Annotated in this window: 57 protein-coding genes, 1 rRNA gene and 2 pseudogenes; 36 read left to right on the top strand and 24 right to left on the bottom strand. The window is 67.8% G+C overall.

Features of this window, described 5'->3' with window-relative positions:
* Positions 1-217 (bottom strand): 16S ribosomal RNA (locus BM199_RS11305); the annotation flags it as partial.
* Between the two features lie 532 nt (positions 218-749).
* Here BM199_RS11305 and BM199_RS11310 point away from each other — a divergent pair.
* The 4 genes from BM199_RS11310 to BM199_RS11325 all read left to right on the top strand — a co-directional run bounded on the left by BM199_RS11310 (position 750) and on the right by BM199_RS11325 (position 5,456).
* Positions 750-1,037 (top strand): hypothetical protein, encoded by a 288-nt coding sequence (locus tag BM199_RS11310; RefSeq protein WP_091672745.1) that lies wholly within the window; start codon positions 750-752, stop codon positions 1,035-1,037.
* 72 nt (positions 1,038-1,109) lie between these two features.
* A complete protein-coding gene (locus tag BM199_RS11315) occupies positions 1,110-2,063 on the top strand; it encodes a hypothetical protein (protein ID WP_091672747.1) in 954 nt (317 codons plus the stop codon).
* Entirely contained in the window at positions 2,063-3,841 is a 1,779-nt protein-coding gene (locus tag BM199_RS11320; RefSeq protein WP_091672748.1) for a GMC family oxidoreductase N-terminal domain-containing protein, read from the top strand. The genes BM199_RS11315 and BM199_RS11320 overlap by 1 nt, the downstream gene beginning before the upstream one ends.
* Before the next feature lie 451 nt (positions 3,842-4,292).
* Positions 4,293-5,456 (top strand): DUF6801 domain-containing protein, encoded by a 1,164-nt coding sequence (locus tag BM199_RS11325; RefSeq protein WP_245788298.1) that lies wholly within the window; start codon positions 4,293-4,295, stop codon positions 5,454-5,456.
* A gap of 118 nt (positions 5,457-5,574) precedes the next feature.
* Here the strand turns inward: BM199_RS11325 and BM199_RS11330 are convergent, their stop codons facing one another.
* Positions 5,575-5,976 carry a hypothetical protein gene (locus BM199_RS11330; RefSeq protein ID WP_091672752.1) on the bottom strand — a complete coding sequence of 134 codons (402 nt, stop codon included), beginning with the start codon at positions 5,974-5,976 and terminating at the stop codon, positions 5,575-5,577.
* A gap of 215 nt (positions 5,977-6,191) precedes the next feature.
* Between BM199_RS11330 and BM199_RS11335 the strand changes: the two genes are divergently transcribed.
* On the top strand, positions 6,192-7,031 hold the full coding sequence (locus tag BM199_RS11335) for a mechanosensitive ion channel family protein (protein WP_091672753.1): 840 nt from the start codon (positions 6,192-6,194) through the stop codon (positions 7,029-7,031).
* Between the two features lie 63 nt (positions 7,032-7,094).
* Here the strand turns inward: BM199_RS11335 and BM199_RS11340 are convergent, their stop codons facing one another.
* From BM199_RS11340 to BM199_RS11350, 3 genes are all read right to left on the bottom strand, one after another.
* On the bottom strand, positions 7,095-7,505 hold the full coding sequence (locus BM199_RS11340; protein ID WP_245788299.1) for a DUF6401 family natural product biosynthesis protein: 411 nt from the start codon (positions 7,503-7,505) through the stop codon (positions 7,095-7,097).
* Positions 7,506-7,568: 63 nt separating this feature from the next.
* A complete protein-coding gene (locus BM199_RS11345; protein ID WP_091672755.1) occupies positions 7,569-9,548 on the bottom strand; it encodes an RNA polymerase sigma factor in 1,980 nt (659 codons plus the stop codon).
* Positions 9,549-9,605: 57 nt separating this feature from the next.
* Entirely contained in the window at positions 9,606-9,929 is a 324-nt protein-coding gene (locus BM199_RS11350; RefSeq protein WP_091672757.1) for a YciI family protein, read from the bottom strand.
* Positions 9,930-10,204: 275 nt separating this feature from the next.
* Here BM199_RS11350 and BM199_RS33830 point away from each other — a divergent pair, with 275 nt between their 5' ends.
* Positions 10,205-10,342: a hypothetical protein gene (locus tag BM199_RS33830; RefSeq protein WP_177242574.1), complete on the top strand. Its 138-nt coding sequence runs from the start codon at positions 10,205-10,207 to the stop codon at positions 10,340-10,342.
* Positions 10,343-10,639: 297 nt separating this feature from the next.
* Here the strand turns inward: BM199_RS33830 and BM199_RS11355 are convergent, their stop codons facing one another.
* Entirely contained in the window at positions 10,640-11,029 is a 390-nt protein-coding gene (locus BM199_RS11355; RefSeq protein ID WP_091672758.1) for a hypothetical protein, read from the bottom strand.
* Between the two features lie 152 nt (positions 11,030-11,181).
* On the opposite strand from BM199_RS11355, the gene BM199_RS11360 reads away from it, so the two are divergent.
* The 8 genes from BM199_RS11360 (at position 11,182) to BM199_RS11400 (ending at position 20,693) form a co-directional block, all read left to right on the top strand.
* Complete coding sequence (locus tag BM199_RS11360) at positions 11,182-11,586, top strand: DUF6098 family protein (protein WP_091673167.1); 405 nt, start codon at positions 11,182-11,184, stop codon at positions 11,584-11,586.
* A gap of 286 nt (positions 11,587-11,872) precedes the next feature.
* Positions 11,873-13,171 carry an ABC transporter substrate-binding protein gene (locus BM199_RS11365; protein ID WP_091672760.1) on the top strand — a complete coding sequence of 433 codons (1,299 nt, stop codon included), beginning with the start codon at positions 11,873-11,875 and terminating at the stop codon, positions 13,169-13,171.
* Between the two features lie 100 nt (positions 13,172-13,271).
* A complete protein-coding gene (locus tag BM199_RS11370) occupies positions 13,272-14,279 on the top strand; it encodes a carbohydrate ABC transporter permease (RefSeq protein ID WP_091672761.1) in 1,008 nt (335 codons plus the stop codon).
* Positions 14,276-15,148 (top strand): carbohydrate ABC transporter permease, encoded by an 873-nt coding sequence (locus tag BM199_RS11375; RefSeq protein ID WP_091672763.1) that lies wholly within the window; start codon positions 14,276-14,278, stop codon positions 15,146-15,148. The genes BM199_RS11370 and BM199_RS11375 overlap by 4 nt, the downstream gene beginning before the upstream one ends.
* Entirely contained in the window at positions 15,145-16,584 is a 1,440-nt protein-coding gene (locus BM199_RS11380) for a GH1 family beta-glucosidase (protein WP_091672764.1), read from the top strand. Before BM199_RS11375 ends, BM199_RS11380 begins: the two co-directional genes overlap by 4 nt.
* Positions 16,581-17,639, top strand: coding sequence for a LacI family DNA-binding transcriptional regulator (locus BM199_RS11385; RefSeq protein ID WP_091672766.1), 1,059 nt, complete (start codon positions 16,581-16,583; stop codon positions 17,637-17,639). The genes BM199_RS11380 and BM199_RS11385 overlap by 4 nt, the downstream gene beginning before the upstream one ends.
* Before the next feature lie 469 nt (positions 17,640-18,108).
* A complete protein-coding gene (locus BM199_RS11395) occupies positions 18,109-18,966 on the top strand; it encodes an alpha/beta hydrolase (RefSeq protein ID WP_425425515.1) in 858 nt (285 codons plus the stop codon).
* 68 nt (positions 18,967-19,034) lie between these two features.
* Positions 19,035-20,693 carry a catalase gene (locus BM199_RS11400; RefSeq protein ID WP_091672768.1) on the top strand — a complete coding sequence of 553 codons (1,659 nt, stop codon included), beginning with the start codon at positions 19,035-19,037 and terminating at the stop codon, positions 20,691-20,693.
* Between the two features lie 50 nt (positions 20,694-20,743).
* On the opposite strand, the gene BM199_RS11405 is transcribed toward BM199_RS11400, so the two are convergent.
* The 3 genes from BM199_RS11405 to cysD are packed head-to-tail and all read right to left on the bottom strand — an operon-like array spanning position 20,744 to position 24,563.
* Entirely contained in the window at positions 20,744-21,673 is a 930-nt protein-coding gene (locus BM199_RS11405) for a ribonuclease Z (protein WP_091673169.1), read from the bottom strand.
* A gap of 56 nt (positions 21,674-21,729) precedes the next feature.
* Entirely contained in the window at positions 21,730-23,574 is a 1,845-nt protein-coding gene (cysC, locus tag BM199_RS11410; RefSeq protein WP_091672770.1) for an adenylyl-sulfate kinase, read from the bottom strand.
* Complete coding sequence (cysD, locus tag BM199_RS11415) at positions 23,574-24,563, bottom strand: sulfate adenylyltransferase subunit CysD (protein WP_091672772.1); 990 nt, start codon at positions 24,561-24,563, stop codon at positions 23,574-23,576. Before cysD ends, cysC begins: the two co-directional genes overlap by 1 nt.
* A gap of 10 nt (positions 24,564-24,573) precedes the next feature.
* On the opposite strand from cysD, the gene BM199_RS11420 reads away from it, so the two are divergent.
* Complete coding sequence (locus BM199_RS11420) at positions 24,574-25,029, top strand: nuclear transport factor 2 family protein (protein ID WP_091673171.1); 456 nt, start codon at positions 24,574-24,576, stop codon at positions 25,027-25,029.
* On the opposite strand, the gene BM199_RS11425 is transcribed toward BM199_RS11420, so the two are convergent.
* A complete protein-coding gene (locus BM199_RS11425) occupies positions 25,001-25,966 on the bottom strand; it encodes a helix-turn-helix domain-containing protein (protein WP_245788300.1) in 966 nt (321 codons plus the stop codon). The two genes, BM199_RS11420 and BM199_RS11425, sit on opposite strands and share 29 nt — an antisense overlap.
* Before the next feature lie 97 nt (positions 25,967-26,063).
* On the opposite strand from BM199_RS11425, the gene BM199_RS11430 reads away from it, so the two are divergent.
* The 6 genes from BM199_RS11430 (at position 26,064) to BM199_RS11450 (ending at position 31,339) form a co-directional block, all read left to right on the top strand.
* Entirely contained in the window at positions 26,064-27,236 is a 1,173-nt protein-coding gene (locus tag BM199_RS11430; RefSeq protein WP_091672773.1) for a hypothetical protein, read from the top strand.
* Positions 27,236-28,012, top strand: coding sequence for an SDR family oxidoreductase (locus tag BM199_RS11435; RefSeq protein WP_091673175.1), 777 nt, complete (start codon positions 27,236-27,238; stop codon positions 28,010-28,012). The genes BM199_RS11430 and BM199_RS11435 overlap by 1 nt, the downstream gene beginning before the upstream one ends.
* 190 nt (positions 28,013-28,202) lie before the next feature.
* On the top strand, positions 28,203-29,357 hold the full coding sequence (locus BM199_RS11440; RefSeq protein WP_091672775.1) for a sulfotransferase family protein: 1,155 nt from the start codon (positions 28,203-28,205) through the stop codon (positions 29,355-29,357).
* A 253-nt stretch (positions 29,358-29,610) separates the two neighbouring features.
* The gene (locus tag BM199_RS11445; protein WP_245788301.1) at positions 29,611-30,543 is read left to right on the top strand and encodes an alpha/beta fold hydrolase; all 933 of its coding nucleotides are present in this window, start codon (positions 29,611-29,613) and stop codon (positions 30,541-30,543) included.
* A gap of 94 nt (positions 30,544-30,637) precedes the next feature.
* Positions 30,638-30,796 (top strand): hypothetical protein, encoded by a 159-nt coding sequence (locus tag BM199_RS33835; RefSeq protein ID WP_177242575.1) that lies wholly within the window; start codon positions 30,638-30,640, stop codon positions 30,794-30,796.
* Between the two features lie 9 nt (positions 30,797-30,805).
* A complete protein-coding gene (locus tag BM199_RS11450; protein WP_091672776.1) occupies positions 30,806-31,339 on the top strand; it encodes an MSMEG_6728 family protein in 534 nt (177 codons plus the stop codon).
* Here BM199_RS11450 and BM199_RS11455 read toward each other — a convergent pair.
* Together BM199_RS11455 and BM199_RS11460 are read right to left on the bottom strand one after the other, a co-directional pair.
* Positions 31,325-31,735, bottom strand: coding sequence for an STAS domain-containing protein (locus BM199_RS11455; RefSeq protein ID WP_091672778.1), 411 nt, complete (start codon positions 31,733-31,735; stop codon positions 31,325-31,327). The two genes, BM199_RS11450 and BM199_RS11455, sit on opposite strands and share 15 nt — an antisense overlap.
* 400 nt (positions 31,736-32,135) lie before the next feature.
* Positions 32,136-33,086: a PfkB family carbohydrate kinase gene (locus BM199_RS11460; RefSeq protein ID WP_091672780.1), complete on the bottom strand. Its 951-nt coding sequence runs from the start codon at positions 33,084-33,086 to the stop codon at positions 32,136-32,138.
* Positions 33,087-33,213: 127 nt separating this feature from the next.
* Between BM199_RS11460 and BM199_RS11465 the strand changes: the two genes are divergently transcribed.
* Complete coding sequence (locus BM199_RS11465; protein WP_091672782.1) at positions 33,214-34,395, top strand: site-2 protease family protein; 1,182 nt, start codon at positions 33,214-33,216, stop codon at positions 34,393-34,395.
* Here BM199_RS11465 and BM199_RS11470 read toward each other — a convergent pair.
* Positions 34,392-35,612 (bottom strand): cysteine desulfurase-like protein, encoded by a 1,221-nt coding sequence (locus BM199_RS11470; protein WP_091672784.1) that lies wholly within the window; start codon positions 35,610-35,612, stop codon positions 34,392-34,394. The genes BM199_RS11465 and BM199_RS11470 overlap by 4 nt on opposite strands.
* An 18-nt stretch (positions 35,613-35,630) precedes the next feature.
* A complete protein-coding gene (locus tag BM199_RS11475) occupies positions 35,631-36,701 on the bottom strand; it encodes a DNA polymerase IV (RefSeq protein ID WP_245788302.1) in 1,071 nt (356 codons plus the stop codon).
* A 101-nt stretch (positions 36,702-36,802) separates the two neighbouring features.
* Between BM199_RS11475 and BM199_RS11480 the strand changes: the two genes are divergently transcribed.
* From BM199_RS11480 to BM199_RS11500, 5 genes are all read left to right on the top strand, one after another.
* Positions 36,803-37,345 carry a MarR family winged helix-turn-helix transcriptional regulator gene (locus tag BM199_RS11480; RefSeq protein WP_177242576.1) on the top strand — a complete coding sequence of 181 codons (543 nt, stop codon included), beginning with the start codon at positions 36,803-36,805 and terminating at the stop codon, positions 37,343-37,345.
* A gap of 138 nt (positions 37,346-37,483) precedes the next feature.
* Positions 37,484-38,350 (top strand): hypothetical protein, encoded by an 867-nt coding sequence (locus tag BM199_RS11485; protein ID WP_091673180.1) that lies wholly within the window; start codon positions 37,484-37,486, stop codon positions 38,348-38,350.
* Positions 38,351-38,353: 3 nt separating this feature from the next.
* Positions 38,354-39,538: a fumarylacetoacetase gene (gene fahA, locus BM199_RS11490; protein ID WP_091672787.1), complete on the top strand. Its 1,185-nt coding sequence runs from the start codon at positions 38,354-38,356 to the stop codon at positions 39,536-39,538.
* A gap of 230 nt (positions 39,539-39,768) precedes the next feature.
* The gene (locus tag BM199_RS11495; protein ID WP_177242577.1) at positions 39,769-40,194 is read left to right on the top strand and encodes a hypothetical protein; all 426 of its coding nucleotides are present in this window, start codon (positions 39,769-39,771) and stop codon (positions 40,192-40,194) included.
* Positions 40,195-40,342: 148 nt separating this feature from the next.
* Complete coding sequence (locus BM199_RS11500; protein WP_143101820.1) at positions 40,343-40,561, top strand: hypothetical protein; 219 nt, start codon at positions 40,343-40,345, stop codon at positions 40,559-40,561.
* Between the two features lie 73 nt (positions 40,562-40,634).
* Here the strand turns inward: BM199_RS11500 and BM199_RS11505 are convergent, their stop codons facing one another.
* Positions 40,635-41,495 (bottom strand): manganese catalase, encoded by an 861-nt coding sequence (locus BM199_RS11505; protein WP_091672792.1) that lies wholly within the window; start codon positions 41,493-41,495, stop codon positions 40,635-40,637.
* A gap of 171 nt (positions 41,496-41,666) precedes the next feature.
* On the opposite strand from BM199_RS11505, the gene BM199_RS11510 reads away from it, so the two are divergent.
* Positions 41,667-42,350 carry a response regulator gene (locus BM199_RS11510; RefSeq protein WP_091673182.1) on the top strand — a complete coding sequence of 228 codons (684 nt, stop codon included), beginning with the start codon at positions 41,667-41,669 and terminating at the stop codon, positions 42,348-42,350.
* A gap of 8 nt (positions 42,351-42,358) precedes the next feature.
* Here BM199_RS11510 and BM199_RS11515 read toward each other — a convergent pair whose 3' ends face one another.
* A complete protein-coding gene (locus tag BM199_RS11515; protein ID WP_091672793.1) occupies positions 42,359-42,856 on the bottom strand; it encodes a DUF421 domain-containing protein in 498 nt (165 codons plus the stop codon).
* Between the two features lie 36 nt (positions 42,857-42,892).
* Positions 42,893-43,405, bottom strand: a complete 513-nt coding sequence (locus tag BM199_RS11520) for a hypothetical protein (protein WP_091672795.1) — start codon at positions 43,403-43,405, stop codon at positions 42,893-42,895.
* A gap of 204 nt (positions 43,406-43,609) precedes the next feature.
* Here BM199_RS11520 and BM199_RS11525 point away from each other — a divergent pair, with 204 nt between their 5' ends.
* Both BM199_RS11525 and BM199_RS11530 read left to right on the top strand, forming a co-directional pair.
* A complete protein-coding gene (locus tag BM199_RS11525; RefSeq protein ID WP_091672797.1) occupies positions 43,610-44,026 on the top strand; it encodes a DUF4383 domain-containing protein in 417 nt (138 codons plus the stop codon).
* 40 nt (positions 44,027-44,066) lie between these two features.
* The gene (locus tag BM199_RS11530; protein ID WP_091672798.1) at positions 44,067-44,627 is read left to right on the top strand and encodes a DUF1360 domain-containing protein; all 561 of its coding nucleotides are present in this window, start codon (positions 44,067-44,069) and stop codon (positions 44,625-44,627) included.
* Here BM199_RS11530 and BM199_RS11535 read toward each other — a convergent pair.
* The gene (locus BM199_RS11535) at positions 44,624-45,172 is read right to left on the bottom strand and encodes an SPW repeat protein (RefSeq protein ID WP_091672800.1); all 549 of its coding nucleotides are present in this window, start codon (positions 45,170-45,172) and stop codon (positions 44,624-44,626) included. The two genes, BM199_RS11530 and BM199_RS11535, sit on opposite strands and share 4 nt — an antisense overlap.
* 41 nt (positions 45,173-45,213) lie before the next feature.
* Positions 45,214-48,249: an FAD-binding and (Fe-S)-binding domain-containing protein gene (locus tag BM199_RS11540; RefSeq protein WP_342741707.1), complete on the bottom strand. Its 3,036-nt coding sequence runs from the start codon at positions 48,247-48,249 to the stop codon at positions 45,214-45,216.
* Positions 48,250-48,326: 77 nt separating this feature from the next.
* Between BM199_RS11540 and BM199_RS11545 the strand changes: the two genes are divergently transcribed.
* On the top strand, positions 48,327-50,117 hold the full coding sequence (locus BM199_RS11545) for a thiamine pyrophosphate-requiring protein (protein WP_091672802.1): 1,791 nt from the start codon (positions 48,327-48,329) through the stop codon (positions 50,115-50,117).
* Positions 50,118-50,120: 3 nt separating this feature from the next.
* Positions 50,121-51,218 (top strand): enolase C-terminal domain-like protein, encoded by a 1,098-nt coding sequence (locus tag BM199_RS11550; protein ID WP_091672803.1) that lies wholly within the window; start codon positions 50,121-50,123, stop codon positions 51,216-51,218.
* 36 nt (positions 51,219-51,254) lie between these two features.
* On the opposite strand, the pseudogene BM199_RS35195 reads toward BM199_RS11550, so the two are convergent.
* From BM199_RS35195 to BM199_RS11570, 5 genes and pseudogenes are all read right to left on the bottom strand, one after another.
* Positions 51,255-51,368: pseudogene (locus BM199_RS35195) on the bottom strand (helix-turn-helix domain-containing protein); the annotation flags it as partial.
* Between the two features lie 21 nt (positions 51,369-51,389).
* Positions 51,390-51,695: a DUF6879 family protein gene (locus BM199_RS34505; protein ID WP_245788303.1), complete on the bottom strand. Its 306-nt coding sequence runs from the start codon at positions 51,693-51,695 to the stop codon at positions 51,390-51,392.
* Between the two features lie 31 nt (positions 51,696-51,726).
* Positions 51,727-51,840: pseudogene (locus BM199_RS35085) on the bottom strand (DUF6879 family protein); the annotation flags it as partial.
* Between the two features lie 217 nt (positions 51,841-52,057).
* Positions 52,058-52,774 (bottom strand): 5-formyltetrahydrofolate cyclo-ligase, encoded by a 717-nt coding sequence (locus BM199_RS11565; protein WP_091672805.1) that lies wholly within the window; start codon positions 52,772-52,774, stop codon positions 52,058-52,060.
* Between the two features lie 18 nt (positions 52,775-52,792).
* Positions 52,793-53,959 (bottom strand): helix-turn-helix transcriptional regulator, encoded by a 1,167-nt coding sequence (locus BM199_RS11570; protein WP_091672806.1) that lies wholly within the window; start codon positions 53,957-53,959, stop codon positions 52,793-52,795.
* A gap of 526 nt (positions 53,960-54,485) precedes the next feature.
* Between BM199_RS11570 and BM199_RS33270 the strand changes: the two genes are divergently transcribed.
* From BM199_RS33270 to BM199_RS11595, 4 genes are all read left to right on the top strand, one after another.
* Positions 54,486-54,701 carry a hypothetical protein gene (locus tag BM199_RS33270; RefSeq protein WP_143101821.1) on the top strand — a complete coding sequence of 72 codons (216 nt, stop codon included), beginning with the start codon at positions 54,486-54,488 and terminating at the stop codon, positions 54,699-54,701.
* 333 nt (positions 54,702-55,034) lie between these two features.
* On the top strand, positions 55,035-55,295 hold the full coding sequence (locus tag BM199_RS11585; protein WP_091672811.1) for a hypothetical protein: 261 nt from the start codon (positions 55,035-55,037) through the stop codon (positions 55,293-55,295).
* Positions 55,296-55,346: 51 nt separating this feature from the next.
* Positions 55,347-55,688 (top strand): hypothetical protein, encoded by a 342-nt coding sequence (locus BM199_RS11590; RefSeq protein WP_091672812.1) that lies wholly within the window; start codon positions 55,347-55,349, stop codon positions 55,686-55,688.
* The gene (locus BM199_RS11595) at positions 55,685-56,053 is read left to right on the top strand and encodes a HEAT repeat domain-containing protein (RefSeq protein WP_091672814.1); all 369 of its coding nucleotides are present in this window, start codon (positions 55,685-55,687) and stop codon (positions 56,051-56,053) included. Before BM199_RS11590 ends, BM199_RS11595 begins: the two co-directional genes overlap by 4 nt.
* Positions 56,054-56,075: the final 22 nt, after the last annotated feature.

The following is a 56,075-nucleotide window of genomic DNA, read 5'->3' on the forward strand; positions in this document are numbered from 1 at the left end:
CATACCGCCGGAGCTTTCCACCCCACACCATGCGGTGCAGAGTCATATCCGGTATTAGACCTCGTTTCCAAGGCTTATCCCAAAGTACAGGGCAGATTACCCACGTGTTACTCACCCGTTCGCCACTAATCCACCCCGAAAGGCTTCATCGTTCGACTTGCATGTGTTAAGCACGCCGCCAGCGTTCGTCCTGAGCCAGGATCAAACTCTCCAACAATGCATTGAAAAATCCGATCGATGACTACATCAATCTACTCAAAGAAACCCACAAAGGGTATTCTCATACATAAGCTCTACTGGCTTAGTTCACTAGCACACTGTTGAGTTCTCAAGCAACAAACCACTACGCGACAAAACTATGTTGTAACCCGAGACAGCAGCCTACCCTAGACAAATCTTCCGATTTCTCCGGGGTGACCTCACGGCCCCGATCAGGAACATCCACTCTACCACACCGTGGGAGCTTGGTTCATGTCCCCGCCACCCAAGTAACCCAACCCGTCGAAGCTCTCTCTCCCGCTCCGCCGACCCGGTCTCCCTGGCGACAAGAAGAAGATTACACACCCACCAACCCCCCAAAAACAGGGGGGTCCCTTAATGATCGAGAGATCTGCTGACCTGCGAAAACGCTGAGTGCTGTCCCGGTGCGCCGTACTCAACCCCTATGCCGGAGCGCCTTGCCGTTACTACTGCCGCGACTCGGCCTCGTCATGATCGGCTGACCGGCGGTGCGATAGAGACTGTTCGCCGTGCCCGGTGCCGGCAGGGTCGCCCACAGTGCGGCGCAGTCCCAGAACCTGCCCGTGCCGCAGACGTGTGTGCTCGCGCTGGTCCTGCTCGGCGCAGTCACCGGAGTCGTGGCCGGCCTTGTCCGGCGCCTGTTGCTCGGCGGGCCCGCATTGTCCGCGTACGCGGAGACGTCGACGGCGCCACGAGAAGGTGCGCACCGTCGTGTTCTCGAAGCCGACCGAGGCTCCGACCGCGCCGCACGCGACTTTTTCGTTCGAGTGTGCGAACGCCGATGCCGGTGCTTGTGACCGCGAAACATACTCTGCGGACGAAGCCGTCCACGACCGGCGATCAAGGAAAACAGCCCCGACGATGGCCGAATGGCGACGAATTCGGACTCTGGCGGCACCGCGGCTTCGCGGCTGATGTGCCGACGTGACCTACTCATCCGTGCCGGCGTGCTCGGCGCCGCTGCCGCCGCCGGCGGCGCCTGGCCCGCCACGGCTTCCGCGGAAGTCCCGGAAGCACTCGAACCTCTACTGGAACTGGTGGCTCAACCCGCACTGGATCTGCTCACCAGGGACACCTACGGTGGCCTCGCCGTGTTCGGGGTGCCGGGCCCCGATCGTTATTCGGCGGCACAGAGCCTGCTCAGCACCACGCCGGGCGGGATCGAAGCGGATTCCCCCGCACTGATCCAGCACACACTGGACTTCTTCGTTCCGTGGCCGGACACCTACGTGCACGCGCTCACCGCGGCCTTCACCACCGGGGTCAGTGAAGTACCCATCCCCACCTCGCTGCTCGGCGGCCTGCTCAAACCCCTGGAAGCCGTGGGGGCCACTCTCGACGACGTCCTCCTGCTGGCACTGCGAAACGACCGGACCCTGCCGATCTCGCTGGCACTGGCGCTGTTGATGAACGTGGCCGCGACGCAGGTCCGGCCCACGTCCGTCCTGGGGCCGATAGCGGACTCGCCCTTCGCGAACCTGACCCACAGGGAGAAGGCCGCGGCCTTCCAGCGCATCGAACACGCCCACCCGGCCCTGGTGGCGCTGCTCGACGGTCATCTCCCGGAGCCACTCAACGAGACCGCGTCCGGACTGCTGCGCTATGCGGGCGGTCTCCTGCTCACGCTCTGCACCTTCACGGCCTACACCGAGTTCGCGGTGTTCGACCGCGACAGTCGGCGCGCGGTGAGCAGACCGGTCGGCTGGGATCTGAGCAACTACATGCCGGGGCGGATCACTCCCGCGGACGGCTGGGCCGAATTCGTCGGTTACTACCAAGGACGACGCGCGGTGACGACCGCGCCCGAGCTGGGAGAACGCTGATGCGGGATGTGATCGTGGCCGGAGCAGGCGGTGGCGGACCGGTGGTGGCGAAGGAGCTGGCGAGTCGGGGCCTGGACGTACTCGTCCTCGAAGCGGGACGGGTATACGACGATCCTGAGAACCAGTGGTCCCGGTACGAGAACGACTGCAACAACCCGGCTGACGGCTACTTCCGCTTCGGTCCGTCCGACCGGTTCGAGCAACCACCATGGTTCCGGGAACTACCGCAGTACTCGTACATCTTTCAGCTGGCCGGATCCGGTGGCACCACCCAGCACTACTTCGGGAACTCGCCACGCGCCATGCCAGGCGTGTTCATCGACTACACCGGTCCGGACCGCGACGCATACGATGTGGCACACCTGTTTCCCTTCGGTTACCGGGACCTCATCCCGTACTACGAGTGGGTCGAGGCGACCCTTCCCGTGCAGACCGCGGCGATGGGGACGAAGGAGTCAGTGTTCTACCGGGGCTGTGAGCGGCTCGGGCTACCCGTGAACACCACAAAGGACATTCTGCGCGACAGCTTCCGGCCGCAGGAGAACGCCATCCTCCAACCGGGTGGCACGGCGGGTCGCACGAACGACGACAGCCGTCTTCGGTTTCCCGAGGCGACTGGCTGCACCTTCTGCGGCTACTGCTTCCAGGGCTGCTTCGAGCCGCGGCAGGCACCTCGGAACCTGAAGGCGAAACGACAGACGGACAACTCGTACCTTCCGATGATGCTCACCGCGGACCTGTGGGCGCCCTCGGGCCGACGCGCGACACTGGTGGCGGACGCCTTCGTCACGAAGGTGCTGACCGAGCGGCGCGGCGGCAGCACCGTCGCCCGGGGTCTGCGCTGGCGTGACACGCAGACCGGCACCGAGCACGAGGAGACCGCGAGCGTGGTCGTGCTGGCGGGTGGCTGCACCGAGAATCCGAGGCTGTGGCTGAACAGCGGTTTGCCCAATCCGAACGGCTGGGTCGGGCACGGCTACACCGACCACGCCATCGACTGGCTGATCGGCTCGTTCGACGAGTACACCGGGAACTCCAAGGGTGCGTCCTCCGCGGCACGCGCGGACTTCCCTGGCTACGGTGCGATCGAGCAGGTCGGACTGCCGCCCGCCCTCCAGGCGCTCACGATGGGCCTCAGCGACAGCGGAGTGCGCGGCGCCTACGACAACGGGCGCGGCCCGGTCGGCGCCTGGGACGGCCGGGCAGGCAGGGTCGTCGGCACCGAACTCAAGGACATACTCGCCGACGTCGACCGGCTGGTGAACATTCTGGTGCTCACCGATGACGACGTGGAGCCGGACAACCGGGTGGCGCGTTCGATCCTGCCGCCCGACGAGCACGGTCCGATCCCGAAAGTCATCTTCGAACACCGCGGACGCAGCGCGCGGACCCGGCGAAACCGCGAGTACCTCTGCGCCCGCGCCGCGGCCGTCCTTCGCGCCGCCGGGGCGAGGACCGTGCTGCGAATGGACTTCCCGCCGGTGCCACTCCATGTGCACTCGACCCTGCGGATGGGCACCGACCCGGCGGACTCCGTGCTCGGGCCCTACGCGGAGGCACGTTGGGTGGACCGGCTTTTCGTCGGCGACAACTCCGCGCTCGCCAACTCCCTCGGCGGGCCGAACCCGACGCTGACAGCCCAGGCCGTCGCCACCCGCACAGCCGAGCACATCTTCACCAAGTACTTCGGCGGCGCCCCGTGGACAAGCTCCGAATCACCGGTCAGCTCCCTCGACGACCGTGTCACCAGAGGCATCCTCGACGGCGCGTTCGGCTGAACGGGACCGCAGGACAGCGCGGCTCACCGCATTCGAGCGCGACGAACGAATGTCCTGCGTGTCCACTGACAAAACAGCCGGGTTCAGGTTATCGAAATTGTACGGCCGGAGATAAACGGATACATCTCGCCTGGTTCACTTTCGGAAGTCGAATCTCATCCGTCAAGATCCTCAACGCACCGGCGAAGCCGGCCCGGACACGGAACTGCTGAACCTCGGACGTTTGCCCACCCGCTTCACTTATACGTGTCTGACAACAATTTTTTTGCACCTGGACCAGCAAAGAACCTGTCAGTAGCGTCAGCGAGCGGCTGAGAATTCCAGCAACCAAAAGCCGGCCTGCTACCCCCTACCGCAAACAAGGAGCGTCCATATGTTCCGAAGTCAACGCCGCTCTCGCTCGCTTGGCAGAATACTGTCCGTTGCCGCAGTGTCGGCAGCCGTTGTGTCCATGGCTTCCGCGCCGGCCGCGCACGCTCTCGATCCCGCCGATGTCCCGGACATCGGTGTCGACACAGGCCGGTTCAACCTGCCGATAAACTGTGCGATCACCATGCCCGACCTCGGCGGCATCAAGGTGTTCGATCTCGCCACGAACGTCGACGTTCAAGGCGTCGTGACCACTCATCTCGGACCCGGCCAGGAGTTCTGGCTCACTCAGGGATCAGGAGCCATCACCTTTCCGACGTGGCTGACCACCCTCGGCGGCCTGGTCGGCGTCAACAGGGCCGACGCGGTCATCGACAAGCTGGAGATCTCCGCGTCGGATTCGACCCCGGAGGTGATCAACGTCGCCGAGGAGCCCCAGGAGATCAACGACATCGTCATCACACCGGGACAGGATCTCACGGTCGGCCTCCCGTTGGAGGGAACCTTCGACGTCGGCCCCTACACGGCCCCCCAGAGTGGGGCCACGACGTTACGCTTCGAACAGGCCGTCGCTCACATCACGCTGAGGTCGACGTGGGGTGCGCAGATCAAGCTGGATGCGACCTGTACCCCGACAGCGGGCAACGCGCTACTGACCCTGGGTATCGGCGGCGATCCGGGTCAGCCACCGTCGCGAATCCAGGGTGCGCCGCTGAATTTCGAGCCCATCGAACCGGGCTATCTCGTCGGCATCATCAACGCGCCGTACCGGTGTTCCCTGGGCGGGGAACCGCTGGATCTCGGGATAGCAGTGGGCGGCGAGATTCCGTTGTCGGTGCCCCGTAACGGTTCCGTGTCCTTCCGAAATGCTTCCGGCGCTTTGACCATTCCGAAAGCCACCGTGAACAAATTGCTCGACATGGGCTTGGCCGGTAGTTTCTCCGGAACGGTCGAGGAACTCAACCTCGTCGTCGCCGGCGGCACTCCTGCGGTACAGAATGTCGCCGCCGATTTGGAGATCCCCCCGACCGAACTCGTCCGCGACAAGGACGTCGTCCTTCCGCTGCCGGTCGACGGGACGCTTACCGCCGGACCGTTCCACCCGAAGGCGGGCGCGGAGAGTGTGGCCATCTCGCTCGGCAGCGCTTCAGCGACGATCTCCGCCAACGGAGATCCGACTCAACTCGGGATCTCGTGTGATCCACCGTCTCCCACGGTATTTCTGGTCGACAACCCGGTGATCTGACGGCTTTCGGCTATGCCCCAGTGCCCAGCTGAGCACTGGGGCCCTGGCCGACGCCCGTAGCAACGCAGCTCCGCGCCGGGACGCACGAGGAACTGGACCTGGCCCTCGAGCCCTCGAGTCACTCCCCGGACTCTGCCGTGCCCGGATCTTCCCGACCCAGCTGCCCGTAACACGAGGGGCACACCGGGCTTCCGTCACAGGCCCAGATGGCGATCAGTGTCGCCTCGCAACGGTGCCGGCAGGCCGTGCAGAGGAAACGCACCGCCATGGCCAGGCTGTACAACCCCAGTCCACGACGGACCGGATAGGAGGTGAGAACTCTGACCGACCTTCCGCTGCCGATCACCAGCCGCGATGGCCGAGCCCCGGCGCGGTGGCGAGTCTTCGGGCCGCCGCCCGGCCTGCGCGACACCCTGACCGGGGACCGACCGAGTGGCGGCACGGGAGCCTCGTGCTCGTCACCCTTCTGGGTCAGTTGTGCCTCCATCGCGTTCTCCCATTCCGCACGCCCGGTGATCATCGGGTTACCCCTCACGACCTCGCCAAACTCCCGTTGTGTCGCCCGAACGGGCGATTGAACCGGGCAACCGAGCGGCGGGTGTCCTCCCAGCTGACGCCGGTCCTGGCGCAGTGTTACGCCGAGATGTGTGGGCTGGTGCTTCCTGGGTATCCGTGAGCGACGCCGCTTCGGCAGCGGGGCGGTTCGTGCTCCTGACAAGGAAGGGAGAAAGAGTCGTGGCTTCCTACAATCTGGCGCAGGTCGACTTCGGGCAGGGTGTGTCCGACGCGTGGAGCGCCGTAGCCAGCTTCGTGCCCAAGTTCCTGGCGTTCCTGGTCATCCTTCTGATCGGTTGGCTCATCGCGAAGGCTCTGGCGAAGGTCGTCGACAAGGTTCTGGAGCGGGTCGGGTTCGACCGTGTCGTGGAACGCGGTGGCATCAAGAAAGCCCTGGCCAAGAGCAAGTTCGACGCGTCCGACATCATCGCGAAACTGGTGTACTACGCCGTCCTGCTGATCACCCTGCAACTTGCCTTCGGTGTCTGGGGACCGAACCCGGTGAGTAACCTGCTCACCGCGATCGTCGCCTGGCTGCCGCAGGCCGCCGTCGCGATCATCATCGTGGTCATCGCCGGTGCCATCGCCAGGGCCGTCAAGGACATGGTCAACGGCGCGCTCGGTGGTCTGTCCTACGGCGGGGTGCTGGCGACCGTCGCCTCGGTGTTCATCTGGGGTCTCGGCATCATCGCCGCCCTGAACCAGATCGGTGTGGCCACCACGGTGACTACGCCGGTGCTGATCACGGTACTGGCCACCATCGGTGGTGTGCTCGTCGTCGGTGCGGGCGGTGGCCTGATCCGGCCGATGCAGCAGCGCTGGGAGCGCTGGCTCGGCAAGGCCGAGAGCGAGGCTCCTGCCCTGAAGGGGCACGCGGAGGCCTACAAGCGCGGCCGCGAGGACGCCACTCGCGCGGAGCAGCCGACGGAGAAGATGCAGCCCGCGCACGCGATGTCGCAGACCGAGACCCCGCCCGCGCAGGGGGGCCAGACGCCGCCCGCCACCGGCGGCTACCGCTGACAGCAGAACCAGTCAGGAGCACAGCGCAAACGCCTGAGGCGGCCGACCCGAGGGCCGGCCGCCTCAGGCGTTTCCGACAGCGGGTTCCATGGGGTCGATGTCGTCGAGCCGCGGCTGCGCCTCGTCAATCGTTCTCGCCAGTGCACACACCCCGAGCAGCCTGGTGGTCATCCAGTCGGTATGCGGCCACGGCTGCCCCTCCACCGGCACGGGAATCGTCCAGCCGGTCTCCCTGGCTCGGTCCAGCAGACCGCGAGCGTAGCCTGCGAGCAGCACCACCCCGGCCATCGCCGCGGAACCTTCCACCCCGAACGTGATGATGTCGCGCACCGCGGCCGAGTGCTGGTCGACGGCAGCAGCGAGCCACGGTGTTGCCGCGACGGCCACCAGCCCGGCGGACCCGATCTGCTCGTGCAGGCGTCCCAGCATTCGTCGGGCGGAGGACTCCACCCAGATATCAGTCAAGCTCGACACGGCGTCCACGGTAGCCCGGACGACACGAACGACGGAAGCGATGTCGATCGTGTGACCGTTCGGTTACCGGTTGCGAGGTGCAGAACGCGCTCTGAGCTGGCGAAGGGTGTAGCCGTTCCGCTCGGGATCCAGGGACCTGGTGGCCTGCTTGAAGAGGTACTCGGCGCGCTCGTACGACAGGCGGCCGCGGCCCGTCTCAGGACACAGATCGGCCGGCGCGGGTCCGTGCGCGGGACCGGGCCTGCGTTCGGCGAGGAACACCGGTCCCCGCGTACGGCCCGCGACCAGCGTTTCCAGCAGTCCGGCGGTCCCGGATCGCCAGTTCACCCACGTGCGGCCTGTGTGCGCCCTGCGATCGGCCAGATCCAACTGCTCGACGTTCAGCGAAAGGACCTGTCGCACTCCGGCCGCCGATTCGTGCAGGAGCCGCCACAGCGTTTGTTCGCGAAGTGGCAGGTCCGTCCGCTCCCACAGCGTCGCCAGCAGGTCGGAGGGTATCGCCGCCGTGCCGTGCGTGTCCGCATCTCGCCGGTCCAGCCCCGCCGCGAGATCGTCCACACCTGCCCAGGTGCCGAACGAACGGACAGCCGAGCGATGCCGGTTCCAGGTCGCGGGGGCCGCTTCGCCCCACGCGGTGACGAACACCCGCGCGACGACCTCGGCTGTTAGCGACGGCAACGGAAAGCGGTCTCCCAGAGCCAGGCGCAGCCGGCGCAGAGTCTGCGCGTACGAGCGCACCGTCGCGACATCGAAGCCGGCCCCGTGCAGGAAATCCTCGGCGGCCTGCGCGAGGGTGACATGGGCGGATTCGCCACCGGCGAGAGCGTCCGCGCGACGAAGCAGAAAGGCGTGTTCGGCCGCGTTCCCGGTGAGCGCAGCGGCGCGCTCGAACTCCAACCGTGCTTCGCTGCCGCGGCCGAGCCGCAGCAACAGATCGCCCCGCACCGCCGGAAGCAGGTGATAGTCGCGCAACGCCGGATCGGCCAGGAGTGCGTCGACCTCGATGAGTCCGTTCTCGTACCCGTGCGCCATTCCGGTCGCGAACGCCCGGTTGAGTCGCACGATCGGCGTCGGCAGCACGCGGATCAGTGCCTCGTACAGCGTCGCGATCTGTGCCCAGTCGGTGTCCCGCGCGGTGCGGGCCTGTGCGTGGCACACCGCGATGGCCGCCTGCAGCAGGTACCGCCCTGGCGGACCGCCGAGATCGCGCGCTCGCAGCATGGAGGTGAAGCCACGGCGAATGAGCAACTGATCCCAGCGGCCCCGGTTCTGTTCGTGCAGCTGGATCGGTTCGCCCGAGGGCCCGGTGCGCGCGGGCGCACGGGACGCCTGGATCTCCATCAGGGCGACCAGGCCGTGTACCTCGGCTTCGTCCGCTGCCAGTTCGGCCAGCAGCCTGCCCAGGCGCAGTGCCTCAAGGCAGAGTCCTGGACGCAGCAGGTCATCTCCGGAGGTCGCCGAGTACCCCTCGTTGAAGATCAGGTAGATGACCTCGAGCACTGAGGCGAGCCGGTCGGCCAGATCCGCGTCGTCCGGCAGGGCGAACGGCACCTGCGCCTCGGCCAGGGTTCGTTTGGCCTCCGCGATCCGCTGGACGACCCCTGGCTCGCCGACCAGGAAAGCCCGGGCGATCTCCGCCACCGTGAGGCCGCCGAGCAGGCGCAGGGTCAACGCGATTCGCGACCGGGTCGGCAGCACGGGATGGCAGGAGAGGAACATCAACCGCAGGATGTCGTTCTGCTCGGGTTCCTGCCCTGCGTCCTGCTGCTTGTCCGGTTCGTGTGCGAGCCGTTCGTGCCTGCGTTCGTCGCGCTGGGTCCGGCGCACGTGATCGACGGCCCTGCGTTTCGCGATGGCCATCAGCCAGGCTCCCGGGTTCTCCGGAACACCTGAAGCCGGCCACTGTTCCAGGGCGGCCACCAGCGCGTCCTGGGCGAGTTCCTCGGCGAGGCCCACGTCGTGCACCAGCCGTGTCAGGCCCGCGATGATCCTGGCCGACTCGAGTTTCCAGACCGCGTCGATCCGGCGATGTGTGTCCGTCATGGCGCGATGCAGGCACCGCCCCTGGCGCTTGCGGGTCGGGGCGGTGCCTGCGGCGACTCAGGATCCGAAGACCTGCTGGACGACGCTCGTTCCGTCCCCGGCGATTCCGCGGAAACGGCGGGCCAGTTCGATGGCCTCCTCCTTGGAGCGAACCTCGACCAGCGCGAACCCGGCCGCGGCTTCTTTGGCCTCGGCGAACGGCCCGTCCGTCACCACGATCTCACCGCCTGAGGACTCCACCCGGATTCCTGCGGGCTCGAGGCCGCCGGTAGCGAGCAACACCCCCTTGGCGGTCATCTCTTCGATGAACGCGCCCATCTCGGCAAACAGCTTCTCGTCGGGGACGGCGCCGGAAGCGTTGGTGGTCATCAGGTAGCGCATCAGGTTCTCTCCTTAGGTTCGTTGATCTGTCTACACGTCGATCGGGGGATGTGACAGGGAACGGGGCCATTCCCTGTCACATCCTCCGATCGACCCGCCATCCACTCAGCGCGCTGAGTGGATGGCTCCCTCGGCTGAGTGCAGATCGCCGACTTCCTGGTCACCGGCGGCAACTGGGCTGCACGCCTGGTCCGGACCAACGGATGCGGCATGATCGCGGCCGGACTCCTCGGGATGGACCGGCCGACGGCTTCCCATCGGGTGTTCCTTACGGCATGCCCGCGACGCTCGGCTGGCGCGGCTACGGGCACCTGGCCGCGGGTCCTGTGGCGTTCGGCAACGGCTGGGCGATGTCCGGCGGCGGGGGTGCTGTGGTTTCCGTGGTCGCCGCCCGGTACCGCCATGTCCGCTGAACCGGTTTTCCCCGACCCATCCCACCACTGAAAGGACACCGATATGCCAGGTTCGCCTGCTTCACCAAGGCCTACGCCGGACACTTCGACTTCGACTTCTGGCGGGCCCAGTCGCTGTGGGCGGCCGTACTGCCGGGCGAGCGGGCAGGAGGTCTTCGCACAGGGTTAATCCCCCGACTGCGGGCAACCCTTGGCTGAGGTGCGGCACGCGACCCGGGCGCACTCCGTGCTCAGGCGCCGTCGGTTCAGCAGTGACAGCCGACGGCGCCGTCACTCGGTGCAATGCCGTGCCCTGGCTCAGGATCTCGGGCGCTTCCTACGGTCCCAAGATCGGCGTTCGGCACCGGTGACCTCCTCGGCGCCGGTGTCCGCGCCCGAGACCCGGCCGACGAAAGTGGCATTGGCCGAGGGAGCAGTCGTACTGTGCTGGTCGGCATCCTCGGGTGCCGCTTCGCCGCCGACGGCCCGAGGCGACCGGGACGGCTCCTCGAGTCCGGGATCGGCCTCCGGCTCCTCTCGACCGCTCCTCGCGCTGAGCACCGGCCACAGGCACAGTGCGAGCAGGGCGAGCGCCACGCCGAGCCACACCAGCCACAGGACATCCACGCCGATACCCACTGCGACCAGCCCGGCCCCGGCAAGCACGCCAACGGCGACGGCCCAACTGTTCCGTCGAGTGCGCGTCATCACGGACCTCCTCCGGTCTTGGTGACCGGGTTCCCGTTCGTCGCCGCCGTCAATCCTGTGACTTCGGGTGGGCGATTAGCGGCGCGGAAGAAGGGAAGTCTCCGCACAGACCGCTGAGGATTGGGGCACTCGTGGAAGCGAACAGTTCGGACATGTTCACAGTACGGCGACTCGGCGAACTGACCGAGCTCGTCGGGGCAGGCCTGGCCCCGTACCTGCGCTACTCGCCGGGCCCGGAGGCCGACGCCAGCCATCCCAGCACCGATCACGAGAGCGGCCTGCTGATGCCCGGACTCTCGGTGAACCCGTTGCCCGCCCCCGGCTGGTGGACGCTTCCGCTCGAGGACTGGCTGGCCCGTCGGGTTTGCCAGTACCTGCGCGAACTCCGCGAGGGCGCCTATCCCTGGATCCTGTCCGGGCGTTCCGTCGACTTCGGACCGGACAACGAACCCCTGCTCGTCGACGTACGACCGGTTGCCTGGCTGAGCTCTCAGGTCATCGTCGAGGCCAAGGAGCACTACCACGCGCGACTCCGGGCGGGCGAGTCGACGCACTGACGACCCGGGCCCCGGCACGCCGGAACTGCCAACTCACTCCGCGAAACCGCAGGGTCGCGCGCTGGAACTGCCAATTCGGGCCGCGGAACTGCCAACTCGGGTACCGGTTGGGGTTCCGAGTGAGAGCGCTCCCAGTTTGCGCGCGTCCGGAGCGGGGCGGACGACGTAACGCCCGGGCAACGGTGCTGTGGTGCCGTCTTGACACGAGGGGGCGGCCGGGAACAGACTCCCTCGGCATTGGGAGCGCTCCCAACCCGTCCCCACCTACACCCAACGAGGGGTTACCGTGCGACAACAGCGGAGACCATTACTCACCCTGACCAGCATTCTGACCGCCGCAACGGTGCTCGCCGCGTGCGGTGGTTCGGATGACTCCGGTGGCACGCCCGAGGCGTCCGACGGACCGGTGGAGCTCACGATCGCGACCTTCACCGAGTTCGGGTACGAGGAACTGCTCAAGGAGTACGAGGCCGCCCACTCGAACATCACGATCACCCACCGCAAGACCGGGCAGGGTGGACCGCACCACCAGAACCTCATCACCAAACTCGGTGCGGGATCGGGACTCGCCGACATCGAGGCCATTGAGGAGGGACACCTCTCCGACTTCCTCGACAAGGCGGACAAGTTCAACAACCTCGAGGAGATCGGTCCCGACGGGGTCACCGGCGAACGGTGGCTGGACTGGAAGTACGAGGCGGGCAAAGCCAAGGACGGCAGGTTGATCGGCTATGGAACCGACATCGGCCCGCTGGCGATGTGCTACCGCAAGGACCTGTTCGAGGAAGCCGGCCTGCCCACCGACCCCGAAGGTGTGAAGGGAATCTTCGCCACCTGGGACTCCTACTTCGCCGCGGGCGACCAGTTCGTCGCGGCATCGGACGCCGCCTGGTTCGACTCGGCCGCGCAGAACTACAACGCGATGGTCAACCAGCTCGAGGTCGGCTACTTCGACCGGGAGGACAACCTCACCATCGAGAGCAATCCCGGTATCAAGGAGAGCTGGGACAAGGTGACGGCCGCGGTGAGCCGCGGCCAGTCGGCGGGGCTCACCGCCTTCAGCAACGAGTGGAACAGCGGGTTCAAGCAGGGCGCGTTCGCGACCAAGACCTGCCCGTCGTGGATGCTCGGTGTGATCGAAGAACAGGCCGGACCGGAGAACAAGGGCAAGTGGGCGGTCACCGACGCGTTCCCGGGTGGCGGTGGCAACTGGGGCGGTTCCTTCCTCACCGTGCCCGACCAGAGCGCGCATCCGAAGGAGGCCGCGGAGCTCGCGGCCTGGCTCACGGCGCCGGAGCAGCAGCTGCGGGCGTTCGAGGCCAGGGGCAACTTCCCCAGCCAGGTGGAGGCGCTGGAGTCGCCTGAGCTGCTGGCCGAGACCTCGGAGTACTTCGGCGACGCCAAGGTGGGCGAGCTGTTCGCCGCGCAGGCCAAGAAGGTGACGACTGCCCAGTACAAGGGCCCCGGTGACGGCCAGATCCAGGAGAACGTCACCACTGCCGCGCTGCAGTCGGTGGAACAGGGCACGGATCCGTCGCAAGCCTGGCAGCAGGTCGTCGACGGCTCGAAACGGATCGCCCGGTAGCTCGTGCCCCGGTCGCCGCGCCCCGGACCCACGTGGTCCGGCGGTGCGGCCGCCCGGACGCACCGGATTCCACCGTGACAAGAAGAAAGGGGCGCGCCGGATGAGTACCGACCTTCACGCGGGCAGCGACCCGGCGCAGGCCGGCTCCGACAACCCTGTCCCTCCCCCACCGAAACATGCCCGACGCGTGCCGTTGCGGCACCGGCTCAGCCGGTGGGACGTGAAGTACTCGCCATATGTCTACATCGCACCGTTCTTCCTGGTGTTCGGCCTCGTGGGCCTGTTCCCGCTGCTCTACACCGGCTATGTCTCGGTGTTCGACTGGGAGATCGGCGACTCGGACCCCGGCTTCATCGGGCTCGGGAACTTCGTCGCCCTGTTCGGCGACGGCCAGTTCTGGAACGCCCTGGTCAACACGCTGAGCATCTTCGTGCTCTCCAGCGGGCCGCAGATCGTCATCGCGGTCCTGCTCGCGGCGATGCTGAACACGCGCCTGCGGGGGCCGACCGGGTGGCGAGTGGGCATCCTGCTGCCGTACGCGGCAAGCCTGGTGGCGATCGGCATCATCTTCGCGAACCTGTTCGGTCCCCAGTACGGGCTCGTCAACGGAATGCTGGAGGTCCTCGGCCTGGATCGGGTCGACTGGCAGGCCGACAGGTTCGGCAGCCACGTCGCCATCGCGGTGATGGTCAACTGGCGCTGGACCGGCTACAACGCGCTGATCGTGCTCGCGGCGATGCAGGCCATTCCCCGCGAGATCCACGAGGCCGCACTGGTCGACGGCGCGGGAGCGGTCCGGCGGTTCATCAGGGTCACGCTCCCGCTCCTGCGGCCGACCCTGATCTTCGTGGTGATCACCTCGACCATCGGCGGGCTGCAGATCTTCACCGAACCACGGCTCTTCGACGCACTTCCAGGCACCAACGGTGGCTCCACCAACCAGTTCCAGACCGTGACCATGTACCTCTACCAGTCCGCGTTCGAGAACTACGACCTCGGCTACGCCTCGGCCATCGCCTGGGTGCTGTTCCTGATCATCATCGTGATCGCGTTCGTCAACTTCCTGCTGACCCGGCGGCTGGCGAGCAACGGGGAGGACGTGCGATGACCGCGCTGACCTCCCGCACGGGACCGCGCAGGGCCTCCCGTGGTACGGCCACACTGGGCCGGCCGAACTTCCTGATCTACGGCCTGCTGGTCGCCTTCGTACTCGGCTCGTTGTTCCCGTTCTACTGGTCGTTCCTGGTTGGCAGCCGGGACAGTTCGATGCTGACCGAGCAGGTACCGCCCTTGGTGCCAGGGGGGAACTTCCTCGCCAACGCGCAGCGCGTGTTCGACTCGGTGCCGTTCTGGAAGGCCCTGGGCAACAGCGTCGTGGTCGCCAGCACGGTCACGTTGACCACCGTGCTCTTCTCCGCGCTGGCCGGTTTCGCGTTCGCCAAGTTGCGCTTCCGCGGCCGCAACGGTCTGTTCGTCTTCATCGTGCTGACCCTGGCGGTGCCCACCCAGCTCGGCATCATCCCGCTGTACATCGCGATGTCCGAGCTCGGCTGGGCGGGCGGACTGCAGGCGGTCATCGTGCCGAACCTGGTCACCGCGTTCGGCGTGTTCTGGATGCGTCAGTACACCGTCGGAGCGGTGCCGAGCGAGCTCATCGAGGCGGCCAGGGTCGACGGATGCAGCATGATCCGCGTCTTCTGGCACGTGTGCCTGCCCGCGGTCCGGCCCGCCGCGGCAATCCTGGCCATGTTCACGTTCATGACCTCGTGGAACGACTTCCTCTGGCCGCTGGTCGTCCTCGACGCGGGCAATCCGACCGTGCAGCTGGCGCTGGAACAGCTGCAGGGCGGCTTCTACATCGACTACTCCCTGGTGCTCGCCGGAACCACCCTGGCGACCATCCCGATCGTGATCGTTTTCCTCGCTCTCGGCCGGCAGATCGTCGCCGGAATCATGCAAGGTGCTGTGAAGGGATGAGTGTGTCCGTAATTCCTGACGAGGCGGAATCGAACGCCCGTGCCACGAAATCGCCGCTGCGCTTTCCCGACGGCTTCCTCTGGGGAACGGCCACCGCCGCCTTCCAGGTGGAGGGGTCGACCACCGCGGACGGGCGCAGCCAGTCCATTTGGGACTCGTTCTGCGCTCGTCCCGGAGCGGTCCGCGACGGCGACACCGGCGAGCCCGCGGCCGACCACTACCGGAGGATGGAGGAGGACGTGCGGCTCATGGCCGAACTCGGCCTGCCCGCCTACCGTTTCTCGATCTCCTGGCCCCGCGTCCGGCCCGACGCGGGACCCGTCAATCGCGCGGGCCTCGATTTCTACGAGCGGCTGATGGACACACTGCTGGCCAATGGAATAACCCCCTGGCCGACGTTGTACCACTGGGATCTGCCGCAGGCGCTGGAAGACCGCGGCGGATGGGCCGACCGGGACACGGCCTACCGGTTCGCGGAGTACGCCGACACCGTCCTCGCGGCGCTGGGTGACCGGGCCACGGCGTGGACCACGCTCAACGAGCCCTGGTGCTCGGCCTTCCTCGGGTACGGATCGGGCAGGCACGCGCCCGGCCGCACGGAACCCGCCGCCGCCGTCGCGGCCGGGCATCACCTCCTGCTCGCACACGGTCTCGGCCTCGAGCGGATCAGGGCACACGCGCCACACGCGGAGGCGGGAGTCACGCTCAACCTCTTCCCCGTCCGGCCCGCGCTGCCGGGGGACGCGGACGACCTCGAGGCGGTCCGTCGTGTCGACGGGCTGCAGAACCGGTTCTTCCTCGACCCACTGCTGCGCGGCGGATACCCCGAGGACGTGCTCGCCGATCTCGCCCCGTTCGGCCTCGCTGACCGGATCGAGGACGACGACTCGCGGAAGATCGCCGCGCCGCTGGACTTCCTCGGCGTGAACTACTACCGCGATCTGCACGTGTCAGCCCGCTCGGACGCCGAGTCCGGATCGCCCTCGGAGTGGGTGGGCGCCGAGCACGTCAGCTTCCCGCGCCGCGATCTTCCCCGGACGGACTCGGGCTGGGAGATCAATCCGGGCGGGCTCACGGCACTGCTGCTGGCACTGGACCGGGACTACGCGGTGCCACCGCTGTACATCACGGAGAACGGCGTTGCCTTCCCGGACCGGCTCGGTGCGGACGGGACGGTTCTGGACCACGACCGGGTCGAGTTCCTGCAGACACATCTGCGAGCCGCGCATTCCGCCCTCGAGCACGGAGTGGACCTGCGGGGGTACTTCTACTGGTCCCTGCTCGACAACTTCGAGTGGGCGGAAGGCTACGCGAAGCGGTTCGGGCTCGTGCACGTGGACTACGCCACCCAGCGCAGGACCCCCAAACTGAGCGCGAACTGGTACGCAGGCGTCGTCGCCGACAACGGCCTGGGAACGGGCTCGGAAGCGCGATGATCGACCCAGCCGAGGCCACCGTCGACGATCGGGCCGCGCCAACCCTGGAGGAGGTCGCCAGGGTGGCCGGCGTGTCCCGGTCGACGGTCTCGCGGGTGATCAACGAGTTGCCCGGGGTCAGCGAACGGGCCCGCACCGCCGTCGCCAAGGCGATCGAAACGCTGCGCTATGTTCCCAACGAGGCCGCCCGCAGCCTGGCCACCCGGCGGACGAACTCGATCGCGCTCGTCGTGTCCGAGCACGGTGACCAGGTCTTCGGCGATCCGTTCTTCGCCGGTGTGCTCCGCGGTGTCCACGCGGGACTCGCGAGCAGCAAACGTCAGCTCGTGCTGATGCTGATGACGCAGGACGACGACGGCGAGGCGCTCGCGAGCTATCTCTGCGGTGGCCATGTCGACGGTGCGCTCGTGGTGAGCCTGCACGGCAGGGACCCGTTGCCCCAGCGCCTCGCCGAAGCCGGGCTGGCGGTGGTGCTGGTCGGCAGGCCGCTCAGCGGGGCGCGGGTGCCCTACGTCGACTCGGACAACTTCACCGGAGGCCTGCTGGCCGCACGACATCTCGTCGCCACCGGCAGACGCCGGATCGCCACTATCGCGGGCCCGAACGACATGGCGGCAGGCATCGACCGACTCGTCGGCTGGCGGCGCGGCATGGCGGAGGCCGGGCTGCCGACGGATGTGCTGGTGCGCAGCGACTTCACCATCGAAGCAGGCGCCGCGGCCATGGCCGAGGTGGTGGCGAACCATCCCGACGTGGACGCGGTGTTCGCGGCCGCCGACATCATCGCCGTGGGGGCCATGCGCGAACTTCGGGCCCGTGAGCTGCGGATTCCGCAAGACGTCGCGCTGGTCGGCTTCGACGACTCCGTCCTCGCCACCTCGGCCATCCCGCAACTGACCACCGTCCGGCAGCCGGTGGAGGAGCTGGGCCGGACCGTGATCTGGCGGCTGCTCGCGCAGCTCAACGGGGAGACCGACCTACCGCCTTCGGTATCGCTGCCTACCGAACTGGTCGTCCGGGAGTCGAGCCGCAAGGGCGTCACGGCCGAAACCTGAGGCCGGGCGACCCGAACCGCGTGTGCGGTGCTGGCCACGGCGCCCGCCGCGACAGCCCAGGTCGAGCCGGGGACGTGGATCCCGGTCTCGCCCTCGTTCAGGGTGCAGGAGCGCGGCTGTGGGCAGGTCGACCACCTGACCTTCACCCTCACGAATCAGTCTGAAGCAGACTTTCGGCCCGGCGTCCCCACCGGTCGAGGTGACGATGCCGCCCGGCGGGCTCACCGAGGGCGATCGACAACGGGGGCACGGATGGATGACACCGCGCTCCCGCGGCAAAGGTGCGGAAGCAGGCCCAGTACCGGATCCGCACGGTCTATTTCGGATCACCGTCGCCCTACGTCCGGCACAGGACCGGCGGGCTGCGGTGAACGGGGTTCCGGTGAAAACCGGGGGAAGATTCAGGTGTCAGGAGCGATCTCCGGGGTAGTCCCGTCTGACTGGACGCCGGACGAGACGGAGGCCGTCGATGTGGAGACCTCAGCAGGCCGTCGTACGGATGGCCGCGCAACTCAGTGAGACGGCACGGGAACACGTCGTGCTCACGATGCTCGTCATGATCCCGCAACTGCTACGGCATCCAGCCTGGCGGCGAACCGACCCGAACCAGGGTGCGGGTCAGGGCGTGCTGCTCGTTCCGGGGTTCGGCTGTGGTGACCACACCCTCGAACTCACCAGCAGATGGCTGCGAGCGCGGGGCTATCGGCCTTCGGGTGCCCGGATCGGCCTGAATCTCGGGTGCACCAGTGAACTCGTCGACCGCATCGAGCGCAGGCTCGAGGAGCACGCGGAACGGACCGGCCGGCGGGTGATCCTGTTCGGCCAGAGCCGGGGTGGCTGGCTGGCCCGGCTCGCCGCGAGACGCAGACCAGACCTCGCACGAGGCCTGGTCATGCTGGCGTCGCCTGTGCTCGATCCGCTCGGTGCCCATCCACGGGCCGTGCGCGTGGCCGAGAAGCTCGCCCGCCTCTCGACGCTCGGAGTACCCGGGCTGCTGACCGACGACTGTCTCTCCGGCAAGTGCTTCCGCACCAGTTCACAGGCACTGAGCGCACCCCTTCCCGCACAGGTGCCCGCCGTGTCCGTGTACTCCCGATCGGACGCCATCGTCCCGTGGCACCTCTGCCTCGACCCGTGCGCCGAGCGCGTCGAGGTCAGCAGCGGCCACACCGGAATGGGACTCGACCCCGACCTCTACACCCAGCTCGAGCCGCGGCTCGCCGAGTGGGCGGCCGAGGACGCCGCGACGTTGCCTGAGGCCCGCTCACTCGGGCGGTCACGCACGACGCGCGGTCCGGTCAGGCCGGTTGGTTCCTGTGCGGGTTGACCAGGACACCCGTGGGTAGCCGGTCCGTGATGACCTGCACTCACGATCAGAAAGGACCACCCGGGGCGATGACGGACGTAGCAAGCAAGGGACCGGACCGCGACGACGACCGGCGGATACTGACCAACCGCCAGGGCCACCCGGTGTACGACAACCAGAACCAGCGGACCGTGGGCGCACGCGGACCCGCGACCCTGGAGAACTACCAGTTCCTGGAAAAGATCAGCCACTTCGACCGGGAGCGCATTCCGGAGCGCGTCGTGCACGCGCGGGGTACGACGGCGTTCGGCTTCTTCGAGTCCTACGGCACGTGGGGCGACGAGCCGATCAGCCGCTACACGAGGGCGAAGCTGTTCCAGGAGAAGGGAAGGCGCACCGAGGTCGCGACCAGGTTCTCCACGGTGATCGGCGGACGCGACTCCTCGGAGGTGGCGCGCGATCCGCGCGGCTTCGCGGTCAAGTTCTACACCGAGGACGGCAACTGGGACCTCGTGGGCAACAACCTCGCGGTCTTCTTCATCCGGGACGCGATCAAGTTCCCGGACGTCATCCACGCGCTCAAGCCGGACCCCGTGACGTTCCGGCAGGAACCCAATCGCATCTTCGACTTCATGTCGCAGACTCCCGAGTGCATGCACATGCTGATCAACCTGTTCAGTCCAAGGGGAATCCCGGCCGACTACCGGCACATGCAGGGGTTCGGCGTGAACACCTACAAATGGGTGAACGCCGAGGGCGAGACCCATCTGGTGAAGTACCACTGGATGCCCAAGGCCGGGGTGCGCAGCATGACCGAGGCCGACGCCGCCGCCGTCCAGGCCGGGGAGCTCGGCCACGCCACGAAGGACCTGTTCGAGTCGATCGAGCGCGGTGAGTACCCCGAGTGGGAGCTCCGGGTGCAGCTGATGAGCGACGACGAGCATCCCGAGCTCGACTTCGACCCGCTCGACGACACCAAGGTGTGGCCGGAGAACGAGTTCCCGGCCAAGCCCGTCGGCAGGATGGTGCTGGACCGCAACGTCGGCAACTTCTTCGCGGAGAACGAGCAGATCGCGTTCGGCACCGGCGTGCTCGTCGACGGCCTGGACTTCTCCGACGACAAGATGCTCATCGGGCGGACGTTCTCCTACTCTGACACACAGCGGTACCGGGTCGGTCCGAACTACCTGCAGTTGCCGGTGAACCAGGCCAAGAGCGCCGAGGTGCGCACCAACCAGCGGGACGGACTGATGGCCTACTACCAGGACCAGGCAGGCGAGAGCCCGCATGTCAACTACGAGCCGTCGATAACGGGCGGGCTGCGGGAGGCGCGGTATCCGACGCCTGACGAGCAGGGGCCCGAGATCACCGGCCGACTCACCCGTAAGCGCATCCCCCGCACGAACGACTACACACAGGCCGGGCAGCGTTACCTGTTGATGGAACAGTGGGAGCGCGACGACCTGGTGGACAACTTCGTCACGCTGCTGAGCCAGTGCGACCGGGCCGTCCAGGAACGGATGGTCTGGCACTTCCTGCTTGTCGAGGACGATCTCGGGCTCCGCGTGGGCAAGGGCCTCGGAATCAGCCCGCAGGACGTGTCCGGGCTCCAGCCACTGGAGAGCCAGGACCTCACCGAGGAGGACCAGAAGCGGCTGGCCGCACTCGGTGAGAATGGCAGCCGGGATGTGTCGGGCCTGGAGATGACCCACTGCGTACCGAACGAGCGCGCGGAAACGCACGGCTGAGCCCGTCTCGGGCCGACGGATCTGCCAACTCGGGCCCGGGAACTGCCAGGTCAGGCCCCGGAACTGCCGAGTCGGGGTGGGAACGGGATCCGGGTCAGGTCGGCTGCCACGAAAATGTGGCCGTGGAAGTGGGCGGCGGCCTCGTCGTGGAATTCTGCTGGGTCCCGGTAGCGCTGGGAGAAGTGCGTGAGTACCAGCGTCCGCACACCGGATTCCGCGGCGACCCTGGCCGCCTGTGCCGCCGTCAGGTGGCCGTACTCGGTGGCGAGTGCGGCGTCCCGCTCGAGGAACGTCGACTCGATCACCAGGAGGTCGGCACCGTCGGCCAGGGCGAACACCGCGTCACACAGGCGGGTGTCCAGCACGAAGGCGAACCGCTGGCCGGGCCTAGGTGCACTCACCTCCGCGAGGGTGACCCGCCTTTCCGCCACGGTCAGCTCGCCCGCGCGCTGCAACCGCCCGACGTCCGGCCCGCTGATCCCGAGATCCGCGAGGCGATCGGGCAGCATCCGCCGACCATCCGGCTCGACCAGACGGTAGCCGAACGAGTCGATGCGGTGGTCCAGGCGTCTCGCCTCCAGCACGCCGAACGCACCGGAGGCCACCGTGCCGTCACCGTCCACCGGCCGTTCACGCAGGTCCGCCGTCTCGTGGAACTCGGCCGCGTACCGCAGCCGCCGGAAGAATTCCGCGCCGGTAGCCGGATAGTGGGCGTACACCGGATGCGGCACCCGGTCGAGCGACAACCGCTGCACGACACCTGGCAACCCGAGGCAGTGGTCACCGTGGAAATGGCTGACGCAGATGTGGTGGACATCGTGCGCACCGACCCCGGCCAGCACCATCTGCCGCTGCGTGCCCTCACCGGGGTCGAACAGCAGTCCCATCCCGTCCCAGCGCAACAGGTAGCCGTTGTGGTTGCGGTACCGGGTGGGCGCCTGGCTCGCGGTGCCAAAAACGACCAGCTCACGACTCGACACCCAGCGCACTCTAGGCCCTGTCCGACGAGCGCGCGGGCGCGAGGCGCCGGTGCGGATCAGTTCTCGAGCAGCGCGAGGACGGCTTCGGCCAGTTCCGCGGGACCGCCGTCGGTGGGACGCAGCACCAGATCCGGGGCCTGGGGCCGTTCGTACGGGGCGTCGACGCCGGTGAACCCGGTGATCTCCCCCGCCGTGGCCTTCGCGTACATCCCCTTCGGGTCCCGCGCCGCGCAGACGTCGAGGGGGGTGTCCACGAAGACCTCGAGAAACGGCAGTCCGGCTTCGATGTGCGCGGCGCGAGCCCGGTCCCGATCGGCACGGTACGGGCTGATCAGGGACACGATGGTCAGGAGGCCCGCGTCGGCGAACAGCCGCGCGACCTCGCCGACCCGCCGCACGTTCTCGGCCCGGTCCGCGGGCCCGAACCCGAGGTCGGCGTTGAGGCCGTGGCGCAGGTTGTCCCCGTCGAGCAGGTACGCGGGGCGTCCCGCTGCCACGAGCCTGCGCTCGAGTTCCGTGGCGATGGTCGACTTGCCGGAGGCCGAGAGGCCGGTGAGCCACACGGTCCTGCCCCTGCTCCCCCGTTCCTGCCTGCTGACCAAGGGCCGCTGCCACACCGCGCCCGCGGCGCCGGTCGCGGGCCCGGTGAGCATTCCGCCTGCCACCGTGGCGCCGGTGGTGTCGTCGACGAGGACGAAACTCCCGGTCGTCCGGTTGCGGCGGTAAGGGTCGAAGAGCACAGGGTGCTGTGTGCGCAGCCGGACCCTGCCGATCTCGTTGAGGGTGAGCGCTTCGGCGGTCTCGTCCCGGTGCAGGGTGTTGATATCGAGCCGGTAGTCCAGCTCCCGCACCCGAACGGGGGTGCTCGCGGTGGTGTGACGCAGCGTGTACCTCGCACCCGGCCGAAGCTCACCGCGTTCGGTCAGCCAGCAGAGCATCGCGTCCAGGTCCTGCTCGACGTGCGGCCGGTTACCGGGACGGCAGATCTGGTCCCCGCGCGCGACGTCGACCTCGTCGGCGAGTTGCAGTGTGACCGCCGCGGGCGGGAATGCCTCGTCGAGCGGACGGCCGCCGGGGCCCCAGATGGCCCGAATGCTCGATCTGACCCCGGACGGCAGGACCACCACCTCGTCGCCGCGCTTGAGCACCCCGCCCGCCATCGTCCCGGCGTAGCCGCGAAAGCCTCCCGGTTCGCCGGGGCCAGTGTGCTGCGCGCGGATCACGTACTGCACCGGGAACCGGGCGTCGATGAGGTTGCGATCGGAGGCGACGTGCACCTCCTCCAGCCAGTGCAGCAACGAGGTTCCCTCGTACCACGGCATGTTCACGGTCCGGTGCACGACATTGTCGCCGTGCAGGGCCGAAATCGGCACGAACGTGAGGTCGTGCACGTCCAGCTTCATCGCGAACCGGCGGAACTCCTCGCGGATCTCGGCGAACCGCTCACGTGAGTAGTCGACGAGGTCCATCTTGTTCACACACACCACGAGATGCGGGATGCCGAGCAGACTGGCGATGAAAGCATGTCTCCGCGACTGTTCCAGCACGCCTCGCACCGCGTCCACCAGGATCAGCGCCAGGTCCGCGGTGGACGCTCCGGTGACCATGTTTCGCGTGTACTGGACGTGCCCAGGGGTGTCGGCGATGATGAACTTCCTGCGCGGGGTGGCGAAGTACCGGTGCGCGACGTCGATCGTGATGCCCTGCTCCCGCTCGGCCCGCAGTCCGTCGGTGAGCAGGGAGAGGTCGGGCCGGTCACCACCACGCTCCCTGCTGGTGCGCTCCACCGCGGCCACCTGGTCCTCCAGGATCGCCTTGGAGTCGTAGAGCAGCCGCCCGATGAGGGTGGACTTCCCGTCGTCGACGCTGCCCGCGGTGGCCAGCCGGAGTAACCGGGACATCAGAAGTAGCCCGCCTTCTTCCTGTCCTCCATGCCCGACTCCGAGATCCGGTCGTCCCCGCGGGTCGCTCCGCGTTCGGTGATCCTGCTGGCAGCGACCTCTGCGACCACCTCATCGGCGGTAGCAGCCGTCGACTCGACGCATCCGGTGCACGTCGCGTCCCCCACCGTGCGGAACCGCACGAGGGCCTCGAAGGGCTCCTCGCCCACGCGCGGGCTGACGTGCTCGGTGTGGGCCAGCAGCATGCCGTCCCTGGCGAACACGGGTCGGCGATGGGCGTAGTAGATCGGAGGGAGATCGATGTCCTCGGCCTGGATGTACTGCCAGACATCCAGTTCCGTCCAGTTCGACAACGGGAAGACGCGGATGTGTTCGCCCTTGCGATGCTGTCCATTGTAGAGATCCCACAACTCGGGGCGCTGGTTGCGTGGATCCCACTGGCCGAACTCGTCGCGAACGCTGAACACCCGCTCCTTGGCCCGTGACTTCTCCTCGTCGCGTCGCGCGCCGCCGAACACCGCGGCGAAGGTGTGCTCCTCGATCGCGCGAAGCAGTGTGGTCGTCTGCAACCGGTTCCGGCTCGCCAGCGGCCCTGTCTCCTCGACGACCCTGCCCGCGTCGATGTCGTCCTGCACCCTCGCAACCAGCAGGCGCAGCCCCAGTTTCCGCGCGACAGCGTCCCGGAACCGGATCACCTCGGCGAAATTGTGCCCGGTGTCGACGTGCAGCAACGGGAACGGCAGCGGCGCGGGCCAGAACGCCTTCGTGGCCACGTGCAGCATCACGATGGAGTCCTTGCCACCGGAAAACAGCAGCACCGGGCGCTCGAAGGTCGCGGCGACCTCCCGGAAGATGTGCGTTGCCTCGGCTTCCAGCACGCCGAGATGAGACAGTTCGTAGATCTGTGCGGTGCCGGCCACGGTGAACCCACCCTTCAACAGGGCCCGAAAGTAGAACAAGTTCTTGCTCACGGTCAAGCCGAGAGGCATGCTTGTCCCCGTGGACCTCATCGCCCTGGAAGACATCCGCGCCCTCAAGTACCGGTACCTGCGCACGCTCGACCTGAAGCAGTGGGACGAGTTCGCGGACACGATGACCGAGGACGTCGCGGCCAGCTACGGCACACACCTTTCCCGCACCGGAAGGGCGGACGTCGTCTCGTTCATGCGCGACAACCTCGGACCGCAGATCATCACGGTGCATCACTGCCACCATCCGGAGATCCGGGTGGACGGGGACACCGCGACCGGCACATGGTGCCTCGACGACACGGTGATCGCCACCGAACACCGCATCATGATCAGGGGCTCGGCGTTCTACACCGACCGCTATGTGCGCGAGGGCGGCGAGTGGCGGATCGCGCGCACCGGCTACGAGCGCACCTACGAGGCCACCCTGTCCCTTGACGACGTGCCCAGTTTCAAGCTCACCGCGAACCGCTGGTCCCCCGGGTGATCTTGGAGTCGAGCGGCGCTCCGCCCACCTCGGCGGTGACACGGGCGGCGACCTCTGTCAACGCGGCCCCCCTGCGCTCGATTTCCGCGCCGCTGATCGCCCCGCCGATGTGCAGTGTGAGTACGAGTTCCTGCCTGCCGTCCGCGTCGAACGTGGGTGCGGCGAGCAAACTGACCGGATGCTTGCGCCGGGGCGCGAGATCCGCGTCGAGGTACACGCGCTCGCCAAGGCTGGACACCATCTCGCCGACCAGCTCCCGCACCTCGGCAGGCAGTTCGTAGGCGGCCACACCGGCCAGCAGGGAGTGCAGCCGAAGCCCGGCCGGACTCAGGCTCTCCACCAGATACCCCCGCCGCCTGCACTCGGCCACGACGCGACGCAGGTGGCCGGTGTCCAACCGGACCGGCAGGGTGGGCTCCTTGGCGAGCCACCGGTCGAACTCGTCGTCGGCGTCCCACAGCACATACATCAGGCCGACCGGTGGCGCGAACGGGTAACGCTGACCGATACCCGCCGCACCCCCTGACGCGGCGCCGGTGCGCTCGAGGATCATGATCTGCTCACCCACCACGGCGGACGCGGTGCACGTGGCGGCGTAGCGCTCACTCAGCTCGGCCAGCCCGCGCCGGGCGACGCCGGCTGCCGCGAAGTCTCGTTGCGCACCACGGCCCGCGGCGATCAGGGCGGGGCCGAGGCCGTAAGTCCTGGCGGCCTCGTCCCGCACGAGATACCCACTCTCGGTCAGCTCGGTGAGAATGCCGAGGCACGTGGGTTTGCTCAGCCCGAGTTCGCGGGCGATCTCGGACAGACCGAAACGCCGTCCCTGGCGCGCCACGAGGAAGTCCAGCACCCGCACCACGCGGGCCGTCGGCGGGGAGCGGCGGGCGGCGGAGTGCGCGGCCACTTGAGCCGAGGAACCGGTACGAGCCATCGCCATTGCCATTCCTTAGAACAAGTTCTACTCTGCTGCACAAGAACCAGTACCAGAGCGGTACATATTTGTACCACTTCACCGAGGTGTCTAGGAGCGGCCGGTGCTCACCCAGTCATTCGCCGACGCGGTCGTCGAGGCCGAGAAGATCGTCGCCGACGCCCCGCATGTCCGGTCCGAACAGGACCTCCGCGAGGGCTACGACTACCTGGCGGGCAGCATCCAGGCCGCCCTGCGGCTCGCCTGGGCCTACGAACGGGACTTCCCGTACTTCGTCCAGTCCACCGGCCCCTACAACAAGATGGGTCTGGACAACCCCGACGCGCTCTACTTCCACGCATACTTACGTGACGACGCGGAGTACGTGGTGACGGGAACGCGGGGCAGTACGACCGACCTCAGCTTCCAGGTGCTCGACGGCGACTACTCCCCCGTCGACGTCCCGGACAGTCTCACCGCGTTCGACGATCGCGCCCTGCGAATCGACGACGACGGGACGTTCGAGCTCCGGTTCGGCCCGAAAGCCGCGGGGCCGAACTACTTTCCACTCGGCAAGGGCGCGGCGATGCTCGTCGTCCGCGAGGTGTACAGCGACTGGGCGAACGAGCGCCGGGGCGTGATCCGGATCCGCCGTGCGGACCTGGCCGGCGCGGCCCCGCCAGTACCCCCGGCCGATCAGGCGGCCACCCGCTACCGCGTGGCGGGCAAGATCCTGCTGAGCAGGCTTCGGACGTTCCTCAAGTTCCCCGAATGGTTCTACCTGCGCCTTCCGGTGAACACGATGACCGAGCCGAGGCGCACCCCGGGCGGTCTCAGCACCCAGTTCTCCTCCGCGGGACACTACGACCTCGACGACGACCAGGTCATGGTCGTCACCGTGCCCGCCCTGCCCGCCTCCGACGCGCCATACCAGGGCATCCAGCTCGGCAGCATGTGGTACCTGTCGCTGGACTACATCAACCACCAGACCAGCCTCTCCGCCGACCAGGCCAGGGTGGATCCGGACGGCAAGTTCCGGTTCGTGATCAGCGAGCGCGACCCCGGTCTCGTCAACTGGCTCGAACGGACCGGTCACCGGCGGGGATACGTGCAGATCCGTTGGCAACGGCTGGCCCGCGACCTCACAGCGGACGAGGGCCCTCAGGTGGACGTGCTGCACATCGACGATCTGCCACGGCTGCTGCCGTTCCACGAGCAGTCGCGGGTGAGCGGGCAGGAGTGGGCCGCGCGGATCGCCGCGAGGCAGGACGCGGTCGCGGCGAGGATGCTCGGCTGATGCTGCTGCTGGACAAGGTCGTGGTGGTGTCCGGGGTGGGGCCCGGCCTCGGTAGGGCCATTGCCGTGCGGTGCGCGAAGGCCGGTGCCGACGTCGTGCTGGCCGCTCGCACGGCAGCGCGACTCGACGAGGTGGCGAGGGAGATCGTCCAACTCGGCAGGCGTGCCGTCGCCGTACCCACCGACATCACCGACGACACCTCCGCCGCCCGGCTCGCCGAGACGGCGCTCGACACGTTCGGGCACGTGGACACCCTGGTCAACAACGCGTTCGCGATCCCATCGCTCACCAATCTGCTCGACGCCGACCTCGATGCGGTCCGGGCGGGACTGGACACGAACGTGCTCGCGGCGCTCCGGCTCACCCGGTTGTTCGCACCCGCGCTCGCGGAGCACCGCGGCTCCGTCGTGATGATCAACTCGGCTGTGCTGCGGCATTCCCGGCGTCCCTTCGGCGCCTACAAGATGGCGAAGGCGAGTCTGCTCGCGCTCGCGCAGAGCCTCGCGACCGAACTCGGTCCGCGCGGTGTCCGGGTCAACTCCGTGGCGCCCGGCTACATCTGGGCCGAGTCACTGCGGCAGTACTTCGCGTACCTGGCGAAGAAGCGCGGCGTGCCGCCACAGCAGGTCTACGACGAGACCGCGGCGACGATCGACCTGCGGGCGCTGCCCGAACCGGACGAGGTCGCGGACGCCGTGGTGTTCCTCGCCTCGGGGCTGGCCCGGGCGGTCACCGGACAGTGCCTCGACGTCAACGGGGGCGAGTACCACCACTGAGAGGGGTCTGAGAACCGCGAATTGCGTGGCCGTGGTGATGTGTGGAACTCGGCCGACGAAGTCCCGCTGTCGAGGCGGCAGGGCGTCAACCAGCAGAACTGGACAGTCGCCGGAAACCAGAGCCCTGGCGACTCGATCGCGGACCCGAGTCCTCGCCACGGACACTGAACCACAGCATCGGGAGCAGGAGATGGACACCGAACGAACGAACGTCGGCACCGTCGCCGATCTGCACGCGTCGGCCAGCAGGATCACCGGTCTCGACGACTTCGGCGGGGACGAGCACCGTGAGGGCCTCGCGGTGCTGCTGGAATCGTACGAACGGGACGCGCTGCTGACCCCACGGGGCAGCAAGGTCGCGCGCGCGTTCCTGCGCGGAGCGCTGATCTCCCGGTTGCTCAGCGAATCGGCATGGCGGGCGCACCCCGAGCACGCCGATGTGCCGATCGACCGGCCGATCTTCGTGACCGGTCTGCCCCGCACCGGAACCACCGCACTGCACCGGCTGCTGACAGAGGACCCGGCACACCAGGGTCTCGAACTGTGGCTCACGGAGGTTCCCCGACCCCGTCCGCCCCGTTCCACCTGGGCGGCGGATCCCGTGTTCCAGGGGATCCAGGCCGGGTACGACCAGCACCACGTCGAGCATCCCGAGTTCATGGGGCTGCACTACACCTCCGCCGAACAGGTCGAGGAATGCTGGCAACTGCTCCGGCAGTCGGCGATGTCGATTTCCTACGAGTGCTTTGCCTACCTGCCGACGTACTCGGCCTGGCTCGCCGAGCAGGACTGGACCACCGCGTATCGCAGGCATCGCAGGAATCTCCAGCTCATCGGGCTGCCGGACGCGGACCGCCGCTGGGTTCTGAAGAATCCCAGTCACCTGTTCGCGCTCGACGCCCTGCTCGAGATCTACCCCGACGCGCTGATCATCCAGACCCACCGCTCGCCGCGGACCGCGATCGCCTCGGTCGCCAGCCTCACCGAGCAGGCCACAGCGGGCTGGTCGGAGGTATTCCACGGCGAAGTCGTCGGTCGCACCCAACTGGAACTCTGGTCCCGTGGCCTCGACGCGTTCACAGCCGAGCGGGCGAAGCACGATCCCGCGCGGTTTTTCGACGTCGACTACGCAGACTTCGTGGCCGATCCGATCGGCACGGTCGAGTCGATCTACGACCACTTCGGACTGGAGATGACGCAGGCGGCGCGGGCGGCGATGACCGAACTGCACACCGCGAGCACGTCCGGCGGCCGCAGACCCGCGCACCGCTACACCCTCGACGACTTCGGCCTCACGGCAGCGGACGTGGACGCGCGTTTCGCGAACGCAGCCGGTGGCGCGTGAACCGTGCGGCGATCCCGCCTTCGCGTTGCTGTCCACGGTGGCGTTTCCGTCGTGAAGCTTTCGGCTCCGGTCGGGCGGCGCGGCGAGTTCCCGCTCCCGCCTCCGACTGTGGGATGACACGTGACGCGACCGCGGGGGCATGCGCCCGCGGCGCCGCCCTGGCTAGCGTGGCCCGATCAGTCGGCGAACTTGCGAGGACGGGGAGCGGATCTTGGCCGGGTACACCAGACGAACCATGCTCAGCAGGGCCGCGATGGCAGGGTCGACAGCCGTCATGGCGAGCGCGGCAGGAATATCCTCGGCGTACGCCGACACACCCCCCGCAGCTCGCCGCGGGCGCAGGACCGCGACCTTCGTCTTCGCCAACGGCGCGAACGGCAGTTCCAGCACTCCGAACGATCTCGCCCTGCGCGGCCATCGGTGCGTCGGCGTCGAACTCCCCGGGCAGGCGGCGGCGGACGGTCAGTTCCGCCTCTCCTACCAAGCGCCACAGGATCTGGCTGCACTGGCGACCGAGCCCTCCCCGCTGATCGGGGTGACGCCGCGCGACCACCTGGGCGCGACTGTCGACGTCGTGCGCAGGGCGGCCCTGCTCGGCGATCCGGTGGTGTTGGTGGGCAGCAGTATCGGTGGCGCGATCACGAGTCTGGTTGCCAACGAGGTGCCGCACCTCATCGACAAGCTCGTCTACGACACCGCCTTCTGCTGTGTGGACCTGCCCACGCCGAACGAGTACCTGAGTACCCCGGAAGGGTCGGCAACGGAAGCGGGCAGCCTGCTGGGATTCCTGGTGGCCGACCCCGCCGTCGTCGGCGCCGTTCGGTCGAACTGGCGAACCGCCGACCGGGAGGTGCTGGCCGCGGCGAAGCACGCGCTGCTCGACGACGGCACCCAGGCGGAGTTCCTCGCATTCCTCAACCAGCTCGCGCCCGACGAACTCCTGACGACAAGCGACACCGACTCCCGAGGGCAGCGCGAAACGTGGGGGCGCATCCCGCGCGCCTACATCCGGCACACCCGCGACCTGTTCCTGCCACTCGCGCTGCAGGACAGGATGATCCGTGAGGCCGACAGGCTCACCCCACACAACCGCTTCGAGGTCTATGACCTGGACTGTGCGCACCTGCTCAGCGCCCGCCTGCACGAGCATTACATCGACGTACTCGACCGCCTGGCGCCCTGCTGACCGAAAAGTGGAATCCGTGGTGCCGTAGGGGATTATCCGCCGTACTGGCGGGCACCCGGCAACGGAGCAACCGCAGGCCGACGAAGGGAGCAGCGTGAACGAGGCGGAGCGGAGCAGAGGTGAACACCCCTCGGAGCCGGCGGAGGGCAGCAGGCAGGCAGGCGAACAGGCCGAGGCCAAGGCCGCCCGGCGCGACAGGGACGAGACCACAGGAGACACCGACGAGTCACGGAACCGGCCAGGACACGACTGAGCTGAGACAATGCAGACGTTCCTGCCCGTCCCGGACTTCGCCGAGACCGCCCGGATCCTGGATGTCCGTCGCCTCGGCAAACAGCGGGTCGAGGCACTGCAGTTGCTGCGGGCACTGACGGTGCCCGGGCACGGCTGGCGCCATCACCCCGCCGCCGCGATGTGGGCGGGCTACGAGGAGGCGCTGACCCGCTACGGTCTGGAAATCTGTGCACACTGGTCCGCCGGGGGCAGGGCGGACACGTGTGCCGCCAGCCTCCGAACGGACCTGCGGGTCGCGCTAGGGCGGACCACGGTGCGCGACGTGACCGAGTTGTCGGCAGCGGGGGAACTTCCACCGTGGATCGGCGACGCCGACTTCCATCGCGGCCACCAGTCGGCGCTCGTGCGCAAGGATCCCGGCCACTACCGTGCCTGGTTTCCCGGGGTACCTGACGACCTGCCCTACGTCTGGCCCAGCTCCGACCGGCAACGCCTGAGTCTCGGCGCTGCGGAAACGCGCGCCGCGGCCACGAGGACGCGGAAGGGTTCAGCCCGCGAGTGACAGCTGCCGCAGACTCTGCACAGCCTGTGGCACCGTCTCACAGATACGGAAGCGCTCGGTGAGTCCGGTCAGTGCCAACGGTCGCAGGACAACCCGTCCCGTGCATGCCAGGGACAACGGCTTGCGCGACCGCCGCGCCTGTTCGTCGGCATCGACCAGTACGGTCAGTCCGCTGCAGCCGCAGAAGGTGACCCCGAGAAGGTCGATCACGAGCCCCGATGGGTGCTCGCCCAGTGCCGAACTCACGGCGCTGCTGACAGTGCCACTGGTGCACAGATCGACCTCACCGATGATCTGCACGATGCCGACATCCGCCGATTTGGCACGACGTACCGTCAGCCACTCCTCCGCACGAGCTGAACCGGGAACGGATGTAGTTGGGGTGGTTGTGTCCATGGGACAGCCTCCTCACACGCGATTTGCTGTGTGGAGTAGCACCAACTCGTAACTTCGACGTCAGCGTCTAGCCGGGCGCAGCTCCGGACGGCTGTTGACTCAACCGAACACCTCGACCGTAACGCGACTGACAGCAGGACACAACTGGGTCACGAGTGAATAACGAGTTACGTATGACCAGCGATTTTGCGCCCGCTTTTCGATTAATCGGAATCGATCCGCCACGTATCGCCGCATCCGCGCATAAGCGCCGCTCACGCCTGACGCGAGTACTCAAATCGCCGACCAAGGCTGACGGATTCGCGATTGCGACACACCACTGCCGGGCCGCCTGCCTCACCCGAAAAGGGACGTCCGAAATACCTTTGAGATCCCGCCCGTCGGCGACGCTGACCGCTGATCAGGTGGGAGCCACCGCCGTCAACCGGTCCAGTTGCACACGCAGTGCGTCCCCCGTCAGGTCCGGCCTGCCACCTGCGCGCTCGACGCTGCTCGCGGCGGCCGCGACCGCGGTCCGTGCGGCCTGTGGCGGAGGCGCACCGTGGTCGAGGGCCACAGTCAACGCCGCAGTGAAGGCGTCGCCGGCACCGGTGGTGTCCACGACCTCGGTGTCGATCAGCGGCAGGAACACCTGGCCGTCGGGCCAGACAACGGCATTACCCTTCCCCGCCACGTCGACGGCGACCAGCGAAGGGCCGCTGCGCAGCAGCTCCCGGCCCACGCGCAGCCCGTCGTCCGCACCACCGATCCGTTCGCCGCAGAAGAGTTCGGCTTCCTTCGCATCCAGCCGGAAGACGTCGGCAGCCGCGAGCAGCGCCGCCCCGCGATCGTCCTGAGCGGGTGCGCCGTCCAGCACGACGCGCGCGCCGCCCGTCTTGCCGAGACGAGCCGCCGTCAGCGCGGCAGCGGACGGTTGCTGTAGCTGCACGAGAACGGATCCGGCGGGCTCGAGCAGCGAGCGGGCGGCCTCGACGTCGGATTCCGTGAGCAGGACGTCCGTGGGCAGGTCCTCCAAGTATCGCCAGCCGCCATCGGGTTCGAGAACGTCCACGATCAGCCCGGTGCTCGCGTCCTGCCGCCGGACCACACCCGACACGTCGATCCCGTCCGAACGCGCCTGCCGCAGTACGTTGTCGCCGGCCTGATCGTCCCCGACCACCCCGATGAGCGCGGTGCCCGCCCCGAGCTGCGCGCAGGCGACCGCCTGGTTGGCGCCCTTGCCACCGAGCATTTCCTGCCGCCGCCGCACGGGCACCGCTCCTCCCTTGGCCGGCATCTCGTCCACCGAGAGCACGAGATCCCTGGCGATCTGCCCGACGACGACGATCTCCGGACTGTTTCCGCGTGCCATACCAAGCGGGTACCCGGGCCACGGCCGCGGCATTCCCCGGTTAGCCGAAGGTCGCGGCGGCAACCCTCTGCCCGCGGTACCACTACAGCGGGCCGCCTCGCGCCACAGCGGAAGGACCTGGTGGACGATGACGGAAACCGTGAGACTGGGCAGAATTCTCGGCGTTCGCGTCGGCCTGCACTGGAGCGTGCTCGGAATCGTCCTGCTGCTGGTGCTCGGGCTGAGCACGACACAGCTGCCCGACGTGCTTCCCGGGTATCCGGCCTGGGCGTACGTGCTCACCGCCGTCGCCATCGCGTTGCTGTTCGCGATCTCGCTCCTCGCGCACGAGGTCTCACACGCGGTCGTCGCCCGCCGCAACGGTATCGAGGTCGACGGGATCACCCTGTGGCTGCTCGGCGGAGTGGCCCGGCTCCGTTCGGAGCCTCGCACTCCCGGTGCGGACCTGCGAGTGGCGGTGATCGGCCCGCTGACCAGCATCGGTTGTGGTGCGCTGTTCGGCCTCGCGGCCTTCCTGGTGAGCATCGGCGACCTGCATCCGCTGCTCCGCGTGCTGTTCCTGTACCTGGCCGGGGTGAACGTCCTGCTCGCGGTGTTCAACATGATTCCCGCTGCCCCATTGGACGGCGGCCGCGTCCTCCGGGCCGCGGTCTGGGCGTGGCGCGGTGACCGGCTGATGGCTGCTGTCTGGAGTGCGCGGGCGGGCAGGTGGTTCGGTTTCCTGCTGATCACCCTCGGCCTCGTCCGGTTGTTGCTCGGCTACGGCCTGGGTTTGTGGTGGATCCTGATCGGACTCTTCGTGGTCCACGTCGCCAGTGCCGAGGAACAGCGGGCACGGCTGGGGACCGCGTTGTCGGGCATGCGCGTGGATGACGTCATGACTCCCGAGCCCGACACCGCGCACGGCGACCGGAACGTGTCCGACTTCCTGCGCGACGTCGCACTGGTACGCAGGCATTCCGCGTTCCCGCTACTCGATGACTCGGGCAGGCTGCAGGGAATGGTGACGCTCAACCGGCTGCGGGGCGTGGCCCCCGGCGAGCGAGAGCGGACACCGTTGCGCGCGGTGGCCTGTCCCCCTGCCGAGATCGTCCTTGCCGAACCCGGCGAGCCACTGACCGCCCTGCTGCCGCGGCTGGGCTCCTGCGCCGATGGGCGAGCTCTCGTCTACGACCGGGGAACGCTGGTCGGGATTGTCACCCCGAGCGATGTCAGCAGAGCAGTCGCGCTGTCCGGGCTCGGTGTCACCTGGCACGAAGGCGCCGACGTGACGAATGAGACCGGCAACGGGTACCGCACGAGGCACTAGCGCGTGCCCGCCAGGCCGGCCACCGCGGCGATGAGCCGGTCCACATCGGACTGATTCGTGTACGGGGCGATACCGGCGCGGACAGCGCCCGAGTCACCGAGGCCGAGCCATCTGGCGCACTCGATCGCGTAGAAGTGGCTCGCCGGAGCGTTGACACCCGCGAGCGCGAGCTGTTCGTAGACGGTACGCGGCGGCAGGTCCGCGACGGTGAACAACAGGGTCGGTGTCCGGGCGCGATCGGGGGCGCCGTGCAGCACGACACCGGGCAGCTCGCTCAGTCCCTCCTCTGCCCTTGCCCGCAGCGCGTCCTCGTGCCTGACGAGTTCGGCCATCGAAAGGCCGAGCCGCTCCCTGCGGCTGCCCGCGCCGGGAACCAGCGCCGCCAGGAAGTCCACCGCCGCGGTCGTCCCTGCCAGGAGTTCGTAGGGCAGCGTGCCGAGTTCGAACCGTTCGGGAACGGCGTCACTGGAAGGCAGCAACTTGTCCGGACGCAGGGACTCGAGCAACGCGGGGTCCGCCACGACGATGCCGAGGTGCGGCCCGAGGAACTTGTACGGCGAGCAGGCGAAGAAGTCGGCACCGAGCGCGCGGACGTCCACCGCGGCGTGCGGTGTGTAGTGCACACCGTCGACATAGAGCAATGCCCCGGCGGCGTGCACGGCGTCGGCGATGGCGGGAATGTCGGGCCGCGAGCCCAGCAGGTTCGAGGCCGCGGTCACCGCGACAAGGCGGGTGCGGGCGCTGAGCTGCTCGACGATGTCGCGCACCGCCAGCACGCCGGTTCGGGGGTCGAACGCGGCCCACCGGACGGTGGCGCCCGACGCCTCCGCGGCCTGCACCCATGGGCGGATGTTCGCGTCGTGGTCGAGCCGCGTCACCACGACCTCGTCGCCCAGCCCCCACTGCTTGGCCAGCGTGCGGGCGAAATCGTACGTCAGCTGGGTCATACTCCGGCCGAACACGACGCCGCCCGCGTCCGCGCCGAGCAGATCCGCGACGGCGGCGCGCGCCCCGGTCACCAGTTCGTCGGCCCGCCGTTCGGCAGCCGTCACCTCGCCCCTGTTGGACATGGCGGACGACATCGCGGTGGCCACGGCCCCGACCACGGAGTCCGGCACCTGGGAACCACCGGGACCGTCGAAGTAGGCGATCTCGTCGGCCAGCGCCGGGAAGCGACCTCGGACAGCCGAGACGTCATAACTGGTTCGCGTGCTCATGCCAGCAGCGTAGAACGCCTACGGGTGGTTGAACTCGGCACGCACACCGAGCAGGCGAACGGGGCGGGTGTGCTCGAACCGGTCGAGCACGGCGAGTGCGGCGCGCTCGATCTCGCCGCCGTCCGTTGTCGGCACGGGCAAGGTGACGCTCCTGGTCTGGGTGATGAAAGGTGCGAAGCGGACCTTCACCGCCACCCGCACCGCGGGCCTGCCCTCGTCCGCCACGTCCTGAGCCACCCGCCTGGCCAGGACGACCACCTGCTCGTCGATCTCCGAGCGCTCCGTGAGGTTCTGCTGAAAGGTGACTTCCCTGCCCCGGGAGCGGGCCACGTACGGCGTCGCCTCCACGGCCTTGTCCCCGATACCGAGCGCGAGCAGGCGGAACCACGGGCCCATGGTCGGACCGAACCGCTCGGCCAGCGCCGTCTTGTCGGCCATGGCCAACTCCCCCACCGTCGAAATACCGAGGTCGGCCAGCTTGGCCGTGGTCCTGCCGCCGATACCCCACAACGCGTCGGGCGGCCGGTGGGCCATGACCTCAACCCAGTTTTCGCGGGTGAGGCGGAAGACCCCCGCGGGCTTGGCGAACCCCGTCGCCAGCTTGGCCCGCAGCTTGTTGTCGCCGATCCCCACCGAGCACGACAGCCCGGTGTCGGCGAGCACCTTCCGCCGGACGTCCTCGGCCAGCGCCTCGGGAGCTTCCCAGCGCTCGTTCGTGCTTTCGGCTACACCGAGGAAGGCCTCGTCCCAGCCGACGACCTCCACGACCACTGGAAAGGTCCGGAGGACCAGCATGACCCGTTCGGAGACCTCTTCGTACGCGGGCGGGTCCGACGGCAGGAAGACCGCCTCGGGACACCGTTTCGCCGCGGTGCGCAACGGCATGCCCGAGGTGATCCCGAACTCGCGGGCTTCGTAGGACGCGGTCGCCACGACGGCACGCTGCGTCGGATCCCCCGCCCCGCCGACCACGACCGGCAGGCCGCGCAACTCGGGATGGCGGGCCACCTCGACAGCAGCGATGAACTGGTCGAGATCCACGTGCAGAATCCAGTGGCCAATTCCAGAGGTCGGGTGCGTGGCGGGCACAGCGACCAGTATGTGCCATCCGGGCGGCAACGGCCGCTGATCCGGCCCGGCGCAACACTGTCAGGTCGCGAACCAGTTCACTCATGTACTACTTTCGCGGAATGACCGGAACCTCCGAGGACAACGACGACGAGCTCGACTTCTGGTCCTTCGTCGAGCTCGCCAACCGCAGACTGTCGACGGAGTACGGCTTCCGGCACCAGCTGGCCACCGAGGTCCTGCTTGCGCTCAACCGCGCGTCCTCCATCGTCACCTACGACCTCGAGTCCACCGTCCACCGGCCACGGGGCCGGTCCTGGTCGAGCTTCCGGCTGTTGTTCGTGACCTGGCTGGCCGGTCCTCTCGAGTCGGCGAAGGCGGCACAACTGACCGGAATGAGCCGGGCGGCGGTGTCCAACCTGACGAAGACCCTCGTATCGGACGGACTCCTGCGACGTTCCCCCGCCGAGCACGACGGGCGCTCGGTCCGACTGTCCCTCACCGAGCGCGGCGAACAGGAGATGGTGGAAGTCTTCCGCGAGCAGAACGATCGGGAGCACGAGTGGACGAGCGTGCTCACCGAGGCCGAACAGCGGATCCTGGTCATGCTGCTCGAGAAGCTCATCACCGACAGGCACCAGTTCGACATTCGCGGGCGCAACTGAGACCACACACCCCCTGACCTCTTGCCCCGCCAGGTAGTACATGTGTTAATCAGATGAGATCCGTCGGAGACCGAAAGCGTGGAGGTGCGTGTGGAGACAACGGGGTCGGAAGAACCGGCCGGAACGCCGCCCGAGCCGGTGGAGCCGCTGCCCGCGTTCGCGCGCGGGTTGTGTGACGACGCCGCCGTTTTCCCACCCGGCCTGATGCCACTGCACGAGGCAGTTCCGGCGCACGCCCGCCACGAGACCGCGCGCTACGCCGAACTGGTCGGGCCGCTGATCCTCGCCGCGCCCGCCCTCGCCGACCTAGCTGGACTGCTCCGGCCCGAGGACCGGCTCAACCTCGCTGTCACCCTGCCAGCGGGGCCGGGGCAGGCCGAACACGCGCTCACCGCGGTGGCCGGGCTCGCGGTGTCGCTGCGCGCACTCGAGGTCGCCGTTCCCGCCGGTACCGCCCCGGACCGGTTCTTCGTGGAGTTGGACCGGGCGATGTCGGCGACCGCGGCGGAGGTTTTCGTCGAGGTTCCCCGCGATGAGCGCAGGGCGGAGGTCATCGACACCCTCGCAACCACCCGCTACCAGGCGAAGTTCCGGACCGGTGGAGTCACCGCCGAGCTGTATCCGGACGAACGCGAACTGGCCGCGGCGATCGCCGCGGCCGTCGCCGCCGGGGTGCCCTTCAAGGCGACAGCGGGCCTGCACCACGCGATCCGGAACACCGATCCGGAAACCGGGTTCGAACAGCACGGCTTCCTCAACCTGCTCCTGGCGACCGACGCGGCGCTGCGTGGTGCGGACGGCGACGACATCGCCTGCGTCCTCGCGGAACGAGACACGGACACGGTCGCGAGCGGGATCGCGGAGCTGGACGACCACCGCGCGGGCAAGGCACGCGCGGCGTTCCGGTCGTTCGGCACCTGCAGCGTCACCGAACCGCTCACCGAACTGGTGGACCTGGGACTCGTGCCATCCGGCGCGAGCGACCCGCGAACCGAGAAGGAGTAACGCTTGACCACGATCACCATCGCCGACGACTCGCCGTTCGGGCTCGACAACCTTCCCTACGGCGTCTTCTCCACGCCGGGCTCGGCGCGACGCGTCGGCGTCCGCGTCGGTGACGTTGTGGTGGATCTAGCCCGCGCTCTCGACGACGAGGTCTTCGCCCGCCCGTCGTTGAACGAATTCATGGCACAGGGATACGACCGCTGGGTCGCCGTTCGTGAGCGAATACGCGACCTCCTGCATGGCGAGGTGGATGACGACGTGGTCCACCCGATCGGCGAGGTCACGATGCACCTGCCGATCGAGGTCGCCGATTACGTCGACTTCTACGCCTCGGAGCAGCATGCGACGAACCTCGGACGGCTCTTCCGCCCCGACTCCGAGCCACTGCTGCCGAACTGGAAGCACCTGCCGGTCGGCTACCACGGGCGCGCGGGGACGGTGGTGGTGTCGGGGACCGACATCATGCGCCCCTGCGGCCAGCGCAAGTCGCCGGACGAGGACGTGCCGTCGTTCGGCGAGTCCCGCCGGCTCGACATCGAGGCAGAGCTGGGCTTTGTCGTCGGCACCGGCTCCGCGCTGGGCACGTCGGTCTCCTGCGGGGACTTCGCGCGGCACGTGTTCGGCGCCGTGCTCGTCAACGACTGGTCCGCACGCGACATCCAGGCGTGGGAGTACGTCCCGCTCGGCCCCTTCCTCGGCAAGAGCTTCGCGACCTCGATCTCGCCGTGGGTCGTGCCGATGCCGGCGCTCCAGACGGCGAGGACCGAAACCCCGCGACAGGAGCCGCGACCCCTGCCCTACCTGCGCGAGGAACAGGCGTGGGGCCTCGACATCGAGCTCGTCGTCGAGTGGAACGGCCAGGAGGTATCCCGGCCCCCGTACCGGGACATGTACTGGTCACCGGCGCAGATGCTCGCGCACCTGACGGCGAACGGAGCTTCGTCACGCACCGGTGACCTGTTCGCCTCCGGCACGATCTCCGGCGCGGAGAAGCACCAGCGCGGCGCGTTCATCGAACTGACCTGGGGCGGCAGGGAGCCCATCGAGATCAACGGCGAGGAACGAACGTTTCTGCGGGACGGCGACGAGGTCACGATCTCGGCCACCGCCCCGGGTCCGGGAGAAGCACGGATCGGTTTCGGTGAGGTTCGTGGTCGTATCGTGGCCGCGACCAACACCGCCGGATGATCACACCGCCCCGGAGTCAACACCGTCCGAAGTGGTCCTCAGTCGTTCGCCGCCTCATCGAGTGAACCGGGCATTGCCCTGCATCAATGCGCACGGTGCGTGGAACCCCACCCTTGGCTCGACGCTCGCGCCGGGTCATTCCATAAGAACAGGACCTGGCCTTCCTGTGGAACACGGAGTCGGAAGAACCAGGTCCTGCCTCTGCCAGAAGACAGAGAAAGGATCATCGCATGGGTACTGTTCGACGCGCCATGGTGGCCAGCGCACTGGCGCTGCCGCTCACGCTCGGAACGGCGGGTATCGCTTCGGCGGACAGCGGCTACGGCGAGAACGAGTCGTACGCCGGCGCCGACGGCGCAGGCACCGCCAGCGTGCAGAGCTACGCAGGTGGCCACGGCCACGGCCACCACGGCCACGGCCATGGCAGCTTCGGCGCCTACTTCGCGGAGTCCTCCTCGCACGCGGGCCCGGAAGGGGCGATCGTGGAGTTCACCGGTGCAGGCGCCGACGCCTATGGCACGAGTTACGGCAACGTCACGTACGCGGCGGGCGAGGATGGCGCCTGGTCCAGCTCCGTGCACTCCAGCGCGAGCCATGGAGTCGACCACGACGAGCACGAGCACGAGGAGTACGACGAAGCCGAGTACGACGACTGACCGCGCGGATAATCAGGCACTCGCGTTGCCCCCGTGAGTGCCGGGCCGTCGTCGACGACGGCCGGGCGGCGTCCCGGACCCCGTGTCCGGGGCGCCGTCGCCGTGTGGGGGCACGGTTACCAACCCGCGACGGCGGGAACGCACAACTATGAGCAAACAGATGGAAGGCGACAACAGGCAACGAAGGAAAAGGGCGCAGCAGGCCCGCGAGGAGGAAGGAGTGCCCGCAAGCCAGGCGCAGGTCACCCTCGGTGCGTCCAAGGCGCGTGAACACCTGCCGAACAAGGCGGACCAGGAGGAGCGTCAGCACTCCGCGCAACGCGGTAAGCAGCGGACGGACGTCGACGACGGTCCGAAACGCCGGTGACGCCGTCGCCGCGTGACGGCACAGAGGACGGGAGCCCGCCGGACGGCGGGCTCCCGTGGTTCGGTCACCGCGTTCAGGTCGCCGGATTTCCCGGCGCCTTGTCCGGCGGCGGGGTGCCGTACAACCGGGGGTCACCGGGAGGCAGCACCGGCCGGTCGCCGTGCGGCTCGGGACTGTCCTCGTAGGTGAAGTTGCGACCGCTGCCGTCGGGCATCTCCCCGGAGGCCCACCTGCCATCGCCTGCCTGCGAACCGTCGCTGCAGTTCAGATACTGGGTGACGAAGTCGAGGTTCTGCTCGGACTCGTTCGGGAACGCCTCGGGCACCGGCAATCCCTCCAGACCGTCCGCCTTGAGTTCCTCGATGGCGGCCAGCCACTGCTGCTGGTGCATGTGGTCGCGGGCGAGGTTGAACCGCAACATCGCCTTGACGCCCGGGTCGTCGGTCATGTTGTACAGCCGTGACACCTGCAGCCTCCCCTGCATCTCGGCTGTGGCATTCAGGTGGAAGTCGGCCATCAGATTGCCGGAGGACGTGGTGTAGGCACCCATCCACGGCACCCCGCTGCTGTCCTGGTAATAGCCCCCTCCGCCGTTGTTGATGAGGTGCTGCGGATTGGATCCGCCGTAGATGGCGGCGGTCATCGGGTTGTCGGAGACAGCGGCCTCCTGCACGGACATCGGCGCGCCCTCGTTCAGCCGCGCGATCATCGTGCAGATCATCTCGACATGCGCCAGTTCCTCGGTGCCGATGCCCAGCAGCATGTCCTTGTACTTGCCCGGCATCCGGCAGTTCCAGCCCTGCTGCAAGTACTGCAGCGCGACGGTCAACTCGCCCCACTTACCGCCGAGGATCTCCTGGAGTCGCTTCGCGAAGGCCGGGTCAGGGCCATCCGGCTTGGCCTCGAACTGCAGGGTCTGAACGTGATAGAACATTGCACTCCTTCTCCTCGCTTGGCCGCGTCACAACTCCAAGGCTTGTCGGAGTCGCTGTCCCCGCGCGGTCCAACCTGGCCTCGAAAGGCCAGTCGGAGCACGATTGGTTCCGCGCAGACCGGGAACCCGGCGAGCGGCAGAACTCCCTCAGGATGCGCAGGAGCGATGGTCATGGGGCAATCCCGTCCCGTACGAATCGTGGTCGTCGATCCCCAGCCACTGTTCAGCCGCGGACTGGCCATGCTCCTGCCCTCGCTGAGTGGCGGACGGGCAGAGGTGGTCGCCACCACGTGTTCCGCCGCCGACGCCGCTACCACCGTTCGGCGCTATCACCCCGAACTCGCACTCGTCGACCTCGGCCTGCCCGCTCCCGGTGGCCTCCGGGCGATCGCGGCGATCAGGCGAACAGAACCGGGGGTGGCCGTGATCGCCATGGCGGGCGAGGAGGACCGGGGGCCTGCCCTGCGTGCCGTGCACATCGGCGCTCGGGGAGTGCTGAGCAAGACCGCCGAACCCGAGAACCTCCTGACCCCGTTGCTGGCACTGGTCGAGGGCTGGGCCGTCGTGCCCGGGCACGTGCTCGAACACCTCGCGGCGACCGGAGGTACCGCCCGACGGTTGCGCGATCAGCTCGGTGACGAGGAGCGGCGGCTCTGGCGGTTGCTGTCCACCGGACGCACCCTTGCGCAGATCGCCGTCGAGATGCACGTCTCCGAGCGCACCGTCAAACGACTCATAGCCGCCCTGTTGCGCAGGCTCGGGGTCACCAGCCGCACGGAGGCGGCAGCGCTGGCCGGACAGTCGGGGTTGCTGGACGGGGTCGTGCCAGGAGGAAGGCCCACAGCGGCGGGATGAGGTGCCGCTCATTCCCGTACGATGCGGCGGCTCGCCTCCCGGTCCTTCTCCCGCTCCGACTCACTCTTCACCGGGATGATGCTGATGCCACCCGAGCTCTCCAGGACGGCGTACTCGATCTGGTCCATTCGCAACAGTCCCTGGCTCTTCCTGGCTGAGGCGAGAATGTCGTCGGTGCTGATGTGCTCCTTGCGCAGCCGCTCCTGCAGCGGCTCACCGTGCTCCACCAGCACCAGCGGAGCGCCCTCGGCCAGTCGGCTGAAGGTTGTGGACCGGGACTTCAGCATGTCGGCGACGCGGTCGAGCACCACAAGGGTGAGAATCGCCAGTGCCGCCGTGGTGATCGAGAAGTCGTCGCCGAGCAGCGCTTGTTGCGTCACCTCGCTGATGATCAGCAACAGCACCAGGTCGAACGTGGTGACCTGGGAGAGCGTCCGCTTGCCGGTGATCCGGAACAGCAGCAGCACGACCAGATAGATGACCAGCGCGCGCAGAATGATGTCCACTGTGTTCTCCTCGCTGTCCTCGCTCCCGTCCGCCCGTCACGGGTACACGAACTGCCAGAGCCGCGCTTGCCCGCCGGAGCCGCTCTCGATCGTCGCGGTGCGCACCCCGGCCCCGGAGCTCGGCCGCAGATCGAACCGCACCGTCAGCGAGGTGTCCGCCGCCGCGGGAAATTCGTAGACGAAGCGGCCGTTCCGCGCGGTCACCGTGTCCGGCTCGGGGGTGATGGACTGAACCTGGTTACTGGTCAGATATGCCTGGTCCACAGCGAGACTGACCGAGTCCGCTTCGGCGCTCCCCGGCGGGAATTCGGCGATCAGTGTGCTCTCGCCCAGATTGCGCACGAACCGGTCGTAGCTGACGGACATGCTGCCGTCGCCGGCCGAGACGGTGGCCTCTCCCAATGGCCCGCCGCCCCACAGGCCCAGCAGACCGGCGAGCACGATCAGGAACATGACAACCCAGCCGCCCCGGTCGATCCGCCACTCTCGCACCTGAAACCTGGGTTGCTCGCCGACCAGATCAGCGACGTCGCTCTTCTCCAGCCGCATACTCGCCTCCTCACCGCCGGGCGCGCACCCGAAGCCCTGGTGTTCCCCCTCCTACCAGCCCAAAACCCGGGCGATCACGAGCGGGTGAACGGGCGTTTGACCGGTGGCGGCTCGGGTACGCGGAGTGTTCGGAAAACAGCCCATCACCGAATTGAGGTGACGAAAGTGAGTGAAACGGTCAGACCGGCGACCTCACCCGTGCGAATGGCCGCCTACGCCGTGTCCGCGGTGTTTCTGCTCGTCGGCATCCTGGGTTTCATTCCCGGGGTGACCACCCAGTACGACCGGATGGAGTTCTGGTCGGTCGACTCCGATGCGTTACTGCTCGGGATCTTCGCGGTCTCGATTCTGCACAACCTGGTGCATCTGGCGTTCGGTGTCGTCGGCTTCGCGATGGCCATGCGTCCGGGGGGCGCCAAGGCCTACCTGTTCGGCGGTGGCGTGGTCTACCTCGCGCTGTGGATCTACGGCCTGGTCATCGACCAGGACAGCGAGGCGAACTTCGTCCCGCTCAACGACGCCGACAACTGGTTGCATCTCGGCCTCGGGATCGGGATGATCCTGCTCGGCCTGCTGCCCAGCGGCGCGCGTTCGCGCGTCGGAACGGTTGGCCGCTCCTGACCGCCGACCGACGATTCGGACAACGAACCAGGAGTGGTGAATGTTGGCACTGACCAGGACCGCCCACCGGATCCGCGAGTTGTATCAAGGTGACGCGCAGCGTCCCCTTCGCGGATATGCGGTGGTGCTGGGCACCTACGGAGCCCTGGCCGGCGCACTCACCGGCGCCGGCCGGGCGCTCGGTGTCCGGGTGCCCGAACGCATCGGCCTCGGGGACACCGTTCTTCTGACCATCGCGACGCACAAGGCGAGCAGGTTGCTGGCGAAGGACACGGTCACCAGCCCGCTACGCGCGCCCTTCACCCGCTATCAGGAACCCGCGGGCCAGTCCGAGTTGCACGAGTCGGTCCGTGGCCAGGGAGCCCAGCATGCGATCGGCGAGGTGCTCACCTGTCCGTTCTGCCTCGCCGTCTGGGTCGCGTCCGGCCTCACGGCAGGCTTGGCTTTCGCCCCCAGACAGACCCGGCTGATCAGCACAATACTCACGGTCGTTGCGGGAGCCGATGTGCTGCACCTGGCCTATGACGGCGGGAAGCAACTGCTGACGCGCGTGTCGAATGAGGCACGGCAAACGGAGTCCGCCAAGACGCACGGACGTTAGCGCCCGTGCGCGGCTCCCTCGTTCTCCCTGCGGCGCATCGCGAACGTGATCGCCGCGCTGATCACCGCCAGTGCCAGCACGACGATTCCGACGACGACGTCGTTGACCACCGCCCGGCTCGCGTCCTGGCCCTCGTTGTAGCCGAGCACGAACGGCGCGGCCACCAGCCACCCGCCCAGGACGGCGTTCACCAGGCTGAACCACGGCACCTGACGCGGTGACACGGTGCGCACCAGGGCGAGCAGCGCGATGGCCACCCCCAGCACAACGTCGTTCCAGTAACCCGGCCTGCCTGCTCCCGTCCCGGCGTAGTCGAGCGCGAACGGCGCACTCGCCAGCCACACGCCCGCGAGGAACGCGAGGCCGCTGGGCAGGCTGGCGCCGAAGGATTCCGGCCGTGGTTCGAACATCGGCGGCGGCGAATAGGCGTACGGGGCGTCCTCGGGAGCCCACGGCGGCGACTCGCTCAGCTTCCCCTGACCGAGGGAACAGCCGTCGGGCACGTCTTTGGCGTACTGCTCGGGGTACTCGTGCGGTCCGCTCATGGGGTCGTCCTCTCTGCAGGGCCGGTCGTCCTGCGGTGCGGTCAGCCGAATCTGCGCCGCAACGATCGGGCGGCGAACGCAACCGGCGCGGCCACGAGTGTCGTGGCGCCGGCCACCGCTGCGGCCTTGCCCAGCGGCGATGGCGGCGGCGGGCGGCTCGGGACCGGCTCCCCGCCACGGACGGCAGCGGCGAGTACCTCCGCGCTGTGCAGCGGCGCATCGCTGCCCGACTGCTCGATTTGTGTGCGGCAACTGAACCCGTCGGCCAGCACCAGCGTGTTCTCGTCCGCCTCCCGGACGGCGGGCATCAGTTTGTCCTCGGCGCAGGCCACCGACACGTCGTAGTGCCCCTGTTCGAAACCGAAGTTCCCGGCGAGACCGCAACATCCCGCGTCGAGCACCTCGACGTCCACACCGGACTCCCGCAGGAGCTCTCGGTCGGCCTCGAACCCGAGGATCGCGTGGTGGTGGCAGTGCGGCTGCGCGATGGCTTGCCTGCGCTCCCCCTGGAGGCTGGGCCGCCAGTCCGGGGCACGCTCGGCCAGCAGTTCGGCCACGGTCCGCGTCTGCCCGGCGAGCCGGTGGGCATCCTCGTCGCCGTGCATGAGCTCGGGCAGGTCAGAGCGGAACACGGCCGCGCAACTGGGTTCCAGCACCACCACGGGCGTGCCGTCGCGCAGCTGCGGGCGCAGGACCTCGAGTGTGCGACCCAGAACCCGTTTGGCAGTGTCGAGCTGACCGGTGGATATCCAGGTAAGTCCACAACAGACGGTCTTCTCCGGGACCTCGACGGCGAACCCGGCCGCTTCGAGCACTTCGACAGCGGCCTTCGCCACAGCCGGATGGAAGCCGTTGGTGAACGTGTCCGGCCACAGTAGGACCGTGCCCAGCTCGCCGGTAGAGTTCGGTCCACGGCGGGCGAACCAGTCGCTGAATCGCTCCTCGGCGAACAGGGGTATCTCCCGCCGCCGGTCGACCCCGCCCGCGGCCTTCAGCAGCCGGCTCAACCCGGGCGTGTGCGCGAGGGCATTGACCCAGCGCGGCGCGATCGCCGCGAGCCGGGCCCACAGTGGCAGCCAGCCCATCGAGTAGTGCGGCATCGGCCGCAGTCTGCCCTCGAAGTGGTGCGAGAGAAACTCGGCCTTGTAGGTGGCCATGTCGACGTTGACCGGGCAGTCGCTGCGACAGCCTTTGCAGGCGAGACACAGGTCCAGTGCGTCGTACACGGCCTCCGACCGCCACCCGTCGGTGATGACGTCCCCGTTCAGCATCTCGAACAGCAGTCTGGCCCTGCCGCGCGTGGAGTGCTCCTCCTCCCGAGTGGCGCGGTAGCTCGGGCACATAACTCCGTTCTCCTCACCCCTGCACTTGCCCACCCCGACACAGCGGTTGGCGGCGCGGCTGAAGCGGTGGTCGTCCTCCGGGTAGGCGAAGTGCGTGCTGGGCTCCCACGGCCGGAACCCCGCTCCCTGTCTCAGGTTCGTGTCCAGTGGGTCGGGATGCACCAGTTTGCCGGGGTTCATCCGGTTGTCCGGGTCGAACAGCGCCTTGCACTCCTGGAACGCCGAGACGATCGCATCACCGAACATGACCGGCAGCAGTTCTCCTCGCGACTGACCGTCGCCGTGCTCGCCGGACAGCGAACCGCCGTAGGCGACGACGAGCCGGGCGGCCTCCTCGGCGAACGCCCGATAGCGGGCGATGCCCTCGGCGGTCATCAGGTCGAACGGGATACGGGTGTGCACGCAGCCCTGACCGAAATGCCCGTACAGTGCGGCGGCCCCATAGCCGTACCGACCCAGCAGCTCGCGGAAGTCGCGCAGGTAGTCGCCGAGACGCTGCGGGGGCACCGCCGCGTCCTCCCACCCCTCGTGGGTCTCGGGACCCTGCGGTGGGTAGGCGGTGGCTCCCAGCCCGGATTCACGTGCCTCCCACAGGTTCTCCTCCTCTTCGGGGTCGTTGAGGAACGCCGTGGACGGTGCGCGCTCTCCCCTACCGAGGTCGTCGATCAGTGCCCTCGCCTTGCGGTCGGCCTCGTCCTGGTCTTCACCGACGAACTCCACCATCAGCCAGCCACTGCCCTCCGGCAGTTCCCGCAGCGCCTTCTCGGCGAGGCCCCGGCTGTGCTCCAACTCGATGAGCCGGTCGTCCAGTCCTTCCAGCGCGTGCGGCTCGTGCGGCAGCACGTCGTTGACCGCGTCGGCGGCGACGGTGACGTCCGGGTACCCGAGCACGACCAGGGTGCTCGCCGCGGGCGTCTCGACCAGTTCGAGTTCCGCACGAAGCACCGTGACGAGCGTGCTCTCACTGCCGACGAGGGCCTCCGCCAGGTTGAACCGGTTCTCGGGCAGCAACGAATCGAGGTTGTAGCCGGACACCCGTCGCGGGATGTCCGGGTAGCGGGTCCGGATCTCGGCGAGGTAGCGGTCGCGCAGATCGCGCAGGCCGCGGTAGATCTCCGCCATGCGCCCGCCCTCGGCGAGCGCCGCATCGTACTGCTCGTCGCTGGTCTCCCCCACCCACATTCGCAACCCGTCGTAGGTGAGGATCTCGAGCTTACGTACCGACTCCGCCATCTTCCCGTAGGCCTGCGCGGTCGATCCGCACGAGTTGTTGCCGATCATCCCGCCTATCGTGCAGCTGACGTGCGTGGACGGTTTCGGTCCCACCATCAGCCCGTACGCGGCGAGTTCGTCGTTGACGTTGTCCAGCGCGACCCCCGGCTCGATGACCGCCGTCCCGCGTTCCGTATCCAGGGACACAAGGCGGGTGCAGTACTTGCTCCAGTCGATGACCACGGCGATGTTGCAGCACTGGCCTGCCAGACTCGTTCCGCCTCCCCTGGAAAGCACCGGAACGTCGTGTTCGTGGCACACCGCGACCGCGTTCACCGCGTCGTCCACGGTGGACGGCAGCACGACACCGATCGGCACCTGCCGGTAGTTCGACGCCGCCGTCGAATAGGTGCCCCTGCTGCCCGCGTCGAACCGGACCTCGCCCCGCACCCGCCGTCGCAGGTCCTCCTCGAGCGCCTGGTACGGAACCGTCGGCATCGGGAGTTGCCGGGTCGTGCTCACGCGTCCTCCCCAGGGTTGAGTACGTGGCATGCGGGTAGCCGGTGACTGAGGAATGCCCGACCGAGCGAGGAGGAAACATGCCGGAGACGGTTGGCGACTACCTGCTGCAGCGCCTGCGGGACTGGGGCGTCGAGGAGGTGTTCTCCTATCCGGGCGACGGGATCAACGGGATCCTCGCCGCGTTCGAGAAGGCCGGCAACGAGCCCCGTTTCGTGCAGTCGCGACATGAGGAGATGTCGGCGTTCCAGGCGGTCGGGTTCGCCAAGTTCACTGGCCGGGTGGGTGTCTGCATGGCGACCTCCGGTCCCGGCGCCGTGCACCTGCTCAACGGCCTCTACGACGCGAAGCTCGACCACGTCCCGGTCGTGGCCATCGTCGGCCAGACCGCGCGCAGCGCAATGGGCGGGCACTACCAGCAGGAGATCGATCTTCAGCCGCTCTTCAAGGACGTCGCCAGCGAGTACCTCGTCGAGGTCAACGTCGCCGAACAGCTGCCGAACGCGCTCGACCGCGCGTTCCGCACGGCGGAGGCTCGGCGGTCACCAACAGCGGTGATCATCCCGGCCGATCTCCAGGAGGAGGAGTACACCCCGCCGCAGCACGCGTTCAAACACGTTCCCTCCAGCCCGCCGAGCGTCGCCAGGTCGGTCGTCGTGCCACCGGACGACGAGGTCGGCAGGGCGGCCGAGGTGCTCAACTCCGGCGAGAAGGTCGCCGTCCTGGTTGGCCAGGGTGCGCGCAATGCCGCCGACGAGGTCCGGCAGCTCGCCGACATCACCGGCGCGGGAGTGGCGAAGGCGTTGCTCGGCAAGGACGTGCTGCCGGACGATCTGCCCTACGTCACCGGGTCGATCGGCCTGCTCGGCACCAGGCCGAGCTACGAGCTCATGCGGGACTGCGACACCCTGCTCATCGTCGGGTCCAACTTCCCGTACACCCAGTTCATGCCGGAGTTCGGACAGGCCAGGGCGGTGCAGATCGACATCGACGGCAGCCTGATCGGTATGCGTTACCCGACCGAGGTCAATCTGGTCGGCGAGGCGAAGGGCACCCTGCGCGCACTGCTCCCGCTCCTGCAGCGCAAGCAGGACCGGTCCTGGCGAGAGACGATCGAGAAGAACGTCTCCGACTGGTGGGACACCATGGAGCAGCAGGCGATGCTGGAGGCCAAGCCGGTCAACCCGATGCGGGTGGTGCACGAACTGTCGCCGCGCATCCCGGAGGACGCGATCGTCACAGCCGACTCCGGGTCGTCGACCAACTGGTACGCGCGGAATCTGAGGATGCGGGGCCGGATGCGCGGCTCCCTCTCCGGTACCCTCGCCACGATGGGGCCCGCTGTCCCATACGCCATCGGCGCGAAGTTCGCCCATCCTGACCGGCCGGTGATCGCCCTCGTCGGCGACGGTGCCATGCAGATGAACGGGCTCGCGGAGCTGATCACCATCGCGCGCTACCGGAAACTCTGGTCGGACCCGCGGCTGGTCGTGTGCGTGTTCCACAACAACGATCTGAACCAGGTCACCTGGGAGCTGCGGGCGATGGGTGGCTCGCCGAAGTTCGAGGAGTCACAGTCCATTCCGGACATCTCCTATGCCGACATCGCGCGTTCGCTCGGCCTCGAGGCGATCGCCGTGGACACGCCGGACGCGCTGGGCGATGCCTGGGATCGCGTGCTCGCCGCCGACCGGCCCGCGGTGCTCGACGTGCGCTGTGACCCGGAGGTCCCGCCGATCCCGCCGCACGCCACGTTCGAGCAGATGAAGTCCACGGCTGAGTCGGTACTCAAGGGTGACCCGAACGCATGGCACCTGATGCTGCAGGGCGCGAAGACGAAGGTGCAGGAGTTCATCCCGAATCGCCGCTGAGTCATGATCGGATCCGCGATCGAGGACCTGACCGCCGCGGCCTACCGGATCCCGACGCCGGGTCCGGAGGCCGACGGCACGCTTCGCTGGGACGGCACGACCATCGTCGTCGTGCAGGTGCACTGCGGTGACGTCACCGGGCTGGGCTGGACCTACGCCAACGAGGCCTGTGTGGATCTCGTGCGGGGAGTGCTCGCCGACCGGCTGCGCGGCCGCGACGTGCTGGACACCCCGGCCTGCTGGCACGCGATGCAGCGGCGGGTACGCAATCTGGGCCGTGTCGGTCTGGTGTCGTGCGCGATGTCCGCAGTGGACATCGCGCTCTGGGACGCCGCCGCACGACTGCGGGAGATGCCGCTGTGCAGGCTACTCGGGCGGGTGCACGACAGCGTCGACGTCTACGGCAGCGGCGGGTTCACCACGTACGACGAGGCACGGCTCACCGCCCAGCTGGAGAACTGGGTCGGTGACCAGGGAATCCCCCGGGTAAAGATCAAGATCGGCGAAGCGTGGGGCAACCGCGTCGAGCGGGACGTCGCCAGGGTCGCCCACACGCGGAAGGTCGCGGGGGCGAACGCCGAGGTTTACGTGGACGCGAACGGCGCCTACAGCGCGGCCAGGGCCGCCAGGGTGGGCGAACTGCTCGCCGAGTGGAACGTCACGTGGTTCGAGGAACCGGTGTCGAGCGACGATCTCGACGGGCTGCGTCGCGTGCGCGACGCCGTCTCGGCCGACGTCGCCGCGGGCGAGTACGGCTACGACCTGCCCTACTTCCGCAGGATGCTCGACGCCGGGTCCGTCGACTGCCTGCAGGTGGACGTCACCCGCTGCGGCGGGTACACCGAGTGGTTGCGGATCACCGCACTGGCGGCGGCCGCCAACCTCGACGTGTCCGCGCACTGTGCGCCCAACGTCTCCGTGCCCGCCGCGGTGGCCACGGCGAACTTCCGGCACGTCGAGTGGTTCGCCGACCACGAACGCATCGAACCGATGCTGTTCACCGGAACGCTGAGCCCGGACGGTGGTTCGGTCGCGCCGGACCTGTCGGCACCGGGGCACGGACTGGCGTTCTCGGCGGAGGGGCGCTACCGGATCCGCTGAGCACCCACGGCCGATCGCTCTTATAAGCTTGCCGTTCTCGATCTTTGAAACCTTGGACGGCTGCCATGACAACAAATCAGCAAGCTGTCGGCCGGTCATCTTGGCCTGCTGGCGCAACTCGCGGAGTCGTGTGCCAAGTGCAACGCGCACGCTTCATGGACGTTCGAAGCGTTAGACACTCTGTTCTGCGGCAAATTCTTCCCGTCGTGCCGCGTGGTGTAGAGCCGAATCACGCCAGTAGTTGTGCTGCAGAATGTCGTGTGGGTCCTCTGTGACTTCGCCGCCCAGCCACCTGGACTGTTCATCGAAGTGGAGTTTCACGAACTTCGAGTCGAAGAGCCAGTAGTCGTGCTGGGGCAAGTCCGCAGCCTGGTCGCGTGGACGGTAGTAGATGTCCTCGCCCGACTGGCTGGTGAACTTTGAACACCACACACCGAACCGGCTGTAGTCGGTCCACCGGCGGATCAGTGCCCACACGGACGCGAGCGAAGCGCCGTCCCTCCTTCTTGGCTTCCTCGATCATGGACAGCCAGGACTTCATCCACTCAAGGTCGTCCGGCTTGCCCGAGAGGAACCTACGGAACGACTCGTCCTCGTAGGCAACGCCGTACTCATCCCGCACTTCGAGTCGGAAGGCGGTGCGCTGGAACTCGTGGAAGAGCTGCCGGAACTCCGGACCAGGCTTGATGGGCTGTGTCAGCGGTCCCCCTCCTCCTGATAGGCGTAGAACTGATCAGAGACGCGGCCGCCGAGGAGTTCGCCGGGCTTCAGGCATCGCCGATACCGATCAGGCAAGAATCAAGAGACGACTTCGGAGCGCCCAGAACAAACGCCGAAGGCTACTGAACGCGCGTTGCGTACCTCGAAGACAGTGCGGGAATCGCACTGATCTTCTCCTGACTGAGATGCTTCCAGATGATGCCCGGTGGCCGGGGCGCAGAGGGGCACTCAATTATCTCGTGCGGGGTGATTACCAAGTCGACCCGAAAGTCGTGTTCCGTCTCCGGAATCTCGCCGTCAACCACCTGGAGCTCGTGCACCGTCGTCACGATCACTGTCTTCGGGCCGAGCAGCCCGGCCTCGGCCAGTAGGCCCATCTCGATGTCTGAGTAGCCAGCGCCTTTGCCAATCCGCACACCACGCCGATCAACGGCGACGGTGCCGCACACCACCATGTCCACTGGCTGCATCGTGTCCGGACCTACTGTTGGCGCGACGTCGGCGGCTCGCTTGCTGGCGGCGGCCTCGACGTCAACCTTCGCCGAATCGAGCAGGTAGAACGGCTTGAGCGTGGCGATTTTGGGGACGGCCATGTAGAGCAGCTTGTGCTCGCGCAGCGCCGCCTCCCGTACCGGCAGTTGCGCCTTGTCCGGGTTGGCCTTGACGACCTTCGCTGCCTTCCACACATCAAGCGCAGTCAAGCGTTGCGCGGCGTGGTCAGCACCGATGAAACCAGGGATATGGCCAGCTGCGCCCGGCGGAACAACCGCGCCTGCGTGGTCAAGTGCTGTCCACACCCGTTCTCGTACCGCCCGTTTTGCCTGCGCAACGTTCATATCACTGTTGTACCCGTTTCAGCCCGGCGACATCAGGGTGAACAAGCGGTCATGCAGTTCCTGCACTGCGGGCTCGGCTCGCCATGGCCGCAACTCCAGGCCGGCCTCGAACGCGAGATTGAGCCCACCGCCACCACGGGTGTCTTCGAGGGCGTCGATGGCACGGTGGAGTGATTGGGCGGCGGCCTCGAGTTCGCCCTGCCGGGTGTAGGCCAACGCCAGGTTGCCCAGCACGATGGATTGGGATTTCTTCTTGGCGGCCAGCGACTGGGCGGCACCATGCAAGATGGGGTGAGCCTTCTGCGGCTGGCCGAGGAACAGGTAGCACGAGCCCGCCATCCGTTCGATTTCAACCGGCGTGAGGTACTCGCCCGCAACATCAGTGTCGTCTACACGGCCCAATTGGCAGCGTGCTTGTTCGATCGCCGCCTCGCACGCACGTGGTTCCCCCAGCATGGCGTGCGCTTCCGCCACGTGAAGCAACGACAAGCCAGTCAAAGCAGGGCTGGCGGCCATGCCGACGTCAGCAGCGCTTTGGGCGCAGCGCAGGCCGCGATGCGGCGCCTTCTCCCCGTACAGGGAGAGGTAGCTTTTCCGGAGAGTGGCGTAGGCCTCGCCGGTGACGTCCCCGATTCGGCGCGCCGCCTCGATCGCCTGGTTGAAGTAGGCGCGGGGCGAGGCGTGATCCCGCCGCTGCGAGGCATCCCAGATGAGCTGCCCCATGAAGGTGGCACTCTCTGCTTCCAGTGCCCACAGTTCCCGGCGCACTCGAGGCGCGGACACCTGCTGGCGCAGGTGGGTAACACGACCATGCTGTTGAGAGGCCGCTACCAGCAGTCCCGCTGATGGTGCCATGTCGTACTCGAACTGCACCTGCTGAAGTTGCAGCCGTAGTGCGGCAACCGTCACGGTGCTGACGTTCCGCGCCTCGTCGTAGTCCGTCTGCAGGGCGTCCGTCGGGGCAGGCGACACCGGGTCCACCGCATCGAGCAGTTCGCCCAGTACGTCAGGGCTGATAGTCAAGGTACGTGCCAGCTTCGGCCGGATCCACGGCTGTGGCTCGGTGTCGCCAGCTTCCCACCGCACGACAGTGGAGCGGTCGATTCCCAGGACAGCCGCTAACGCCTCTTGGCTGAGTCCTGCGGCTCGCCGCGCCCTGGCAAATCCCCGACGCTTGGTTGCCATGCGATTACCTCCCGTGCCGGGATGGTACATCGCCGCAGGTCATCCATGGTGCTGCGGCGAAAACGCATCAGAGGTGCGCCATCCACGCTCTGTCTCCTGCGCGACCGCGTCACCAAGGTCGTACCTGGGCACCCGGCGTCGGAACGGCACATTCCCCCGGATCGCAGGCGAGGGAATACCCACAGCGTTCACGCGCCTGTGATTGCGCCGGTCCGGCGTCGGGTTGCCGTTCCACCCCACCCACTCACGACGGGAACAGGAAGCGGGCGAACTCGGCATGGCGATCCGGCTGCACACCCAGGACCCAGAGACCACGGCGCACCAGCAGTGGCACCGGCGGAAGAATCAGCTTCCGACGAAACCCGTGGCGTGGTGCCCGCAACCCGCCCAGCTCTACCGCCTGATCGTCCTCACGCTCACTATCCACGCACCCTTGCCGCGGAGTGCGTTGTGCGAGCAGTGCTCCCACCCGTGGCCGTGCCCTCCAGTGGCCCTGGCCTGGCGGCTGCGCGAAGGGTTCTGAGCCGTGGACGAACAAACCCAGGCACTGGTGCAAGCCATGCACGCGGTCAACCGGCATATGCCAGGAATGGCCATGGGCTTACTGGCCGGCTCGTTGAAGCCCGCGAAGCAACACGAATTCGCCCGACTGCTCAGCGACTTGGCCGACCTGCTGCACCAACACGCCGACGCCCGCAGCGGGCAACCCACGACCGAAACCGAGCCCGACATTCCACCGTGAACCCGCTGGGCTGGCTGATCCTGGCAGTAACCCCACCACTGGCATACGGGCTGTTCTTGGTCTTCCACCACCGAGCGCGAAAGCGGCAGCAGCAGGCCGTTCAGCCGTACTCCGTCGCCAGCATCGCCGCACGGATGGAACGCCAACCAGCCGATCGACCAGTTCGCTGGCCACGCGCCGATCCCGACAGCGGCGTGGTGCGCGACGACCGACCCACCACGCAACTGCCCGCCCTCCGACCGGCTCCCCAGCACCGGCACCGGCGCTACGTCCAACAGCAGCGACCACCGAAGTAACCGAACCCCGATCCACGAATCTCGAAGGGGCAAAACCATGGCAGGACACCTCGAAGAAGCCGCCGGGGCACTGAACGCCGCCGCCGAACAAGTACCAGTTGACCTGGTCAACGGCGCCGACCAGCAGCTGGGTGCGGTCGTGCAGTACATCCAGCAAGCAGGCGGTCCGCTCGGCGAACAGCTCACCGGAGAAGTGGTCGCCGCGCAGAGCGACCTACAGGGACTGTTGGGTCGCCTGGCCGACCTCCAAGGACGACTACAAACGGCGGCACAGCAGGTATTGCAGGGCGGTGGTTGAACAGCCGAGGCGCCGCGAGCGACCCGCACGCCAACTCGGGCATGGAAGACGGTGGCGGAGGAAGCCGGAGGTGTGCGCTCCTTCCAGTCCTACACGGCGGCCAAGCGAGCACTGGGCTCGCGGCCAGGGCAGGAACTGCACCACATCGTGGAACAGTGCCAGGCCAAGCCGGAGCGCAGCGGACTGCCGGTGGAACGAGTGAACACGACCGACAACTTCGTATGGCTGCCAGTTCCGGCCCACCGGCGGATCAGTGCCCACTACAGCCAGCACCTGCCCGGGACGAACCAACGGGTACGGGACGTCCTGACAGGCAATGACTGGGATCGCCAGTACCGCTACGGTGAACGGGCCGTCTCCCGCGAGCTACGCAAAGAAGAGGAATCGCCATGACCGATGCCGAATTGTGGGCAGTCCGCAAGCAATTCTGCGACCATATACTTGCCCACTGGGCGGTGCTCGACGGCAGCGAGCCAGATGCCGATGCGGCCAACCAGCACCTGCGTGCCGCAGAACAGATGGTTGAGCAGTGGACAGCACAGAAAACGGTGCGCGACACGCTGCTGCCGTTGATAGAGGACGATAACCCGCAGATCCGCTGGGCGGCAGCGAGTTATCTGCTCCGCAACGGCGCTACTGAGGCAGCCCGGACGGAGCTGGAAGGGCTCGCGAACAGCGACGAGATTGGGCTGGTGGCATCGAGTGCCGAGGCGGTGCTGATGTCGTGGGAGCAAGAAGGGCGAAAGCCGAAGGCGTAACGGCGACAACCACAGCTAGGCC

The sequence above is a fragment of the Amycolatopsis marina genome, assembly GCF_900111885.1.
In the GTDB taxonomy this organism is placed as follows: domain Bacteria; phylum Actinomycetota; class Actinomycetes; order Mycobacteriales; family Pseudonocardiaceae; genus Amycolatopsis; species Amycolatopsis marina.

Coding starts and splice junctions, on each gene's coding strand:
- BM199_RS11520 (WP_091672795.1), bottom strand. CDS start 43,405: ATGCGGCTGGAGAAGAGCGACGTCGCTGATCTGGTCGGCGAGCAACCC.
- BM199_RS11400 (WP_091672768.1), top strand. CDS start 19,035: ATGACGGACGTAGCAAGCAAGGGACCGGACCGCGACGACGACCGGCGG.
- cysC (WP_091672770.1), bottom strand. CDS start 23,574: ATGTCCCGGTTACTCCGGCTGGCCACCGCGGGCAGCGTCGACGACGGG.
- BM199_RS11495 (WP_177242577.1), top strand. CDS start 39,769: ATGGGTACTGTTCGACGCGCCATGGTGGCCAGCGCACTGGCGCTGCCG.
- BM199_RS11320 (WP_091672748.1), top strand. CDS start 2,063: ATGCGGGATGTGATCGTGGCCGGAGCAGGCGGTGGCGGACCGGTGGTG.
- BM199_RS11450 (WP_091672776.1), top strand. CDS start 30,806: ATGCAGACGTTCCTGCCCGTCCCGGACTTCGCCGAGACCGCCCGGATC.
- BM199_RS11315 (WP_091672747.1), top strand. CDS start 1,110: ATGGCGACGAATTCGGACTCTGGCGGCACCGCGGCTTCGCGGCTGATG.
- cysD (WP_091672772.1), bottom strand. CDS start 24,563: ATGCCTCTCGGCTTGACCGTGAGCAAGAACTTGTTCTACTTTCGGGCC.
- BM199_RS11570 (WP_091672806.1), bottom strand. CDS start 53,959: ATGGCAACCAAGCGTCGGGGATTTGCCAGGGCGCGGCGAGCCGCAGGA.
- BM199_RS11470 (WP_091672784.1), bottom strand. CDS start 35,612: ATGAGCACGCGAACCAGTTATGACGTCTCGGCTGTCCGAGGTCGCTTC.
- BM199_RS33830 (WP_177242574.1), top strand. CDS start 10,205: ATGCCCGCGACGCTCGGCTGGCGCGGCTACGGGCACCTGGCCGCGGGT.
- BM199_RS11345 (WP_091672755.1), bottom strand. CDS start 9,548: ATGACGGACACACATCGCCGGATCGACGCGGTCTGGAAACTCGAGTCG.
- BM199_RS11530 (WP_091672798.1), top strand. CDS start 44,067: ATGTTGGCACTGACCAGGACCGCCCACCGGATCCGCGAGTTGTATCAA.
- BM199_RS11460 (WP_091672780.1), bottom strand. CDS start 33,086: ATGGCACGCGGAAACAGTCCGGAGATCGTCGTCGTCGGGCAGATCGCC.
- BM199_RS11330 (WP_091672752.1), bottom strand. CDS start 5,976: ATGATCACCGGGCGTGCGGAATGGGAGAACGCGATGGAGGCACAACTG.
- BM199_RS11500 (WP_143101820.1), top strand. CDS start 40,343: ATGAGCAAACAGATGGAAGGCGACAACAGGCAACGAAGGAAAAGGGCG.
- BM199_RS11355 (WP_091672758.1), bottom strand. CDS start 11,029: ATGACGCGCACTCGACGGAACAGTTGGGCCGTCGCCGTTGGCGTGCTT.
- BM199_RS11385 (WP_091672766.1), top strand. CDS start 16,581: ATGATCGACCCAGCCGAGGCCACCGTCGACGATCGGGCCGCGCCAACC.
- BM199_RS11350 (WP_091672757.1), bottom strand. CDS start 9,929: ATGCGCTACCTGATGACCACCAACGCTTCCGGCGCCGTCCCCGACGAG.
- BM199_RS11585 (WP_091672811.1), top strand. CDS start 55,035: ATGGCAGGACACCTCGAAGAAGCCGCCGGGGCACTGAACGCCGCCGCC.
- BM199_RS11480 (WP_177242576.1), top strand. CDS start 36,803: ATGACCGGAACCTCCGAGGACAACGACGACGAGCTCGACTTCTGGTCC.
- BM199_RS11525 (WP_091672797.1), top strand. CDS start 43,610: ATGGCCGCCTACGCCGTGTCCGCGGTGTTTCTGCTCGTCGGCATCCTG.
- BM199_RS11595 (WP_091672814.1), top strand. CDS start 55,685: ATGACCGATGCCGAATTGTGGGCAGTCCGCAAGCAATTCTGCGACCAT.
- BM199_RS11435 (WP_091673175.1), top strand. CDS start 27,236: ATGCTGCTGCTGGACAAGGTCGTGGTGGTGTCCGGGGTGGGGCCCGGC.
- BM199_RS11370 (WP_091672761.1), top strand. CDS start 13,272: ATGAGTACCGACCTTCACGCGGGCAGCGACCCGGCGCAGGCCGGCTCC.
- BM199_RS11425 (WP_245788300.1), bottom strand. CDS start 25,966: ATGGCGATGGCTCGTACCGGTTCCTCGGCTCAAGTGGCCGCGCACTCC.
- BM199_RS11380 (WP_091672764.1), top strand. CDS start 15,145: ATGAGTGTGTCCGTAATTCCTGACGAGGCGGAATCGAACGCCCGTGCC.
- BM199_RS11445 (WP_245788301.1), top strand. CDS start 29,611: ATGGCAGGGTCGACAGCCGTCATGGCGAGCGCGGCAGGAATATCCTCG.
- BM199_RS11505 (WP_091672792.1), bottom strand. CDS start 41,495: ATGTTCTATCACGTTCAGACCCTGCAGTTCGAGGCCAAGCCGGATGGC.
- BM199_RS11455 (WP_091672778.1), bottom strand. CDS start 31,735: ATGGACACAACCACCCCAACTACATCCGTTCCCGGTTCAGCTCGTGCG.
- BM199_RS11395 (WP_425425515.1), top strand. CDS start 18,109: ATGTGGAGACCTCAGCAGGCCGTCGTACGGATGGCCGCGCAACTCAGT.
- BM199_RS11545 (WP_091672802.1), top strand. CDS start 48,327: ATGCCGGAGACGGTTGGCGACTACCTGCTGCAGCGCCTGCGGGACTGG.
- BM199_RS11510 (WP_091673182.1), top strand. CDS start 41,667: ATGGGGCAATCCCGTCCCGTACGAATCGTGGTCGTCGATCCCCAGCCA.
- BM199_RS11360 (WP_091673167.1), top strand. CDS start 11,182: ATGTTCACAGTACGGCGACTCGGCGAACTGACCGAGCTCGTCGGGGCA.
- BM199_RS11375 (WP_091672763.1), top strand. CDS start 14,276: ATGACCGCGCTGACCTCCCGCACGGGACCGCGCAGGGCCTCCCGTGGT.
- BM199_RS11325 (WP_245788298.1), top strand. CDS start 4,293: ATGGCTTCCGCGCCGGCCGCGCACGCTCTCGATCCCGCCGATGTCCCG.
- BM199_RS11440 (WP_091672775.1), top strand. CDS start 28,203: ATGGACACCGAACGAACGAACGTCGGCACCGTCGCCGATCTGCACGCG.
- BM199_RS11465 (WP_091672782.1), top strand. CDS start 33,214: ATGACGGAAACCGTGAGACTGGGCAGAATTCTCGGCGTTCGCGTCGGC.
- BM199_RS11535 (WP_091672800.1), bottom strand. CDS start 45,172: ATGAGCGGACCGCACGAGTACCCCGAGCAGTACGCCAAAGACGTGCCC.
- BM199_RS11550 (WP_091672803.1), top strand. CDS start 50,121: ATGATCGGATCCGCGATCGAGGACCTGACCGCCGCGGCCTACCGGATC.
- BM199_RS11565 (WP_091672805.1), bottom strand. CDS start 52,774: ATGAACGTTGCGCAGGCAAAACGGGCGGTACGAGAACGGGTGTGGACA.